This is a genomic window from Streptomyces sp. NPDC049577 (assembly GCF_040675635.1).
In the GTDB taxonomy this organism is placed as follows: domain Bacteria; phylum Actinomycetota; class Actinomycetes; order Streptomycetales; family Streptomycetaceae; genus Streptomyces.
The window spans coordinates 1-53,833 of record NZ_JBFAPH010000005.1; the positions used below are offsets into that span (position 1 = coordinate 1).

At 72.3% G+C, this 53,833-nt stretch carries 57 protein-coding genes and 1 pseudogene; 36 read left to right on the plus strand and 22 right to left on the minus strand.

The annotated features are described in order from the left end of the window. The 3 genes and pseudogenes from AB0K09_RS01255 to AB0K09_RS01265 all read left to right on the plus strand — a co-directional run. Positions 1-181 (plus strand): annotated as a pseudogene (locus tag AB0K09_RS01255) (serine protease); the annotation flags it as partial. 64 nt (positions 182-245) lie between these two features. Further along, positions 246-983 (plus strand): response regulator transcription factor, encoded by a 738-nt coding sequence (locus tag AB0K09_RS01260; protein WP_366063115.1) that lies wholly within the window; start codon positions 246-248, stop codon positions 981-983. Continuing rightward, positions 980-2,410 (plus strand): HAMP domain-containing sensor histidine kinase, encoded by a 1,431-nt coding sequence (locus tag AB0K09_RS01265; protein WP_366063116.1) that lies wholly within the window; start codon positions 980-982, stop codon positions 2,408-2,410. Before AB0K09_RS01260 ends, AB0K09_RS01265 begins: the two co-directional genes overlap by 4 nt. A gap of 92 nt (positions 2,411-2,502) precedes the next feature. Here the strand turns inward: AB0K09_RS01265 and AB0K09_RS01270 are convergent, their stop codons facing one another. Together AB0K09_RS01270 and AB0K09_RS01275 are read right to left on the minus strand one after the other, a co-directional pair. Then, complete coding sequence (locus AB0K09_RS01270) at positions 2,503-3,744, minus strand: DUF2993 domain-containing protein (protein WP_366063117.1); 1,242 nt, start codon at positions 3,742-3,744, stop codon at positions 2,503-2,505. A gap of 96 nt (positions 3,745-3,840) precedes the next feature. Beyond that, positions 3,841-5,433 carry a CocE/NonD family hydrolase gene (locus tag AB0K09_RS01275; RefSeq protein ID WP_366063175.1) on the minus strand — a complete coding sequence of 531 codons (1,593 nt, stop codon included), beginning with the start codon at positions 5,431-5,433 and terminating at the stop codon, positions 3,841-3,843. 191 nt (positions 5,434-5,624) lie between these two features. Here AB0K09_RS01275 and AB0K09_RS01280 point away from each other — a divergent pair, with 191 nt between their 5' ends. Together AB0K09_RS01280 and AB0K09_RS01285 are read left to right on the plus strand one after the other, a co-directional pair. Further along, positions 5,625-6,341 (plus strand): TetR/AcrR family transcriptional regulator, encoded by a 717-nt coding sequence (locus AB0K09_RS01280; protein WP_366063118.1) that lies wholly within the window; start codon positions 5,625-5,627, stop codon positions 6,339-6,341. 83 nt (positions 6,342-6,424) lie between these two features. Next, positions 6,425-6,556 carry a hypothetical protein gene (locus tag AB0K09_RS01285; protein WP_366063119.1) on the plus strand — a complete coding sequence of 44 codons (132 nt, stop codon included), beginning with the start codon at positions 6,425-6,427 and terminating at the stop codon, positions 6,554-6,556. Between the two features lie 14 nt (positions 6,557-6,570). Here the strand turns inward: AB0K09_RS01285 and AB0K09_RS01290 are convergent, their stop codons facing one another. After that, positions 6,571-7,350, minus strand: a complete 780-nt coding sequence (locus tag AB0K09_RS01290; RefSeq protein WP_366063121.1) for an SDR family oxidoreductase — start codon at positions 7,348-7,350, stop codon at positions 6,571-6,573. 204 nt (positions 7,351-7,554) lie between these two features. Here AB0K09_RS01290 and rox point away from each other — a divergent pair, with 204 nt between their 5' ends. Next, positions 7,555-8,982, plus strand: coding sequence for a rifampin monooxygenase (gene rox / locus AB0K09_RS01295; protein ID WP_366063122.1), 1,428 nt, complete (start codon positions 7,555-7,557; stop codon positions 8,980-8,982). A 13-nt stretch (positions 8,983-8,995) separates the two neighbouring features. Here rox and AB0K09_RS01300 read toward each other — a convergent pair whose 3' ends face one another. From AB0K09_RS01300 to AB0K09_RS01320, 5 genes are all read right to left on the minus strand, one after another. Beyond that, positions 8,996-9,901 carry an LLM class flavin-dependent oxidoreductase gene (locus AB0K09_RS01300; protein ID WP_366063123.1) on the minus strand — a complete coding sequence of 302 codons (906 nt, stop codon included), beginning with the start codon at positions 9,899-9,901 and terminating at the stop codon, positions 8,996-8,998. Between the two features lie 57 nt (positions 9,902-9,958). Further along, positions 9,959-11,128 (minus strand): hypothetical protein, encoded by a 1,170-nt coding sequence (locus AB0K09_RS01305; protein WP_366063124.1) that lies wholly within the window; start codon positions 11,126-11,128, stop codon positions 9,959-9,961. A 102-nt stretch (positions 11,129-11,230) separates the two neighbouring features. After that, positions 11,231-11,596 carry a hypothetical protein gene (locus tag AB0K09_RS01310; protein ID WP_366063125.1) on the minus strand — a complete coding sequence of 122 codons (366 nt, stop codon included), beginning with the start codon at positions 11,594-11,596 and terminating at the stop codon, positions 11,231-11,233. Positions 11,597-12,171: 575 nt separating this feature from the next. Further along, positions 12,172-12,384, minus strand: a complete 213-nt coding sequence (locus AB0K09_RS01315) for a cold shock domain-containing protein (RefSeq protein WP_366063126.1) — start codon at positions 12,382-12,384, stop codon at positions 12,172-12,174. Between the two features lie 45 nt (positions 12,385-12,429). Continuing rightward, complete coding sequence (locus tag AB0K09_RS01320; protein ID WP_366063127.1) at positions 12,430-12,927, minus strand: ATP-binding protein; 498 nt, start codon at positions 12,925-12,927, stop codon at positions 12,430-12,432. A 210-nt stretch (positions 12,928-13,137) separates the two neighbouring features. Here AB0K09_RS01320 and AB0K09_RS01325 point away from each other — a divergent pair, with 210 nt between their 5' ends. Then, positions 13,138-13,989, plus strand: a complete 852-nt coding sequence (locus AB0K09_RS01325; RefSeq protein WP_366063128.1) for a helix-turn-helix transcriptional regulator — start codon at positions 13,138-13,140, stop codon at positions 13,987-13,989. Positions 13,990-13,999: 10 nt separating this feature from the next. Beyond that, positions 14,000-14,176 carry a DUF397 domain-containing protein gene (locus tag AB0K09_RS01330; RefSeq protein ID WP_366063129.1) on the plus strand — a complete coding sequence of 59 codons (177 nt, stop codon included), beginning with the start codon at positions 14,000-14,002 and terminating at the stop codon, positions 14,174-14,176. 68 nt (positions 14,177-14,244) lie between these two features. Here AB0K09_RS01330 and AB0K09_RS01335 read toward each other — a convergent pair whose 3' ends face one another. Then, on the minus strand, positions 14,245-14,967 hold the full coding sequence (locus AB0K09_RS01335) for a helix-turn-helix domain-containing protein (protein WP_366063131.1): 723 nt from the start codon (positions 14,965-14,967) through the stop codon (positions 14,245-14,247). Between the two features lie 225 nt (positions 14,968-15,192). Between AB0K09_RS01335 and AB0K09_RS01340 the strand changes: the two genes are divergently transcribed. The 6 genes from AB0K09_RS01340 (at position 15,193) to AB0K09_RS01365 (ending at position 20,321) form a co-directional block, all read left to right on the plus strand. Continuing rightward, complete coding sequence (locus AB0K09_RS01340) at positions 15,193-15,858, plus strand: DUF4097 family beta strand repeat-containing protein (protein WP_366063133.1); 666 nt, start codon at positions 15,193-15,195, stop codon at positions 15,856-15,858. 34 nt (positions 15,859-15,892) lie between these two features. Then, a complete protein-coding gene (locus tag AB0K09_RS01345; RefSeq protein WP_366063134.1) occupies positions 15,893-16,858 on the plus strand; it encodes an ATP-binding cassette domain-containing protein in 966 nt (321 codons plus the stop codon). Then, positions 16,855-17,649 (plus strand): ABC transporter permease, encoded by a 795-nt coding sequence (locus tag AB0K09_RS01350; protein WP_366063135.1) that lies wholly within the window; start codon positions 16,855-16,857, stop codon positions 17,647-17,649. The genes AB0K09_RS01345 and AB0K09_RS01350 overlap by 4 nt, the downstream gene beginning before the upstream one ends. A gap of 253 nt (positions 17,650-17,902) precedes the next feature. Further along, the gene (locus tag AB0K09_RS01355) at positions 17,903-18,556 is read left to right on the plus strand and encodes a DUF3291 domain-containing protein (RefSeq protein ID WP_366063136.1); all 654 of its coding nucleotides are present in this window, start codon (positions 17,903-17,905) and stop codon (positions 18,554-18,556) included. After that, positions 18,553-19,365, plus strand: a complete 813-nt coding sequence (locus AB0K09_RS01360) for an SDR family NAD(P)-dependent oxidoreductase (RefSeq protein WP_366063137.1) — start codon at positions 18,553-18,555, stop codon at positions 19,363-19,365. The genes AB0K09_RS01355 and AB0K09_RS01360 overlap by 4 nt, the downstream gene beginning before the upstream one ends. A gap of 197 nt (positions 19,366-19,562) precedes the next feature. Further along, positions 19,563-20,321: an alpha/beta hydrolase gene (locus tag AB0K09_RS01365; RefSeq protein WP_366063139.1), complete on the plus strand. Its 759-nt coding sequence runs from the start codon at positions 19,563-19,565 to the stop codon at positions 20,319-20,321. A 30-nt stretch (positions 20,322-20,351) separates the two neighbouring features. On the opposite strand, the gene AB0K09_RS01370 is transcribed toward AB0K09_RS01365, so the two are convergent. Continuing rightward, positions 20,352-20,678 (minus strand): helix-turn-helix domain-containing protein, encoded by a 327-nt coding sequence (locus tag AB0K09_RS01370; protein ID WP_366063140.1) that lies wholly within the window; start codon positions 20,676-20,678, stop codon positions 20,352-20,354. A gap of 98 nt (positions 20,679-20,776) precedes the next feature. Here AB0K09_RS01370 and AB0K09_RS01375 point away from each other — a divergent pair, with 98 nt between their 5' ends. From AB0K09_RS01375 to AB0K09_RS01390, 4 genes are all read left to right on the plus strand, one after another. After that, positions 20,777-21,100, plus strand: coding sequence for a putative quinol monooxygenase (locus AB0K09_RS01375; protein ID WP_366063141.1), 324 nt, complete (start codon positions 20,777-20,779; stop codon positions 21,098-21,100). Between the two features lie 117 nt (positions 21,101-21,217). Next, entirely contained in the window at positions 21,218-21,724 is a 507-nt protein-coding gene (locus tag AB0K09_RS01380; protein WP_366063142.1) for a DinB family protein, read from the plus strand. A gap of 121 nt (positions 21,725-21,845) precedes the next feature. Further along, entirely contained in the window at positions 21,846-22,775 is a 930-nt protein-coding gene (gene bla, locus AB0K09_RS01385; protein WP_366063143.1) for a class A beta-lactamase, read from the plus strand. 90 nt (positions 22,776-22,865) lie between these two features. Continuing rightward, positions 22,866-23,264 carry a YidB family protein gene (locus AB0K09_RS01390; RefSeq protein ID WP_366063144.1) on the plus strand — a complete coding sequence of 133 codons (399 nt, stop codon included), beginning with the start codon at positions 22,866-22,868 and terminating at the stop codon, positions 23,262-23,264. Between the two features lie 50 nt (positions 23,265-23,314). Here the strand turns inward: AB0K09_RS01390 and AB0K09_RS01395 are convergent, their stop codons facing one another. After that, positions 23,315-25,132 carry a bifunctional metallophosphatase/5'-nucleotidase gene (locus AB0K09_RS01395; protein WP_366063146.1) on the minus strand — a complete coding sequence of 606 codons (1,818 nt, stop codon included), beginning with the start codon at positions 25,130-25,132 and terminating at the stop codon, positions 23,315-23,317. 134 nt (positions 25,133-25,266) lie between these two features. Between AB0K09_RS01395 and mshD the strand changes: the two genes are divergently transcribed. Further along, on the plus strand, positions 25,267-26,193 hold the full coding sequence (gene mshD, locus AB0K09_RS01400; RefSeq protein WP_366063147.1) for a mycothiol synthase: 927 nt from the start codon (positions 25,267-25,269) through the stop codon (positions 26,191-26,193). A 441-nt stretch (positions 26,194-26,634) separates the two neighbouring features. On the opposite strand, the gene AB0K09_RS01405 is transcribed toward mshD, so the two are convergent. The 3 genes from AB0K09_RS01405 to AB0K09_RS01415 are packed head-to-tail and all read right to left on the minus strand — an operon-like array spanning position 26,635 to position 28,945. Further along, complete coding sequence (locus tag AB0K09_RS01405) at positions 26,635-27,615, minus strand: hypothetical protein (RefSeq protein ID WP_366063149.1); 981 nt, start codon at positions 27,613-27,615, stop codon at positions 26,635-26,637. Continuing rightward, a complete protein-coding gene (locus AB0K09_RS01410) occupies positions 27,612-28,562 on the minus strand; it encodes an ABC transporter ATP-binding protein (protein ID WP_366063151.1) in 951 nt (316 codons plus the stop codon). The genes AB0K09_RS01405 and AB0K09_RS01410 overlap by 4 nt, the downstream gene beginning before the upstream one ends. Continuing rightward, the gene (locus AB0K09_RS01415) at positions 28,559-28,945 is read right to left on the minus strand and encodes a GntR family transcriptional regulator (RefSeq protein WP_366063152.1); all 387 of its coding nucleotides are present in this window, start codon (positions 28,943-28,945) and stop codon (positions 28,559-28,561) included. The genes AB0K09_RS01410 and AB0K09_RS01415 overlap by 4 nt, the downstream gene beginning before the upstream one ends. A 265-nt stretch (positions 28,946-29,210) precedes the next feature. On the opposite strand from AB0K09_RS01415, the gene AB0K09_RS01420 reads away from it, so the two are divergent. The 3 genes from AB0K09_RS01420 to AB0K09_RS01430 all read left to right on the plus strand — a co-directional run bounded on the left by AB0K09_RS01420 (position 29,211) and on the right by AB0K09_RS01430 (position 32,811). Then, on the plus strand, positions 29,211-31,499 hold the full coding sequence (locus AB0K09_RS01420; protein ID WP_366063153.1) for an RNA degradosome polyphosphate kinase: 2,289 nt from the start codon (positions 29,211-29,213) through the stop codon (positions 31,497-31,499). A 46-nt stretch (positions 31,500-31,545) separates the two neighbouring features. Continuing rightward, positions 31,546-32,571 (plus strand): CHAD domain-containing protein, encoded by a 1,026-nt coding sequence (locus tag AB0K09_RS01425; protein WP_366063154.1) that lies wholly within the window; start codon positions 31,546-31,548, stop codon positions 32,569-32,571. A gap of 120 nt (positions 32,572-32,691) precedes the next feature. After that, positions 32,692-32,811 carry a SapB/AmfS family lanthipeptide gene (locus tag AB0K09_RS01430; protein WP_366063155.1) on the plus strand — a complete coding sequence of 40 codons (120 nt, stop codon included), beginning with the start codon at positions 32,692-32,694 and terminating at the stop codon, positions 32,809-32,811. 35 nt (positions 32,812-32,846) lie between these two features. Here AB0K09_RS01430 and AB0K09_RS01435 read toward each other — a convergent pair whose 3' ends face one another. Continuing rightward, positions 32,847-33,278, minus strand: coding sequence for an NUDIX hydrolase (locus AB0K09_RS01435; protein ID WP_366063156.1), 432 nt, complete (start codon positions 33,276-33,278; stop codon positions 32,847-32,849). A 146-nt stretch (positions 33,279-33,424) separates the two neighbouring features. Here AB0K09_RS01435 and AB0K09_RS01440 point away from each other — a divergent pair, with 146 nt between their 5' ends. Further along, on the plus strand, positions 33,425-33,847 hold the full coding sequence (locus tag AB0K09_RS01440; RefSeq protein WP_366063176.1) for an Hsp20/alpha crystallin family protein: 423 nt from the start codon (positions 33,425-33,427) through the stop codon (positions 33,845-33,847). Positions 33,848-33,860: 13 nt separating this feature from the next. Here AB0K09_RS01440 and AB0K09_RS01445 read toward each other — a convergent pair whose 3' ends face one another. Continuing rightward, a complete protein-coding gene (locus tag AB0K09_RS01445; RefSeq protein ID WP_366063157.1) occupies positions 33,861-34,688 on the minus strand; it encodes a class I SAM-dependent methyltransferase in 828 nt (275 codons plus the stop codon). A 181-nt stretch (positions 34,689-34,869) separates the two neighbouring features. Here AB0K09_RS01445 and mshA point away from each other — a divergent pair, with 181 nt between their 5' ends. Both mshA and AB0K09_RS01455 read left to right on the plus strand, forming a co-directional pair. After that, positions 34,870-36,171: a D-inositol-3-phosphate glycosyltransferase gene (gene mshA / locus AB0K09_RS01450; RefSeq protein ID WP_366063177.1), complete on the plus strand. Its 1,302-nt coding sequence runs from the start codon at positions 34,870-34,872 to the stop codon at positions 36,169-36,171. Further along, complete coding sequence (locus AB0K09_RS01455; RefSeq protein ID WP_366063158.1) at positions 36,164-36,679, plus strand: YbjN domain-containing protein; 516 nt, start codon at positions 36,164-36,166, stop codon at positions 36,677-36,679. The genes mshA and AB0K09_RS01455 overlap by 8 nt, the downstream gene beginning before the upstream one ends. Positions 36,680-36,709: 30 nt before the next feature. On the opposite strand, the gene AB0K09_RS01460 is transcribed toward AB0K09_RS01455, so the two are convergent. Continuing rightward, complete coding sequence (locus AB0K09_RS01460; protein WP_366063159.1) at positions 36,710-37,981, minus strand: MFS transporter; 1,272 nt, start codon at positions 37,979-37,981, stop codon at positions 36,710-36,712. Positions 37,982-38,143: 162 nt separating this feature from the next. Here AB0K09_RS01460 and AB0K09_RS01465 point away from each other — a divergent pair, with 162 nt between their 5' ends. Then, positions 38,144-38,905, plus strand: coding sequence for a phosphoglyceromutase (locus tag AB0K09_RS01465; protein ID WP_366063160.1), 762 nt, complete (start codon positions 38,144-38,146; stop codon positions 38,903-38,905). Positions 38,906-38,977: 72 nt separating this feature from the next. Next, positions 38,978-39,229, plus strand: a complete 252-nt coding sequence (locus AB0K09_RS01470) for an SCO4226 family nickel-binding protein (protein ID WP_366063161.1) — start codon at positions 38,978-38,980, stop codon at positions 39,227-39,229. 310 nt (positions 39,230-39,539) lie between these two features. Here the strand turns inward: AB0K09_RS01470 and phoU are convergent, their stop codons facing one another. After that, positions 39,540-40,229 carry a phosphate signaling complex protein PhoU gene (gene phoU / locus AB0K09_RS01475; protein ID WP_366063162.1) on the minus strand — a complete coding sequence of 230 codons (690 nt, stop codon included), beginning with the start codon at positions 40,227-40,229 and terminating at the stop codon, positions 39,540-39,542. A gap of 206 nt (positions 40,230-40,435) precedes the next feature. On the opposite strand from phoU, the gene AB0K09_RS01480 reads away from it, so the two are divergent. Beyond that, on the plus strand, positions 40,436-41,764 hold the full coding sequence (locus tag AB0K09_RS01480) for an ATP-binding protein (RefSeq protein ID WP_366063163.1): 1,329 nt from the start codon (positions 40,436-40,438) through the stop codon (positions 41,762-41,764). Positions 41,765-41,843: 79 nt separating this feature from the next. Continuing rightward, positions 41,844-42,524, plus strand: coding sequence for a response regulator transcription factor (locus tag AB0K09_RS01485; RefSeq protein WP_366063164.1), 681 nt, complete (start codon positions 41,844-41,846; stop codon positions 42,522-42,524). 59 nt (positions 42,525-42,583) lie between these two features. On the opposite strand, the gene AB0K09_RS01490 is transcribed toward AB0K09_RS01485, so the two are convergent. Continuing rightward, the gene (locus AB0K09_RS01490) at positions 42,584-43,237 is read right to left on the minus strand and encodes a DUF461 domain-containing protein (protein ID WP_366063165.1); all 654 of its coding nucleotides are present in this window, start codon (positions 43,235-43,237) and stop codon (positions 42,584-42,586) included. A gap of 565 nt (positions 43,238-43,802) precedes the next feature. On the opposite strand from AB0K09_RS01490, the gene AB0K09_RS01495 reads away from it, so the two are divergent. From AB0K09_RS01495 to AB0K09_RS01510, 4 genes are all read left to right on the plus strand, one after another. Next, positions 43,803-44,285 (plus strand): CarD family transcriptional regulator, encoded by a 483-nt coding sequence (locus AB0K09_RS01495; protein WP_003953493.1) that lies wholly within the window; start codon positions 43,803-43,805, stop codon positions 44,283-44,285. 261 nt (positions 44,286-44,546) lie between these two features. Then, the gene (gene ispD / locus AB0K09_RS01500; RefSeq protein ID WP_366063166.1) at positions 44,547-45,323 is read left to right on the plus strand and encodes a 2-C-methyl-D-erythritol 4-phosphate cytidylyltransferase; all 777 of its coding nucleotides are present in this window, start codon (positions 44,547-44,549) and stop codon (positions 45,321-45,323) included. After that, positions 45,313-45,804, plus strand: coding sequence for a 2-C-methyl-D-erythritol 2,4-cyclodiphosphate synthase (ispF, locus tag AB0K09_RS01505; RefSeq protein ID WP_366063167.1), 492 nt, complete (start codon positions 45,313-45,315; stop codon positions 45,802-45,804). The genes ispD and ispF overlap by 11 nt, the downstream gene beginning before the upstream one ends. Positions 45,805-45,881: 77 nt before the next feature. Beyond that, the gene (locus AB0K09_RS01510; RefSeq protein ID WP_366063168.1) at positions 45,882-46,289 is read left to right on the plus strand and encodes a PPOX class F420-dependent oxidoreductase; all 408 of its coding nucleotides are present in this window, start codon (positions 45,882-45,884) and stop codon (positions 46,287-46,289) included. Positions 46,290-46,358: 69 nt separating this feature from the next. Here the strand turns inward: AB0K09_RS01510 and AB0K09_RS01515 are convergent, their stop codons facing one another. Next, positions 46,359-47,549, minus strand: a complete 1,191-nt coding sequence (locus AB0K09_RS01515) for an acyltransferase (protein WP_366063169.1) — start codon at positions 47,547-47,549, stop codon at positions 46,359-46,361. 109 nt (positions 47,550-47,658) lie between these two features. Then, positions 47,659-48,822: an acyltransferase gene (locus tag AB0K09_RS01520; protein ID WP_366063170.1), complete on the minus strand. Its 1,164-nt coding sequence runs from the start codon at positions 48,820-48,822 to the stop codon at positions 47,659-47,661. A 185-nt stretch (positions 48,823-49,007) separates the two neighbouring features. On the opposite strand from AB0K09_RS01520, the gene cysS reads away from it, so the two are divergent. From cysS to AB0K09_RS01535, 3 genes are all read left to right on the plus strand, one after another. Continuing rightward, the gene (gene cysS / locus AB0K09_RS01525; protein ID WP_366063171.1) at positions 49,008-50,405 is read left to right on the plus strand and encodes a cysteine--tRNA ligase; all 1,398 of its coding nucleotides are present in this window, start codon (positions 49,008-49,010) and stop codon (positions 50,403-50,405) included. An 84-nt stretch (positions 50,406-50,489) separates the two neighbouring features. Beyond that, positions 50,490-51,440, plus strand: coding sequence for a 23S rRNA (guanosine(2251)-2'-O)-methyltransferase RlmB (gene rlmB / locus AB0K09_RS01530; RefSeq protein WP_366063172.1), 951 nt, complete (start codon positions 50,490-50,492; stop codon positions 51,438-51,440). 107 nt (positions 51,441-51,547) lie between these two features. Continuing rightward, complete coding sequence (locus AB0K09_RS01535; RefSeq protein WP_366063173.1) at positions 51,548-53,164, plus strand: DoxX family protein; 1,617 nt, start codon at positions 51,548-51,550, stop codon at positions 53,162-53,164. Positions 53,165-53,232: 68 nt separating this feature from the next. On the opposite strand, the gene AB0K09_RS01540 is transcribed toward AB0K09_RS01535, so the two are convergent. After that, positions 53,233-53,833 (minus strand): sugar phosphate nucleotidyltransferase (locus AB0K09_RS01540; protein ID WP_366063174.1); only part of this gene is annotated, 601 nt, incomplete at its 5' end.

The window sequence follows — 53,833 nt, forward strand, 5'->3', positions numbered from 1 at the left end:
CGGCGGCGCCCTGATCAACATGAACGGCGAGATCATCGGGATCAATTCGGCGATGTACGCGGCCGGCTCGGGCGGCGGGTCGGGCGGGTCCGGGGAGTCGGCCGGCAGTGTCGGGCTCGGCTTCGCGATCCCGGTCGACACGGTCAAGGCCGATCTGGCCAAGCTGCGCGCCGGTGGCTGAGCCGCTCGTGCGACGCTGAGAGACACAGAGACAGAGCCAGGACGCACCACCGTGAGGTAAGCCGATGAGCCCCGCCGAGCACGGCGACCAGCCCGCCCGCATCCTGATCGTGGACGACGAGCCCGCCGTGCGGGAGGCGCTGCGCCGCAGCCTCGTCTTCGAGGGGTACGACACCGAGCTGGCCGTCGACGGCCTGGACGCGCTCGAGAAGGTCGCCGCGTACGAGCCCGAGCTGATCGTGCTCGACGTGCTCATGCCCCGCATGGACGGCCTCACCGCCGCCCGCCGGCTGCGCGCCTCCGGCGTCACCGTACCGATCCTCATGCTGACCGCCCGGGACACCGTCGGCGACCGCGTCACCGGCCTGGACGCCGGCGCGGACGACTACCTCGTCAAGCCGTTCGAGCTCGACGAGCTGTTCGCCCGCATCCGCGCCCTGCTGCGCCGCAGCGCGTACGCCGTCCCGGCCGCCGCGCCCGCCGAGCCCGACGTGCTGGCCTTCGCCGATCTGCGCATGGACCTCGCCACCCGCGAGGTCACCCGCGGCACCCGCCGCGTGGAGCTGACGCGGACGGAGTTCACGCTGCTGGAGCTGTTCCTGGCGCACCCCCGTCAGGTGCTCACCCGGGAGCAGATCCTCAAGACCGTGTGGGGCTTCGACTTCGAGCCGTCGTCCAACTCGCTGGACGTCTACGTGATGTACCTGCGGCGCAAGACCGAGGCGGGCGGGGAGCCGCGCCTGGTCCACACCGTCCGGGGTGTCGGCTACGTCCTGCGCGCCGACGGGGCGGGAGCGGAGTGAGCACTCCCGGAGAGGGCGCTGCGAGAGAGGGGCTCGCCCAGCGCTACCGCCGGCTGCCGCTGCGCTCCCGGCTCGCCCTGCTGACCGCCGTCGCCGTCGCGTTCGCGGTGGCCGTCGCGGCGGGGGCCTGCTGGCTGTTCGCCAAGCAGCAGCTGGAAGAGCAGCGCGACACCACGCTCACCAACGTCAAGCCCGACGACAAGTACATCAGCCGTCTCGTGAGCACCTGCGGCACCGGCTCGGCCGGGCAGCCGGAGGCACCGACGCCGTACACCGTGCAGATCATCACCACCGGCGGCGTGGTGTGCACGACCGAGGGCAAGTCCCCGATCCGGGTGGCCGCCGCCGACCTCGCCGTGGCCCAGGGCCGCGCCGACGACGTGCTGCACGACGCCCGCGCGGACGACGGCACGGACCTGCGCGTGGCCACCTCGCGCGGCGAGCGCCCCGGCATCGCCGCCGTCTCCATCGCCCAGCCGCAGAGCGAGATCGACAAGCCGCTCAACGGCCTCGCGCTCGTCCTCGTCGCCACGGCCGGCATCGGCGTCGTGGGCGCCGCCACGGCCGGCCTGTGGATCGCCCGTGCCGCCCTGCGCCCCGTCGACCGGCTGACCGGCGCGGTCGAGCACATCGCCCGCACGGAAGACCTCGCCGTGCGCATTCCGGTGGAGGGGGACGACGAGATCGCGCGGCTGTCGCGCTCGTTCAACTCCATGACCGCCGCGCTGGCCTCCTCCCGGGACCGCCAGCAGCAGCTGATCGCCGACGCGGGACACGAGCTGCGCACCCCGCTGACCTCCCTGCGCACCAACATCGACCTGCTGGCCAGGAGCGAGGAGACCGGGCGCGCGATCCCGCCGGACGACCGGCGGGCCCTGCTGGCCAGCGTCAAGGCGCAGATGACCGAGCTCGCCGCGCTCATCGGCGACCTCCAGGAGCTGGCCCGCCCGGACGCCTCGCCCGACAGCGGCCCGCTTCAGGTCGTCCCGCTGCACGAGATCGCCGAGCGTGCGCTCGGGCGGGCCCGGCTGCGCGGCTCGGGCCTCGCGATCTCGGCCGAGCTGGACCCCTGGTACGTCCGCGCCGAGCCGGCCGCGCTGGAGCGGGCGATCGTCAACCTGCTGGACAACGCGGTGAAGTTCAGCCCGCCGGGCGGCTCGATCGCCGTACGGCTCACGGGCGGCGAGCTGACCGTGCGCGACCACGGACCGGGCATCCCGCCCGAGGACCTGCCGCACGTCTTCGACCGCTTCTGGCGCTCGCCCTCCGCACGCAGCCTGCCGGGCAGCGGGCTCGGCCTGTCCATCGTGGCCCGCACGGTCCGGCAGGCCGGCGGAGAGGTGGTGCTGCGCCCCGCGGACGGCGGCGGAACGGTCGCCCACGTCCGGCTGCCCGGCGCGGCGGTGGAGCCGCCCGACATGCCGTGACGGGCCGGTGCCGGACCCTCCCGGCATGCCGGGGGAGCCGTGCACACCGAGCCGCTGTGGTACTGGCCGAAACGCTGAGCCACGACGTGCCGTCAGTTCGCCTCGCCGATCGGCAGGCCGGTCCCGCTCAGTTCCGCGTGGATGCCGTCCCGCTCGACCGTCACTCCGTTCAGCCGCAGGTCACGGGCCTGTTCGGGGAGGCGGAAGGAGAGGGAGAGCCCGGCGGTGAGGGACGGCGGGCGCAGATGGGCGAGGCCGGCGACGACCTTGGGGTCGATGCCGGCCTTCTCCAGCAGCCACGGGTGGTCGATCACGACGTCGACGAGATTGGCCCGGGTGAGGGCCTCCACGAACCGGGGCGCGCCGGTGAGTTCGTGCAGCCGGTCCTCGCTGCGCAGCGCCAGTGCCACCTCCGAGGGCGTCACCCCCAGCCGCTCGGCCAGGGCGGGCACGGACAGCAGCGCCTTCGCGCGGGCGGCGTCGCGGCTGATGCGCTCGGCCGTCTCGCGGTGCAGCGTGAGGCTCTTCTCGCGGCCTGGGCGGTAGACGGCGATGCCGGGCAGGTCGAGGCTCATGCCGTCGATGCCGGTGGAGACGCCCCGGCCGTCGTCGTCGCGCCGGATGTGCGCCTGGGCGTGGAGGCGGACCTCCTGACCGGCGACGTCGAGTCTGCCGTTCGCGGCGACGACGTTGCCGCCCTGGTCGGTGAACTTCAGCTGCGAAGCGGCGAGTTCGCGCTTCATGTCGTCGAAGGAGAGCAGGACGTCGCCGCGCAGCCGGCCGACGACGGCGCCGCGCACGCCGGCGGGGAGGTCCCCGGTGAGCCGGATGCCGCGCGCGCTCGCCTGGACGCGGGCCAGCGTCACCCGGTCGGCGGCGACATGCGGCACGGTGACGTCGACGCGGTCCAGACGCTTGGCCAGCACCTGGGTGAGGAACGGGAAGCCGTGGATGTCCACCTGGGGTTCGGCGGCCAGGTGCAGCTCCTGCTGGAGCTTGCGCTGTGCCTGCTTCTCCGCGTACATGACGGCGCACCGGTCGGCCAGGACGGCGATGGCCGCGCTGGCCGCGAGGGCGATCAGCAGCTTGGTGGCGGTGCGGTAGGGACGGGACGGCCTGGGTTTTCGCCGGCTCGTCCGCCTGCTCGCCCGCCTGCGGCGGTCGGGCCGTTTGCGGCGGCGGTGGTCGGGCGGTGACCAGGGCTCGTCGTCGTCCGTTTCCTGCTGCTCGCCGGCCGCCGGCCAGGGGTCGTGCGGCGGCTCGGGGCCGGCGAGTTCGGCGAGTTCTTCATAGGGGTTGTAGGGGCGGCCGGGTATGCGTGTGGGGGTGCGCATCGGTCCATCCCACCACGCCGCCCGCCCTCGAACGCAAGCGCTACCGTCAGTAGGACCATGGCGGAACGACGCTTTCCGGCCGGAGTGCCTGGTCGTTCACGCGCGGGGGAGCACCAGCGCCGAGTCCGTGTGGAGCGTGATGCGCACCGGTGCGAAGGTGGTGGCGTCCACGGCCGGCTCGCCCGTGCCGGTGCCGCGGGCGTAGCGCGGATGGGCGCCCCCGCTGATCTGCCAGCGTATGCGGTGACCGGCGGGGAAACGGTGGGCGGTGGAGCTCATCGGCACGGTCACCTGCGAGGGCGCTTCTCCGGTCGTCCGTACCCGGCCGAGCCCGTCGCAGACGTTGACGGAGCGGCCTTGTGCGTCCACGTCGCACAGGCGGGTGAAGACGTCGGCGTGTCCGGTGTCCGTGGAGACGCTCAGCCGTGCGGAGACCGGGCCGAGGATGTCCACGGGTTCGGTCAGCGGGGGGCCGGTGAAGGTCAGGACGTCGTCCCGGGCCTCCAGGGTGCGGTTGTCGCGCGGGCCGGCGGTGCGGGAGAGCAGCGGGCCGCCCAGGGACGGGGTGGGGTCGGCCGGGTCGTAGCGGAACGTCGTCACCGGTGCGGAGACCGTGGGAGCCAGCCGGGTGAGGTGCCCGCCGTCCAGGGGGTACCACGAGCTGGCGGCCGCGGCCGGTGGCCAGTCGCCGAGGTCCCGCCAGGCGTCTTCGCCGCCGACGTGCACGCGCACCGCGGTGGGGCGCAGGCCGGAGGGGTCGGCGCACAGGTGGGCGCGCAGCCACGCGAGGGTCTCGGCGAAGACCTCGGGCCAGCCCTGTTGCAGGGCGGAGGTGTGGGTCCAGGGGCCGACGAGCAGGGCGGTCTCGCATCCGGCCCGCCGCAGCCGCTGGTACTGCTCGAAGGTCTGGTCGGCCAGCCCGTCGTGCCAGCCGGTGATCAGGCTCGTGGGCACGCGGAGCCGCTCCGCCGGTTCCGCCAGTGACGCGCCGTCCCAGTAGGGGTCCTCGGCGTCCGGATGCGTCATCACCTCGTCCAGCCAGGGGACTTCGGCCCCGAGGGCGGGCACGTACGCCCTGCGCAGCGGCTGCGCGGTGGTGACGGCGCGCAGCCGGCGCTGCAGGCGCAGCGTCGCCTTCACGAACGGTGCCATGCCCTGGTGCTGGTAGGTCATGCCTGCGCCGACGGCGAGGAGGTTCTCCAGGCGCAGCGCGCCGTCCGCGTGGAAGAGGGCGTGGGGGTCGTGCAGGCCCACCTGCACCACCATGGCCTTCAGCTCCGGCGGCGGGTCGAGGGCGAGGGCCCACTGCACATAGCCGAGGTAGCTGGGGCCGACGGTCCCCAGCGTTCCGTCGAACCAGGGTTGTTCGCGCAGCCAGGACACCGTGGCCCGGCCGTCGGCGGCCTCGTTGCGCCACAGGTCGAACGTCCCGCCGGATCCTCCGGTGCCGCGGCAACTCTGCAGGACCACGTGGAAGCCCTGTTCGGCGAAGAGCAGTCCGTACATGGGGGACCAGGGCAGGCCGCGGCCGTAGGGCGAGCGGACCAGGAGGGTGGGGAAGTCGCCCTCCGCGAGCGGGAAGTAGTGGTCGGTGATCAGCGGGCTGCCATCGGCGGCCGGCACCACCAGCCCCGGCTCCCATCCGGCCCGGTGCCGTTTCGCCGGGAGGCCGCGCCAGGTGGACCTCATCATCCGCGCGGACAGCGGCGGCTTTCCGGCGGGCGGCACCCAGGACGGACCGGCCATCGTTCCGGGCATGGTTTCGGGCATGCGTGACGGCATGGTTCCCCTCCTTATTGCGTACGCTGTACGAGAATAGAGGATGCTTGGATGGCCTACGCAAGAGCCACCGCGAAAGCCAGGGGAAGGAGCGCGAGACCGTGCCCCGTGACGGAGAGCCCGGCGCCACCGGCGTCGACCCCGAACAGCTCTGGATACGTCCCACCGAGCCCCGGCGCGGCCGTAAGCCCTCGTTCAGCCGTGAGGCGATCACGGCGGCGGCCGTCACCCTCGCGGACGCGGAAGGACTCGAAGCCGTCACCATGCGTCGGGTCGCCGCCGAGATCGGCGCCGGCGTCATGTCGCTCTACAGCTACGCCCCCGACAAGGAGACGCTGCTGGAGCTGATGGTCGACCACGTCTGCGGGGAACTCGCGGTCACGGACCCGCCCACCGGCGACTGGCGCGCCGACCTGAAGGCCGTCGCCCATCTGCAACGCGCCCACATGCTGCGCCATCCCTGGCTGCCCGCCGCCCTGACGACCCGTCGCGTGCCGGGCCCCAACACACTGGTCTTCCTGGAGCACGCGCTCGCCGCCCTGCGCCCCACCGGGTTGGACGGTGCGGCGAAGCTGGAGGTCTTCGCCCAGCTCACCGCCTTCGTGGCCGGGCACGTCGCGCACGAGATCGCGCAGGCCGCGGCCGCACGGTCGCCGGACCGGGCGGCCGCCGAGGCCCGCTACCTCGCCGCTGTCGCCGCGGACGGCCACCACCCGGAACTCGCCGCGGCGCTCGCCGCTCCCGGGCGGCCCGTCACCCCGGACGCCACCTTCGCCCGGTTCCTCAACCGTCTGATCGACGGCCTCGACACGGACTGATGCCACCACTCGAAGAGACATCTCGACGAGACATAGGGTCCCGTCCATGCGCGCACACCTGCAACAGATCGTCGTGGACTGCCGTGAACCGCAGACCCTGGTCCGTTTCTGGGCACGGCTCCGAGCGGGTGGGTGAGACGGTCACCGACGACCAGGGGGCCTTCCAGGCCATGCGCGACCCGGAAGGCAACGAGTTCTGCTTCGTCGGCGCCTGACCGGCCCGGGAGCGTCAGTGCACCGAGAACCCGCCGTCGACGAACAGCGACTGCCCCGTGACGTACGCGGAGGCGCGGCTCGCGAGGAACACCGCGGCGCCCGCGAAGTCCTCGGCCAGACCGTTGCGGCCGCTCAGCGTGCGCGCGGCGAGGGCCGCCACCCTCTCGGGGTCGGACGACAGCCGCTCGTTGAGCGGCGTCATCACGAAGCCCGGCACGAGCGTGTTGCAGGTGACGCCGTACGGCGACCACGCCTCGGCCTGGGAACGGGCCAGCGACTCCAGCGCGCCCTTTGACACGCCGTACGCCCCGCTCTGCACGAACGCGCGGTGCGCCTGCTGGGAGGTGACGTGGATGATGCGGCCGAAGCCGCGTTCCGCCATGCCGGGGCCGAAGCGCTGTCCCAGGAGGAAGGGCGCCTCCAGGTTCACCGTCATCGTGGCGTCCCACACGTCCTCGCCCAGCTCGCCCATCGGCGGACGCAGGTTGATCCCGGCGGAGTTGACGAGGATGTCCGGCTCGCCGAACGCCCCGGCCGCCTGCTCGGCCGCCTCCCGTATGCCGTCGCGCGTGCTGAGGTCGGCGCGCACCCAGGCGGCCCGGCAGCCGTCGGCCGTCAGCGCCCCGGCCGTGGCGGCCAGCCGCTCCTCGCCCCGCGCGGCGATCACGACGCTCGCGCCGGCCCGGGCCAGGGCCTCGGCGATCGCCCGCCCGATGCCGGAGCTCCCGCCGGTCACCAGGGCCACCCGGCCGTCGAGGGAGAACAGTTCGGAGAGGTAGTTCGGTCCTGTCATGTCCGCACCCTAGGCCTTCCGGGCCGCGGCGAGACGGCTGCCGGCCTCGTGTACTGGCCTCGTGAATGCGAAAAGGCAAGGAGCATCACCCATTCCTTGCCACTCTCAACTTATAGCGCAAGGGGGGCCTTGCGGCAAGGCCCCCTCCGTGCCGCAGAATCGCCCGCCGAAGCAAGAACCGGCACACACCATGGGGGACTTCTGATGATCGACGTGATCGTGGCCGGCGGCGGGCCGACCGGCCTGATGCTGGCCGCCGAGCTGAGGCTGCACGGTGTGCACGTGGTCGTGCTGGAGAAGGAGGCAGCGCCCGCCCCGTACGTCCGCGCGCTCGGCCTGCATGTGCGCAGCATCGAGGTGATGGACCAGCGCGGCCTGCTGGAGCGGTTCCTCGCGCTCGGCAAGCAGCACCGGGTCGGCGGTTTCATCGCCGGCATCGACAAGCCCTGGCCCGAGCGGCTGGACACCGCGCACGGATACGTCCTCGGCATCCCGCAGACCACCACCGACCGCCTGCTGGCCGAGCACGCCGCCGAGCTCGGGGCCGAGATCCGGCGCGGCTGCGAAGTGACCGGGCTGAGCCAGGACGAGGACGGGGTGACCGTCGGGCTCGCGGACGGAGCGCAGCTTCGCGCGCGCTATCTCGTCGGCTGCGACGGCGGTCGCAGCACAGTGCGCAAGCTGCTCGGCGTCGGCTTCCCCGGCGAGCCCAGCAGGGTCGAGACGCTGCTGGGCGAGATGAAGGTGGACGTGTCGCCGGAGACGCTGACCGCCGTGATGAACGAGGTCCGCAAGACGCAGAAGCGGTTCGGTTTCATGCCCCTCGGGGACGGGGCGTACCGCGTCGTCGTGCCCGCCGAGGGGGTGGCCGAGGACCGCACGGTCCCGCCGACCCTCGACGAGTTCAAGCAGCAGCTGCGGGCCGTCGCGGGCACCGACTTCGGTGTGCACTCGCCGCGCTGGCTGTCCCGCTTCGGCGACGCAACCCGGCAGGCCGAGCGCTACCGCGTCGGCCGGGTGCTGCTGGCCGGCGACGCGGCGCACATCCACCCGCCGGCCGGCGGACAGGGCCTCAACCTCGGTATCCAGGACGCGTTCAACCTCGGCTGGAAGCTGGCCGCCGCGGTCGCCGGCTGGGCGCCGGAGGGGCTGCTGGACAGCTACCAGGCCGAACGGCACCCGGTGGCCACCGCCGTGCTGGACCACTCCCGCGCGCAGATGCACCTGATGTCCACCGAGCCGGGCGCCCAGGCGGTGCGCCGGCTGGTGGCGGAGCTGATGGACTTCGAGGAGGTGAACCGGTACCTGATCGAGAAGATCACCGCGATCGGCATCCGCTACGACTTCGGCGAGGGCCACGAGCTGCTCGGCCGGCGGATGCGGGACGTGAAGCTGAAGCGGGGCCGCCTCTACGAGCTGACGCGCGGCGGCCGCGGGCTGCTGCTCGACCAGACCGGCCGGCTCTCGGTGGCGGGCTGGGCGGACCGGATCGACCACGTCGTCGACGTCAGCGAGGAACTGGACGTGCCCGCGGTGCTGCTGCGGCCGGACGGTCACGTGGCGTGGGCCGGCGAGGACCAGCGGGAGCTGCTGGACGAGCTGCCCACGTGGTTCGGCGCCGCCGCCCGCTGAGCGCTCACTCGTCTCACGAGCTGGGCAGGCCCCGGTGCCGGGCCACCGCCTCGCGCACGGCGGGCGCCACCTCGGCGGCCCAGCGCCGGTGCTGGACCGGGTCGTCGGACTCCGCGCCGAAGACGAAGGTGTCCATGCCGTGCTCCAGGACGAGCCCGGTGATCTCCTCGACCCACTTCCGGGGCGGGCCGGTCAGGAAGTCGCCGGAGGGGCCGTCGGTGATGGTGCCGAAGACGTTGTAGACGCGGCGGATGTCGCCCGGGGCGCGGCCCGCCTCGGCGGCGCCCTCGTCGATGCGGCGCTGCATGGCGGGCAGCTTGCCGGGCGGCGCGTAACTGCTGGACGGGCACCAGCCGTCCGCCTTGCGGCCCAGCATGTGCAGCAGCCGCGGTCCGAGTACGCCCAGCCAGATCCCGATGGGGTGCGCGGGCCGGGGCCCGGGGTGGACGCCGGCCAGCCGGTAGTGCTCGCCCTCGTACCGCACCGAGCGTTCGCCGGACCACATGAGGCGGATGACGTCGACAGCCTCCTCCAGCGCCGTCGCGGCCTGGCCGGGGGTCCGCGAGGGCCCGCCCATGCCGGCGATGCCCTCCCAGAACGCGCCCGCTCCGAGCCCGAGCTCGAAGCGGCCTCCGGAGAGGACGTCGAGGCTGGCGGCCGCCTTGGCCAGCAGCGCGGGCGGTCGCAGCGGCAGGTTGGCCACGTCGGGGAAGACGCGGACCCGCTCGGTGCGGGCCAGCACGACGGCCATCAGCGACCAGGTGTCCAGGAAACGGCTCTGGTACGGGTGGTCCTGGATCGCCACGAAGTCCAGGTCCTCGCGCTCGGCGAGATGCGCGAGCGCGAGGATGCCGGGCACCTGGCCGGCGTCCGGTGTCGGGAAGATCCCGAATCGCACCGGACGCCCGTAGTCCGTCATGATTCGCACCCTAGCCGGGGGCGGGGCGTCCCGCATCGCCGAGTGCCCCGGCCGGGGTCACCACTGGATGCGGACCGCGCCGCGGCAGCCGTCCTGGCCGTCCTGGGCCTTCTGGCCCTTGGCGCCCGCCAAGCCGTTGTAGGCCCGCTGATTGTGCTTGGCCTGGCCGCTTTCGCCCGTGCCGCCGGAGCCGGCGTGCCCGCCGTCGCCTCCGTCGCCGCCCCGGCCGCCGCAGCCGTACATGCGGCCGTGCACGGCTGTTGCGCCGGCGCCACCGGCTCCGTGGTCGCCGCCCTGGAAGGAAGTGCCTCCGTAGCCGCCGTCCTTGCCGTCGCCGCCGAAGACGCCGGGCTTGCCGTCGGCGCCGTTCTTGCCGGGCGTGCCGTTCACGAGCTCGGCCGGGATGCCGGTGCACTTGAAGCCCTGTTCGGTCGGGCCACCGCCCGCTCCGCCCTTGCCCGGGCCCTGCGGCTTGCCGCCATCGCCGGCGTACCCCTTGCTGGTCGAGCCGTTGTAGCCGCCCTCGCCCGACGCGCCTCCGGGCGCGGCCTGCGCGCCGCCACCCGGGGAGCCTCCGGGGGCCACGACGTAGGCGGAGTCGCTCTTGAGGCTCCGTACGGGGGACACCATCGACACATGCAGACCGGGCAGGTTCGTGGCCGGATCGGCCTTCTTGCCCGACGCGCCGCGCGACCCGTTCGTACCACCGCCGAAGGTGGATCCCTTGGCCGTGCCCCCGCCGCCGCCGGCCCCGCCGTCGCTGCCCTTGCCGGGGAACGACGTCGGTTCGTTCTGGGCCAGGAGGTGGACCGCGTTGCCCACCGTGATGTACAGGGTCTTGGGCGACTTGACCTGGATCTGGCACAGGATGAAGCCGCCCGCGCCACCACCCCCGCCGCCTCCGCCCCCGGAGCCGCCGGATCCCGCGCCCCCGCCGCCGCCTCCGGAGGTGGCGCCGGCCTTGCCGCCACCGCCGCCTCCCCCGCCGCCACCACCGCCCGTACCACCGCCCCCGGCACCGCCGCCGCCCCACGCGGAGACGGTGAGGTCCGTGACCCCCTTGGGCACCTTGAACGTCCCGCTGCTGGTGAAGAGGCGCTCGCCTTGCGGCTTCGTATCCGCTTGCGCCGGACTGGTCAGGGCTCCGGCCAGCAGGCTCGTCACGGCAAGGCCCGCGCCCATCCACACCGCCGGGCGCCTCGTCACCGGTCGTTCGCAGTTCGGCATAGTGATGGTCCTTTTGATCGTCGTGGGTGTCGTGCCACGGTGGCTCGCACCGGGCGTCAGCGCCGGGGCCGGCGCGCGTGGCGCCGGCCCCGGTCAACCGGCTTACTTCAAGGCGGAGTCGGCCGTGCTCGCGGCGCCGGAGGCGACCGTCGAGACGGCGGAGTTGGCGGTGTCCTTGGCCTGGCCCACCGGGCCCGGCTCCGGCGCCGGCGGGGTGGAGGAGCTGCTGGAGGAACCGGAGGTGTCGTCGGAGGAACCCGACGCCTTGGGGTCGTACTGGTAGGTGTTCGTCACCTTGTGCTCCTGGGTGATCTTGCCCGGGGCGGGGGAGACGATCTGGACGGGCAGGTGGACGGGGCCGCGCGGCTCGGTGTCATCGGCCAGGGCGACGGACGCCTGCCCGAAGGTGATCGCGGAGGCGGCGACGGCAACGAGGGCCGCGGCGATGCGGTTGCGCACAGAGAACACGGGTCTTCTCCTCATGAGTCGTATGACAGGGGGCGCGCGGCGCCGGCGTCGCCGGGGTCGCGCGAGGAAACGCCGACCCGAAGGGCGACGGCTGGAGAAACGGAACGCCGGAACGGGGTGCGGCGCCGGAGATTGCTACCGGCACGCTCCGTGACCGGTCAAATCGTCGGACGATACGACGGTGAACGTCCGTGCCATCAAGTGGCCTGCGACGGAAGTGTGTTCGCGCCCGGCCGGCCGTGCCGGTGCCGTGATACGCGCGTCAGCAGGGCCGATCGGCGTGGCGCGGGCGATGCGGCCGCCACTCTTTCGGTGCGGCCGCAGCGGGGCGCCCGGTCAGGTGACACGCGTCCACACCGTGCGCCGCCCCCACCCCTGGGGGGCATGCGCCCGGGTCGGTCACCTCGGGCCGGATGCGCGCCGTAGCAGCGGTACGCACTGGAATCCGGTCCGTTTTCAGCCGTTCTGGCGTGGTGGGCGAACGTGGCCGAGTCGTGTCGGTACCGTGTGCACCATGGCGCAAACTCGGGGGTTTCAGGAAGTCCGCGACGACCACGTGTCGAAGGTGTCGACTCCTACAGAATGACCACGTCGACGGCGGTGGGGCCGTTCCGGCCGTCGACGAGCTCGAAGTCGACGCGCACCCCCTCGGTGACCTCCGGGGCGGCCCCGCCGTCACGCAGTGACGTGCGGTAGACGTACACGTTCCGGGTCCCGTCGGCCGGGGCTATGAAGCCGGCCCCCTTGGCCTGGTCGAACCAGGTGATCTCGCCGGTGAGTCTGGCCATGTGCGTCTGCCTCCCGTGTGCGGCGGTCCGGTGAAGATCAAGCTCTCACGCGGCTGCGCCGTACGGGCATGTTTTCCGGCCGATCTCGCACCACAGCAGCTTCCCGGTCACACCCGGGAACGACTCGCCGATCGACCAGCTCCCCCAGTTCTCCGCGCACAACCGCACGATCAGCAGCCCCCGCCCGCACGTCGCCAGCGGATCCGGCTCCGGCGGCGGCGGGGACGGCACCAGCTTGCTCCACTTCCCGCGCGGGAACGTGTCGAAGGGCGCGGGGATGTCCGGGTTGGTGTCCCAGATGCTGAGGCGGACGGTGTCCGCGTCCACCTGCCGCACGCGGATCTCGCACGGACCGTCGGAGTAGAGGTAGGAATTGGTCACCAGTTCGCTGACCAACACCTCGGTGACGTCCAGCAGTTCGGGCAAGTCGTGGCAGTTCATCACCCCGCGCAGGGTCACCCGCGCGATCCGCGCCGACCGCGGGTCGTGCGGCAGGTTCAGCGAGTAGGACCAGGGGTTCTCCGGCGATACGGTGTTTCCCATGCGGGGCTCCCAAACGGAGTGTGCGGGGTGACTGTTGCCGCGCGGTGTCATTGCCGCCCAGTGATACGGGGCGGTGCGCTTCCGCGTTCGCGGCGGAGCCACAACGTACCGCTCAACGACATGTAGATTGAGGCGAGTTCTGCAAATACTTGAGATGTGCGCTCGTGTGGGTGACACCCGCCGCGCCGTGTACGGCAAGGAGAGAACGGGATGGCCACGAGGCCCGCTCCGACAGCGCGTCGGCTGCGCTTGGGCGCTGAGCTGCGCAAGCTACGTGAGCGGGCGGGCCTGACCGCCACCGAGGCCAGCCGCATACTCGGCACCAGCCAGGCACAGATCAGCAACGTCGAGGCTGGCCGTTTCGGTGTGAGCGCCGAGCGGATCCGCTCGTGGGCGCGCCATTACGACTGCGCGGACGAGGCGTTGATCGAGGGGCTCGTCAGCATGGCCATTGAGCGCAAACGTGGGTGGTGGGAGGAGTACCGAGAGGTCATGGCGTCGAGCCTGCTCGACCTGGCGGAGCTGGAACACCATGCCGTCAGTCTGCGCACGGCGTATACAGCGCATATTCCCGGGTTGTTGCAGACGGTGGAACATGCGCGAGAGGTCTTTCGAAACGGGGTCTCCGAACTCTCGCCGCCAGAGGTGGAGCACCGCGTGTCCTACCGCATCAAGCGCCAGGAGGTTCTTTACAGGGACCGACCCACGCCGTACCGGACGATTGTTCACGAGGCCGCTTTGCGTATGAAGTTCGGTGGACGGGAGGTCGCACGGCGGCAACTTGAACACCTGCTCGACATGAGCGACCGAGAACATGTCACTGTCTTGGTCATCCCATTCGACGCAGGAGCGTACCCGGGATCTGGGCAATCGGTGTGTTATGCCGTCGGCCCGGTGGAGCAGCTCGACACCGTGCACCTTGATCAATCGCACGGCTCAGTAATGCTCGACGCTGAGGCGCAGTTGGGGAAGTACCGGCTCCTCCTGGACAGGATGGAAGCGGCAGCGCTCAAGGAGAGCGAGTCACGTGACTTCATCCGCAGCATTGCTCAGGACCTGTGAAGGAAGACTCATGTCCCCAATCCGTTGGCAGAAGTCAAGCTACTGCAGCGAAGGCGATGCATGTCTGAGTGCCGCGCGCGCAGTTAGCGGCGTTGTGAAGTTACGAGAGAGCGAAGACCCCGACCGCGTCCTCACCGCCACCCCCGCTGCCCTCCGGTCCCTCCTGCGCGCCGTCAAGGAGGGGTGAACGGCAAGGAATGGCCGCCGTCAGGCGGCCGGGGCGGGGACGCTCGACCTGGGTCTCCGCGGGGAACGCTAAGGCGCAGCCGGCCCCGTGTGAAGGACTTCGCGGGCCTGGTCCGCGGCGCGGGCGAGGCTCTCGGAGACGAAGTCGAGGAAGCGGGCGATGTTCTCGAGGCGGGCGGCGGCCGGGGTGCCGCGGCCGAGGACGGCGACGCCCTGCCGTGCGGTCTCGGCGAGCTGGGTGGTGCCCCGGACGCTAGCCATCATGGACTGGTACCAGACGTCGTCGTCGACGATGTAGCGCTCGCGGCGGCGCTCGTCGCGTTCCCGGCGGACGAGGCCCTGTTCCTCCAGGAACGCGATCGCCTTGGAGATGGACGCCGGGCTGACCTGGAGGCGCTGGACGAGTTCGGACGCGGTGAGGCTGCCCGCGTCGCTGGTGCAGAGGCAGGCCAGCACCCGGGCCATCATCTTGGGCGTGCCCGACTGCATGAGGACGGTGGTGAACACCTCCTCGTACTCGCGCACCGCCTCCGCGTCGCGTCCGTGGGTCTGCGCGAGCGCCTGCGGCCCCCCGGGCGCGGCCGGCTTGCTCCGCCGGTGGGCGCGGCGTTCGGTGGCGCGGTGGGCCAGGTCGGCGCGGTAGGCGGTGGGGCCGCCGTTGCGCATCACCTCGCGGGTGACCGTCGAGGTGGGGCGGTCGAGACGCCTGGCGATCTCCGCGTAGGCGAGGCCGTCGGCCAGCCCCAGCGCGATCTGCTGACGTTCCTGCTGGGTGAGCCTGCCTCCCGGCATCACGAACTCCCTTGTGTGCTTGCCTGACGCCTCCAGCATAGCGTTCATTCCTGGCTCATTGCAACGGCCGGGTGGGTTGCTGTTGCGTTACTTCGCAGGTCGTTGCAACGATATTGTGGCTCTGAGCTGCACAAACAGAACTTCGATGCAACAAGCGTGTTGCCGGTTCCTTGAACGCAACGTAGCTTTTCCGTCATCGGAAACAACGAGCTCAAGGAGCCCACGATGCAGAAGTTCGCCACCACCGCCCCGATCGCCGCCGTCCTCGACATCCCCGCCGGGCGCGTGCAGTTCGTCGCCGCCGACCGCACCGACACCACCGTCGAGGTCCTGCCCGCGAACGCCTCGAAGGGCCGCGACGTGAAGGCGGCGGAGCAGATCCAGGTCGCCTACGCCGACGGCGTCCTGCGGATCCAGGCCCCGGAGGCGAAGAACCAGTACTTCGGCCCCTCGGGCTCCGTCGAGGTCACCGTCCAGCTGCCTGCCGGCTCCCGCGTCGAGGCCAGGACCGGTGCCGCCGAGCTCCGCGGCGTCGGGCGGCTCGGCGAGGTCGTCTTCGAGGGGGCGTACCGCCGGATCAAGCTCGACGAGGCCGCGAGCCTCCGCCTCACCGCGGTCGACGGCGACGTCGAGGTCGGCCGGCTGAACGGCTCCGCGCACATCAGCACCGCGCGGGGCGCCATCCGCATCGCCGAGGCCGGGCGCGGCACGGTCGTGCTCCACACCCACTCCGGCGACATCTCGGTCACCGCCGCCGCCGGCGTCTCCGCCTCCCTGGACGCCCACACCGCCTACGGCCGCATCAGCAACTCCCTCAAGAACGACGGCACCGCCGGCCTCGCCATCCGCGCCACCACCTCCCACGGCGACATCGCCGCCCGCAGCCTGTAAAGACCCGTAAGACCCGTAAGAGGAGTCACTCCCCATGACCGACCTGGCCATCGCGGCGAACGGGCTGCGCAAGTCCTACGGCGACAAGACCGTCCTCGACGGAGTCGACCTCGCCGTGCCCGAAGGAACGATCTTCTCCCTGCTCGGCCCGAACGGCGCCGGCAAGACGACCGCCGTGAAGATCCTCTCCACCCTCGTCTCCCCGGACCCGGGCAGCGGCGACATCCACATCGGCGGCCACAACCTGGCCACCCACCCCCAGGCGGTGCGTGCCGCGATCGGCGTCACCGGGCAGTTCTCCGCCGTCGACGGTCTGATCACCGGCGAGGAGAACATGTGGCTCATGGCGGACCTGCACCACCTCTCCAAGCGCGAGGGGCGGCGGGTCACCGCCGGGCTGCTGGAACGCTTCGACCTCACCGAGGCCGCGAAGAAGCCCGCCTCCACCTACTCCGGCGGCATGAAGCGCCGCCTCGACATCGCGATGACCCTGGTCGGCGGCCCGAGGATCATCTTCCTCGACGAGCCGACCACCGGCCTCGACCCGCGCTCCCGCCACAACATGTGGCAGATCATCCGCGAGTTGGTCTCCGGCGGCGTCACCGTCTTCCTCACCACCCAGTACCTGGAGGAGGCGGACGAGCTCGCCGACCGCATCGCCGTGCTCAACGACGGAAGGATCGCCGCCCAGGGCACGGCCGGGGAGCTGAAGCGGATCGTGCCCGGCGGGCACATCCGCCTCCGCTTCACCGACCCGGCCGCGTACCGGTCCGCCGCCTCCGCCCTGCGCGAGGCCTCTCCGGACGACGAATCCCTCACCCTGCGGATCCCCAGCGACGGCAGCCAGCGCGAACTGCGCTCCATCCTCGACTGGCTGGACGCGGCCGGCATCGAGGCCGACGAACTGACCGTGCACACCCCCGACCTCGACGACGTCTTCTTCGCCCTGACCGGCGGCGCGGGGAACGTCACCGACCGGACCGAGGAGACCGTCCGATGAGCACCCTGTCCCTGGCCGTGCGCGACTGCTCCACCATGCTGCGCCGCAACCTCCTGCACGCCCGGCGCTACCCGTCCATGACCCTGAACCTGCTGCTCACGCCGATCATGCTGTTGCTGCTCTTCGTCTACGTCTTCGGCGACACCATGAGCGCGGGCATCAGCGGCAGCGGCCATGCGGACCGCTCCGCGTACATCGCCTACCTCGTCCCGGGCCTGCTGCTGATGACCGTCGGCAGCACCGTGGTCGGCACCGCGGTCTCCGTCTCCAACGACATGACCGAGGGCATCATCGCCCGCTTCCGCACCATGGCGATCCACCGCGGCTCGGTGATCATCGGACATGTCATCGGCAGCGTGCTGCAGTCCGTCGCGAGCGTGGTCCTCGTCGGCGCGGTCGCCGTGGCCATCGGCTTCCGCTCCACCGGTGCCACCGCCCTGGACTGGCTGGCGGCGTTCGGACTGCTCGTGCTCTTCGCCACGGCGCTCACCTGGATCGCGGTCGGCATGGGCCTGGTCAGCCCGAACGCGGAGGCCGCCGGCAACAACGCGATGCCGCTGATCCTGCTGCCGCTCCTGTCCAGCGCCTTCGTCCCGCTCCACGCCATGCCCGGCTGGTTCCAGCCGGTCGCCGAGTACCAGCCCTTCACCCCCGCCATCGAAACCCTGCGCGGCCTGCTCCTCGGCACGGAGATCGGCAACAACGGATGGCTCGCGGTGGCCTGGTGCGCGGGCCTGACCGTGCTCGGCTACGTCTGGTCGACGTCGAAGTTCCACCGCGACCCGAAGTGACCGGCATGGCAGCGCGGGCCGCTTCCCGCCGACACGTCAGCCCCCTCCGGGCCTCTGCGAAAGGGCACTTGGGCAGGGAAAAGGCAACTTAGACAGGGCCTGCGGCGGGGGCTATCTTCTCCTGACATCCGGCGCCGCCCGCAGGCGTACGGGCCTCTCTGCCCCGACGCGCAAGCCGCCGGATCGAGTCCACTCCCGGACAGCGAGACCGTCAGGGACTTCCGCACCAGGCCCCCTCAGCCAGGGAGAACGCATGCCCCAACTCGCTCTGTACACGTTCGGCGTCCTGAAGTCACCCCTCACCGATCCCACCCGCCTTACGCAGGAGTTCTACGAAATCGGTGAGGCCGTCTACCGGGAGATCGGCCGGCGCCCCGGATATATCGCTCATGCCGAACCGGCAGACCACAGCCGGGGCAACCTGTTCGACTCGGACTGGGGTGAGTGGGGAGGGTTCGCTGTTCCGGCCTGGTACAGGAAGGGCCGCACGGTGGAGACCACCGCCCTGGCAGCGACCCTCTCACTCTGGACCGACCTGCGATCCGCCTTCGACGCCATCTACGCCGGTCTGCACCGCACGGCGCTCAACAGGCGTTACGACTGGTTCGAGAGGACGGGACACCCGAGTTACGTGCTCTGGTGGGTCACCGACGGCGCAATACCCGTCTGGCAGGACGGGGTTACCAGGCTGGAACACCTCCACGACAACGGTTACGCGCCGCACGCCTTCACCTTCCACCACTCGTTCGACCCAGCCGGAACACCGACCGGGCTCAAAGGCATCGAACCGAGGAGCGATGAGCCCACCGGCCATGGCGAACCTGCGGCAGGCAGCCTGGTGGCGGCACCACCAGGATCCGCGCGCTCTCCCCTCGCACCCCCGCCGGCCGCCAGGCTGGTCCCATGAGCCGATCCACCGTCTTGATCACCGGCGCGACCCAGGGCCTGGGCCGCGGCATCGCACTCGACCTCGCCGCGCAGGGGTACACCGTCCTGCTGCACGGCCGCGACCAGGGGCGCCTCGACGCCGTCGCCGCCGAGGCGGCGGCCGTCGCGGCCGGGGGCGAGGTCCGTACCTACCTCGCCGACCTGGCCGACCTCGACCAGGTGCACGCCATGGCCGAGCGCGTCCGCGCCGCCGAGCCCCGGCTCGACGCGCTGGTCAACAACGCCGTCGCGGGCGGCGGAGCCGACCCGCTCAAGCGGGAGCTGAGCCGGCAGGGACACGAGCTGCGGTTCGCCGTGAACCATCTGGCCCCCTACGCCCTCGCACGCGATCTGCTGCCGCTGCTCACCGCCTCCGCGCCCGCCCGCGTCGTCAACGTGGCCTCGATCGGGCAGGAGGCCGTCGACTTCGACGACGTCATGCTGGAGCAGGGGTACGAGGGGCTGCGCGCGTACTGCCGCAGCAAACTCGCCCTGATCATGGCGACGTTCGAGCTGGCCGCAGAGCTGGAAGGCAGCGGCGTCACGGTGAACGCCCTCCACCCCGCCCATCTCATGGACACCAACGGGGTGCGCGAGTACGGCCTGACCCCCGTCACCACCGTCGACGAAGGGGTGCGGCCCACCGTACGGCTGGTCACCGACCCGGACCTCGCCGCCACCACCGGCCGCTACTTCGACCGGTTCACCGACACGCGGGCGCACGAGCAGGCGTACGACGCCGAAGCGCGTGCGCGTCTGATGACGCTGACCCGCCGTCTCATCGGCTGAGCGGGCGACAAAAAAAAGGGGCTCGCGGGATGATCACCGGGCTGATAGCTTTCAGCCGACCGTGATGCCGCCAGAGGAGGTGAGACCCGTGAACGCTGTATCGACGTGGGTGCTCCCCCTTCCCCTCACGGCCGGCGACTGACGCAGGTGTCGCCGGGAGCGCCTCGACAACAAGGCACTCCCGAAAGGCAACACCTATGCACTCTCTGCAGTTCACCTCCCAGTCGTCGTCCAACGGCATCGTCGAGCGCGAATTCACCGTGGGCGGCGTCCCCGGAGTTCTCTGGTCGCCGGCTTCCGGCGCCGATCGCGCGCCCCTGGTCCTGATGGGCCATGGCGGTGGCAACCACAAGAAGCACCCGGCGATGGCCGGCCGCGCCCGTCTCCTCGTGACCGGCTGCGGCTTCCACGTCGCCGTCATCGACGCGCCCGGTCACGGCGACCGGCCGCGCACGGCGCACGACGAGGAAGAGATCGCCGCGCTGTTCGCGGCACGGGCGGCGGGCGAGCCGGAAGGCCCGATCGTCGTCCGCTACAACGCCCACCTGGCGGAGCTCGCCGTGCCCGAGTACCGGACGATGCTGGACGCCCTCCAGGAGCTTCCGGAGATCGGCACCGACGGGCCGGTCGGCTACTGGGGCATCAACATGGGCACCGCGATCGGCATGCCGTTCGTGGCGGGCGAGCCCCGGATCACGGCCGCCGTCTTCGGTCAGCACTGGCCGGATGTCCTGGCCGAGCAGGCGAAGCGGATCACCATCCCGATCGAGTACGACATGCAGTGGGACGACGAGCACATCTCCCGCGAGGAGGGCCTCGCGCTGTTCGACGCCTTCGCCTCGAAGGAGAAGTCGTTGCACGTGAACTCGGGCCGGCACAAGGAACTGCCCAGGTTCGAGGCCGAGAGCGCGGTCCGGTTCTTCGCCCGGCACCTGGGCGGCCCGGTCACCGCGTAGGGCTGAGGCGCGGTCGCGGCCCCGGGGTCCTCACACGTCCCCGGCGGCCTCCTCCGCCACCAGCAGCCCCAGCAGGCCGGGGAACCGCCGCTCGATGTCCGCCCGGCGCAGGGTGGCCATCCGGCTGTTGCCCCGGTCGACCTGGCGGATCAGGCCCGCCTCGCGCAGCGCGCGGAAGTGATGGGTGACCGTCGCCTTGCTGACGGGCAGCCCGAACGAGCTGCAGGTGCGCGCCTCGCCGTCGGGGCCGGCCGCCAGTTCGCGCACGACGCGCCGCCGCAGGGGGTCGGCCAGCGCCGACAGGACCCTGCCGAGTTCCATCTCGGCCGGCTCGGGGTGCCCCTCTTCGTCGGGCATCGGCACACACCTCCCAGGTACGGCTTGCATCGTACCTCGCCGCCCGCTACCGTCCGGCGAGGTACGAACGAAGTCGTACCTTGTCAGGGGAGGCCCTCATGGATCAGCCGTTCACGCTCGTCGGCATCGCCCGTCCCAAGCCCGAGCGCGCCGACGAACTGCGGCAGCTGCTGCTCTCGTTCGTCGAGCCGACGCGGCAGGAGCCCGGCTGCCTGGAGTACCACTTCCACGAGGACCGGGACGAGCCGGGCGTCTTCGTCTTCTACGAGGCGTGGCGCAGCGAGGAGGACCTGAACGCCCACCTGGCGCTGCCCCACCTGCGGGACTTCTGGGAGCGGCGCATGGAGTACCTGGAGTGCGATCTGGAGATCCGGTACCTCGCGATGCACAGCCCGTACGAGGGGCGGGCCGGTCGCGGCTGAGAGGCCGCGACGCGGGCGGATGCCTCGTTCGGGCGTCGGCCGGACGGGCCGGAAGGGGCTCTTGCCGAACGGTGATCGCTGTGATCCACTCGCCCCTCCCCGCCGAAAGGAACCGCCGTGACCACCGAACGTATCGGCCCGCCCGTCATAGCCGGTGAGCGCGAGATGCTGCGCTCGTTTCTCGACTTCCACCGCGCCACGCTCGCCATGAAGTGCGACGGGCTCACCGACGAGGAACTGCGCCGGCAGTCGATGCCGCCCTCCACGCTGTCGCTGCTGGGGCTGGTGCGGCACATGGCCGAAGTGGAGCGGACCTGGTTCCGGCGCGTGATCAACGGCGAGGACCTTCCGCTGGTGTGGTCGGACGAGGGCGACTTCCAGGCGGCGTACGACGCGAGCGGCGCCACCCGCTCCGAGGCGTTCGCGGCGTGGCGGGCGGAGGTCGAGCACGCGCGGCGGATCGAGGAGGAGGCCGGATCCCTCGACGTCACGGGCTACTTCGACCGGTGGGACGAGGAAGTCTCGCTGCGCATGGTGATGCTGCACCTGATGCACGAGTACGCGCGCCACAACGGCCACGCGGACTTCCTGCGCGAGGGGATCGACGGGACTGTGGGGGCCTGAGGCAACCCATTGGGGCCGTGGGGCGAAACCAGCCAGATGGGCTGGATGTGGCGGAAGTGGAACCAGTCGCCCCACAGCGTGCGTGTTGACCGGCAACGTGGCCACAGAGAGGACATCCATCGTGGAGACCACAGCAGCACGCACCCCGTCACGCCGCACCATGCTCACCCTCGGCGCCGGAGCGGCGCTGGCCGCCGCCTTCTCCGCGGGCGGCGGGACGGCCTTCGCGTCGACGCCCGGCGCGGACGCGATTGCCCGCCGGTTCGGCGAGCTGGAGCGCCGGTACTCCGCACGCCTCGGCGTGTTCGCGCGCAACCTGCGGACCGGCAGAACGGTCCGCCACAACGCCGACGACCTCTTCCCGATGTGCTCGACGTTCAAGACCCTCGCCGTGGCGGCCGTCCTGCGGGACCTGGACCGCGACGGCGAGTTCCTGGCCAAGCGCGTGCACTACACCAAGGAGTACGCGGAGAAGTCGGGCTACGACAAGATCACCGGCCGGCCCGAGAACGTCGCCAACGGCATGACGATCGAGGAGCTCTGCGCCGCGGCCATCTCCTTCAGCGACAACGCCGCCGCGAACCTGCTGCTCACCGAGCTGGGCGGCCCGTCGGCCGTCACCCGCCTCTGCCGCTCGCTCGGCGACCGCGTCACCCGGCTCGACCGGTGGGAGCCCGATCTCAACACCGCCGAGCCCGGGCGCCTCACCGACACCACCACCCCCCGCGCCATCGGGCAGACCTACGCCCGGCTCGTGGTCGGGAACGCCCTCGACCGCGGGGACCGCGAACGGCTCAAGGGCTGGCTCCTGGCCAACACCACCAGCGACGAGCGTTTCCGCAAGAACCTGCCCGCCGGCTGGACCGTCGGCGACAAGACCGGCACCGGAAGCTATGGCACCGGCAACGACGTGGGCATCGCCTGGACCCCGGACGGCTCACCCGTCGTGCTGTCCGTCCTCACGACCACCACGACGGGGAACGCCAAGGCGGCGGCCAGCGACGCCCTGATCGCCGAGACGGCCGCGCTGCTGAGGGCGAAGCTCGGCTGACGCGCCCGGCCGGGGCGACACGCTCCGATTGCGAAGTGCCGGGGGTGCGGATGTACTGGGTGCGAGCGAGTGAGCGGAAGGGTGACGGCTATGGCGGGCGACGACCTCGGCGGTCTCCTGGGCCGGCTGCTGGGCGGCGACGGCGGGGACGGGCCGCTGGTGGCCGCGCTGCTCGGCGTGACCGGTGACAGCGGCCAGGCCGGCGGCAACCCGTTGCAGGGGCTCGTCACCGCGCTGCACGACGCCGGGCTCGGCGCGAAGACCGACTCCTGGATCGGCACCGGTTCCAACCAGTCCGTCAGCGGCCCGGAGATCGCCCAGGCCCTGCCCTACCAGGCGCTCGACCACGTCGCCCAGCAGGGCGGGGTCACCCCCGAGCAGGCCGCCGACCGGCTGGCGGAGGCCCTGCCCCGGGTGGTGGACAAGCTCACGCCGGACGGCCATGTGCCGGAGGGCTCGCTGGAGGACCTGGTCCGGCAACGGCTCTGACCATGCGTGAGGGGCCCGGCGCACGCGCCGGGCCCCTCGACTGCTCTTCGTTACTTCACGACCGTGATGCGCTCCGGCGCCGGCGGCGCCAGCGGCGCGCCCTTCGAGGAGTGCGCCCCCAGGTACGCGATGAAGACGTCCAGGTCGGACGGGCCGACCAGCTTGTTCGTGCCCTCCTTGAACGCCGGGAAGCCGTCACCGCCGCCCGCGAGGAACTCGTTCGCCGCGACGCGGTAGGTCTTCGCCGGGTCGATCGGCTGGCCGTTCAGCTTCACCGACGACGTCACGATCCGGTCCGCGCCGGTCTTCGTGAGGTCCAGCGTGTAGGTCAGGCCCTTGCTGACCTGGAGGATCTTCGGCTCGGCCTGGTTCGGGCCGCTCACCTGCTGCTGGAGCGCGGCGATCAGCTGCGCGCCGGTGAGGTCGAAGCTCTTCATCATGTTCGTGAACGGCTGGACGGTGAACGCCTCGCCGTAGGTCACGACGCCGTCGCCCTCGGCCCCCGACGCCTTGTACGCCAGGTCGGAACGGATGCCGCCCGGGTTCATGAACGTGATCTGCGCGCCGCCCTTGCCGGCCGGGGCCAGGCCCTCCAGCTGGGCGTCCGCGATGACGTCGCCCAGCGGCTTCTCGTACGCCTCGGAACCGCGGCCGTTGACGTCGGCCGAGATGTAGCCGACGGGCTTGTCGGCGACCGGCGCCGCCAGCTTGTTCCAGCGCTGGATGAGCGAGGTCATGTCCGCGGCCTTGGGCTGGTCGCGGTTGACGACGTGGTTGCCCGTGCGCGGGCTCTTGACGCTGGTGCGGACGATGTCCTTCGTCCGGCGGTCGTACGTCAGCGTGGTGTCCGTGTACAGCCGGCCGAACGAGGCCGCCGACGTCACCGTGCGCGGGGCGCCGGACGGGTCCGGGATCGTGCAGGTGTACGCGGCGTGCGTGTGGCCGGTGACCAGCGCGTCGACCTTCGGCGTGATCTTCTTGGCGATGTCGACGATCGGACCGGAGATGCCGGCGCCCGGGCCGGGCGTGTCGCAGTTGTAGTTGTACGAGCCGGAGGACGGCAGACCGCCCTCGTGGATGAGCGCGACGATCGACTTCACGCCCTGGCGGTCGAGTTCCTTGGCGTACTTGTTGATCGTCTCGACCTCGTCGCCGAACTTCAGGCCCTTGACGCCCTCGGCCGTGACGACGTCCGGCGTGCCCTTGAGCGTGACGCCGATGAAGCCGATCTTGACGCCGTTGTGCTGCCAGACCGTGTACGGCTTGAGAATCGGCTTGCCGGTCTTCTCGTCCGTCACGTTCGCGGCGAGGTACGGGAAGTCGGCGCCCTTGAAGGTCTTGCCCTTCTCGTAGCAGCCGTCCTTCGGGTGGCAGCCACCCTTCTGCATACGGGTCAGCTCGGCGCGGCCCTCGTCGAACTCGTGGTTGCCCACGGAGGTGACGTCGAGGCCGAGCTTGTTCATCGCCTCGATGGTCGGCTCGTCGTGGAAGAGCCCCGACAGCAGCGGGCTGGCCCCGACGATGTCGCCGGCGGCCGCCGTCACCGTGTACGGGTGGCCCTTGCGGGCGGTACGCAGCGAGTTGGCGAGGTACTCGACGCCACCGGCCGGTATGACCTTCTTCGTGCCGTCGGGCTGGGTCTCCGCCACCGTCCCGGAGGAGCCCTGCGGCGGCTCCAGGTTGCCGTGGAAGTCGTTGAAGGACAGCAGCTGCACGTCGACCGTGCGGTTGCCGTGGTGGCGCGGGGTGGCCGCGCCGGCGGGCGTGACGGCGACCGACGTGACCACCGCGCCGGCGGAGGCGGCGAGCACGGTCGTGGTCAGGGCGAGGCGTCTGGCGAGGCGCCGGTGCGGCGGCTTCGCGGGCATGGGTTCCCCTCGTGGGTCTGTTGGGGGTTTGGCTGGTCGGCCCGCAGCATACGGTTGACGCGCGTAGCCCGGCAGGAGGGGTCCGGTAACGGATGGGTGACGTGGGCGGGGCGGTCCGGTCGTAGGCTCGTGCCATGAGCGACGAGGTGATTGACGTGAGCGGGCAGCGCCGGATCGAGGTGCTGGAGGAGCTGACGCCCGAGCAGGCCGACTGGGTGCTGCGGCTGCTGGACGAGTCGGCCGCGGTGGACGGCCAGCCAGCCGTCTCCGAGCAGGGCCGCCTCCAGCTCCGGGGGCGCCGGGAGGGCGTGCGGCACGTCCTGCTGAGCGACACGGCCGGGGAACTCGTCGGCTACGGACAGCTGGAGGACCGTGATCCGGTGGAGGCGCCGGCGGGCGAGTTCGTCGTGCACCCGTCCCTGCGGGGGCGCGGGCACGGCCGGGCGCTCGGGAACGCGCTGCTGTCGGAGTCCGGCAAGCGGCTGCGCGTCTGGGCCCACGGCGGCCACGCCGCGGCGCGGCACCTGGCGCAGGTGCTGGGGCTGAGCCTGTTCCGCGAGCTGCGCCAGATGCGGCGGCCGCTGCGCGGGCTCGACCTGCCGGACCCGGTGTTCCCCGCGGGGGTTTCCGTGCGGACGTTCCGCCCCGGCGAGGACGACGCGGCCTGGCTCGCGCTCAACGCCGCGGCCTTCGCCCACCACCCCGAGCAGGGCGCGCTCACCCAGCGCGACCTCGACGACCGCAAGGCGGCGTCCTGGTTCGACCCCGAGGGCTTCTTCCTGGCCGAGCGGGCGGGCGAGCTCGTCGGCTTCCACTGGACCAAGGTCCACCCGGAGGAGGGCGGCCTGGGCGAGGTCTACGTCCTGGGCGTCCGCCCGGGCGCCCAGGGCGGCGGCCTGGGCAAGGCCCTCACGACGGTGGGCCTCCGCCACCTCGCCGGGCGCGGCCTTCCGACGGCGATGCTGTACGTCGATGCCGACAACACGGCGGCGGTGAGCGTGTACGAACGCCTGGGGTTCGAGACCCACGAAACGGACCTGATGTACCGCACGGAGGCATAACCCTCCGGGGGCGCCGGGCCGGCCTGCGGCCGGGGGTTCGGGCCCGTCGCATGGCCGCCGGGCCCTCGCCGTGGTGGCGTGCCGCCGTTGCGGCGGGAAGGGAAACCCGGCCAGTGGTCGGGAGCGGGAGGGGGTGCCGGGCACCCCTTTTTCCGCCGCGGCGGTGATCGGCCGAGGCGGTGTAGTCCGGCGGTGCCGGGCCGGCCGGTGGCCGGGGGCTTGGGCCGTCGTGGGGCCGCCGGGCCCTCGCCGTCTGGGCCGGCCGCCGTTGCGGCGGGAAGAGAAGCCTGGCCAGGGCCGGGCACCCCTTTTTCCGCCGCAGCGGTGCTCGGGCGACACGGCGTAGTCCGGCGGTGCCGGGCCGGCTTGTGGGCCTTGGGGCCGCCGTTGCGGCGGACGGCCTCGGGGGCCGCCCCCGGTTGTCCGAGCCGCCCGCATGGGCTACCGGCGGCGCGTCCAGTACAGGGCCGTCGTCGCTACCGTCACGGCCAGCGCCAGCGTTACCGCCGTGTGGGTCCACTGGAGGGGCCAGAAGTGGGACTGCGGGTGGTAGTCGAGGTACCAGCCGCGCGCGCCGGCGCGCGCGGCGCAGTCGTTCAGGGCGGCGCCCACCTCGCACGACGGCTCGGGCGCGCGGCCGCCCGACGCCGTGACCAGGCCGCGTTCGACGATCCACGTGTTGGCCCGGACGAGCCCCGGCACGTCGGCGGACAGGTCCGTCACCGGGCTGACCAGCATCCGGCGCAGCCAGTCGCCCGTGACGGACAGCGCCGCGTAGACGCCGGCCAGGGCCACGGCCATGGCCCGAACCGTGCGCCGGGCGAGCAGCCCGACCAGCGCGCCGACCGCGACGGCGAGCAGCGCGTCGGCGACCGGCGCCGGGCCGAGCATGTCGAAGGACAGGTACCAGACCTGGCCCGGCAGCAGCGCCGCGGGAGCCGCGTGCCAGCACCACGTGTAGACCGCCGCCAGCAGCGACAGCCCGCCCAGCAGGGCCACCGCCGGGACGGCCAGCTTGGTGGCCAGCCAGCTCGCCGGCGTGATGCCCTGCGTCCAGGCGAACTTGTACGTGCCGCTCTCCAGTTCGCGCGCCACCATCGGGCCGGCCACGAACGCCCCGACGGCCAGCGGCAGGAGTTCGAGCAGCAGCCCGTTGTAGTGCAGCGCGTCGCCGTACGTGGAGCGGAAGCCGACGACGTACGAGTAGGCCGCCGGGTCGCAGTCGACGCCGTCGGGCGTGCAGGCGGTGCGGAGGTGGTGGGCGTCGAGGTAGCCGGTCATGGCAGAGCGCAGCCAGACGAGTTCGACGACGAGCGCGACCAGCACGGCGAGCGCCGCCCACGCCGCGAAGCGGTGCTGACGCAGCACCAGCCGGACGAGTCCCGTGCCTATTCGGGGCGTGGCCGTGGCCGCGGCCGTCATGCCACCGCTTTCGGGGTGCGGGAGCGCGGTTCGGCGCTCGGGGTGAGCAGGGCGGGTGCGCCGCCGTCGCGGAGGTAGGCGAGGAGGAGCTCCTCCAGGGAGGGCTCGGCGCACTCCCAGGGGCCGCCGGCGAGCGGTCCGTCGGTGCGCAGGAGCGCGGTGAGCTGCCGTCCGGTGACGCGCTGCTCGACGACGGTGTGCGGCGGCCCGAACTCACGCGGCGTGCCGCCCCCTTCGTGCCGTCCGGTGACGAGCGTGTGGACGGACAGCAGGTCCTCCACCTCGCCCGCGAGCCGCACCCGCCCGTCGGTGAGCAGCACCAGGTAGTCGCAGATGCCCTCCAGCTCGGAGAGCACGTGCGAAGCCATGACCACGGTGGTGGCGTGCTCGGCGGCCTCGGTCATCAGGGCGGCCGTCATCTCGTGCCGCACGAGCGGGTCGAGGTCGCTCAGCGGCTCGTCGAGCAGCAGCACTTCGGGCCGCTTGCCGAAGGCGAGCGCGAGCGCGACGCGCGTGCGCTGACCGCCGGAGAGCGACCCGATCCGCGCGTCCGGCGAAAGGTTTCCGTCCCGTACGAGCCGCTCGGCGGCGGCCGCGTCCCAGCCGGCCGGATTGAGCTCGCGGCCCATGCGCAGCGTCTCGGCGACGGTGAAGTTCGGGTAGAGCGGCTTGTCCTGGGCCAGATAGGCGACGCGCGGCCGTACGCCCGGGGCGGCCGGCGCGCCGCCGAGCAGTTCGAGCGAGCCCTCGGCGGGCCGCAGCAGCCCGGCGGCGAGGGCGAGCAGCGTGGACTTGCCCGCGCCGTTCGGCCCGACGAGCGCGCAGACGCGCCCCGCGGGCACCCGGAAGGAACAGTCCCGCAGCGCCCAGCCGCGCCGCCGGTACCTCACGCCCAGCCCGACCGCCTCGACGGCGGTGCGGTCCGGGGCGAACGACAGATTGCTCATCCGAAGTGCTCCTCCAACACGGATGCGACCAGCGCGGCCACGTCCTCGCGGTCGAGTCCGGCCGCGCGGGCCCGCTCGGCCCACCCGGCGAGCTCGGCCCGCAGCGGCGAGTCCGCCGCGGCCCCGGGCCGGGCGAGCGAGCGCCGGACGAAGGTGCCCAGGCCGGGGCGGGCCTCGACCAGCCCCTCGCGGTCGAGCTCGCGGTACGCCTTCAGGACGGTGTTGGGGTTGATGGCGGTGGCGGCCACGACCTCCTTGGCCGTGGGCAGCTTGTCCCCGGGCGCGAGCAGTCCGAGCCGCAGGGCCTGCTTGACCTGCTGGACGATCTGCAGATACGTGGCGACTCCGCTGCGCCGGTCGATGCGGAACTCGACCACGCGCATCACCCTTTCACCACTTGACTAGTGAAAGGGTGCGGGAGGCGGTACAGCCCTGTCAAACGGCCCGCCGCGCAGGCGACAGGTCAGGCCACAGGTCAGGCCATAGGTCAGGTGGATGCCATGTTCGCGTTACCCCGCATTCAATCGCGGTTGCGAGCCTTGCCGAATGCAGCCCGCTGTGCCTTCCGCCCCGAAACGGCGGCTCCGTGCCGCGCCCGCTCCCGGTTCCGTCGCGCCCGACCTGGGCGCGGCGCGGAAGAATGGGGGTATGAACGACCACACCCACCCGGTGGGGTTCATCGCCGCCCACCGGCCGAACGCGGACGCCCACGCCGCCCTTCCGGAGCTCGGCCCGGATCTCGACGCGGACCTCGGGGGATACGAGGTCCCGTACGGGGACGGGTACGACCCGCACCAGGCCCGCGCGGCGGCCCACGGCGAGGGGTACCCGCACGTCGGCGAGGAGGAGGCCGGGGAGGGGGCCGAGCCGCTGCCCGAGGGGCGGTTCCTGGACCGCGAGCGCAGCTGGCTGGCCTTCAACGAGCGGGTGCTGGAGCTGGCCGAGGACCCGGCCACGCCGCTGCTGGAGCGGGCGAACTTCCTGGCGATCTTCGCGAGCAACCTGGACGAGTTCTTCATGGTGCGGGTCGCGGGCCTCAAGCGCCGCATCGCCACCGGCGTGGCCACCCGCTCCGCCTCCGGCCTCCAGCCCCGCGAGGTGCTGGAGCTGATCTGGACCCGCTCCCGGGAGCTCATGGCCCGGCACGCCGCCTGCTTCCAGCAGGACGTGGCGCCGGAGCTTGCCGAGCAGGGCATCCACCTCAACCGCTGGTCGGAGCTGACGGAGAAGGAGCAGGAGCGGCTGTTCACGCTCTTCCGGCAGAAGATCTTCCCGGTGCTGACGCCGCTGGCCGTGGACCCGGCGCACCCCTTCCCGTACATCTCGGGCCTCTCGCTCAACCTCGCCGTCGTCGTGCGCAACCCCGTCAGCGGGCACGACCACTTCGCGCGCGTGAAGGTGCCGCCGCTGCTGCCCCGCTTCCTGGAGGCCTCGCCGCAGCGCTACGTGCCGCTGGAGGACGTCATCGCGGCGCACCTGGAGGAGCTCTTCCCCGGCATGGAGGTGCTCGACCACCACATGTTCCGGGTCACCCGCAACGAGGACCTGGAGGTCGAGGAGGACGACGCGGAGAACCTGCTCCAGGCCCTGGAGAAGGAGCTCATGCGCCGCCGCTTCGGCCCGCCCGTGCGGCTGGAGGTCGAGGAGACCATCGACCCCTACGTCCTCGACCTGCTGGTGCGCGAGCTGAAGATCTCCGACGCCGAGGTCTACCCGCTGCCCGGCCCGCTCGACCTCACCGCCCTCTTCGGCATCGCCGCGCTGGACCGGCCCGAGCTGAAGTACGCCAAGTTCGTGGCGGGCACGCACCGCGACCTCGCCGAGGTCGAGTCCGCCTCGGCGCCCGACATCTTCGCGGCCCTGCGCGAACGGGACGTGCTGCTGCACCATCCGTACGACTCCTTCTCCACCTCCGTCCAGGCGTTCCTGGAGCAGGCCGCCGCCGACCCGGACGTGCTGGCCATCAAGCAGACGCTGTACCGGACGTCCGGCGACTCCCCGATCGTCGACGCGCTCATCGACGCGGCCGAGTCCGGCAAGCAGGTCCTCGTGCTCGTCGAGATCAAGGCCCGCTTCGACGAGCAGGCCAACATCAAGTGGGCGCGGAAGCTGGAGGAGGCCGGCTGCCACGTCGTCTACGGCCTGGTGGGCCTGAAGACGCACTGCAAGCTCTCGCTGGTCGTCCGGCAGGAGGGCGACACGCTGCGCCGCTACTCGCACGTCGGCACGGGCAACTACCACCCCAAGACGGCCCGGCTGTACGAGGACTTCGGCCTGCTGACCGCCGACCCGCAGGTCGGCGCCGACCTCTCCGACCTCTTCAACCGGCTCTCCGGCTACTCGCGCCGCGAGACGTACCGGCGGCTGCTGGTGGCGCCCAGATCGCTGCGCGACGGGCTCATAGCGCGGATCGCCAAGGAGACCGCCCACCACCGTGCCGGGCGGTCCGCCTCCATCCGTATCAAGGTCAACTCGATGGTCGACGAGGCCGTCATCGACGCGCTCTACCGCGCGTCGCAGGCGGGCGTGCCGGTGGACGTGTGGGTGCGCGGCATCTGCGCGCTGCGGCCGGGCGTCGCGGGCCTGTCGGAGAACATCCGGGTGCGCAGCATCCTCGGCCGGTTCCTGGAGCACTCGCGGGTGTTCGCCTTCGCCAACGGCGGGGAGCCGGAGGTGTGGCTGGGCAGCGCGGACATGATGCACCGCAACCTCGACCGGCGCATCGAGGCGCTCGTGCGGGTCACCGACCCGGGCCACCGGGCCTCGCTCAGCAAGCTGCTGGAGATCGGCGTCTCGGACGGCACGGCCTCCTGGCACCTGGGCGCCGACGGCAACTGGACGCGGCACGCGACCGATCCGGACGGAAAGCCGTTGAGGAACGTACAGGAGATGCTCATAGACGCCCGGAGGCGCCGGCGTGGCTCAGCTACCCCATGATCAGCCGGTTACGGTCGCCGCGCCCCCGCCGGGGGGACGGCAGGACGTGACCGCTCTCATCGGCACGGGCCCCGCCGCCGCGACGGCCGGCGACGTGCTCTCGTCCTATCTGCACGCCCAGGCCACGGAGTTCCTGCGCAGTCTGCGGCTGCACGGCGAGAGCGGCTCGGACGCGGAGGACGCGACCGAGGCCGTCCGGCTGCTGCGGCGCTCCGCCCGCCGCATCGCCGGCACGCTGCACGTCTACCGGCCCCTGACGGACGTCGTCTGGACCGACCAGCTGCGGGCCGAGCTGATCTGGCTGTCCGGCACGCTCGGCCGCGAACACGCCTACGCGGCGCGGCTGGCGCGGCTGCGCGGGGCGCTGCACCGGCTCTCCGGCTCCGACGGCGCGGAGCCGCCCGGCGGTGGGCTGACCGTGGGTGCCGCCCGGGCCGGCGCGCTGCTGGAGCGGCAGCTCACCCTGGCCCGGACGCGCGCCCACTCGGCCGCGCTCCAGGCGCTGGGCTCCGCCCGCTTCCACGCCGTCGCCGACTCGGTCGCCGTCCTCGCCTCCGAGGTGCCGCTGGACCCGGCCGCCCGGGAACTCCTCGCCCACGAGGCCCTCGCCCGGCTCGCCGAGCAGACGAACCGGCGGCTCGCCGACGCGGTCGAGGCGCTGCCGCTCGCCCAGGCCGGGCGCCCGTACAACGCGGAGGCCCTCGTCCACGGCCTCGCGGCCTCCTCCGCCGCCGACGCGCCGCCGGCCGAGGAGCGGCAGGACGCGCCCTGGCACCACGTGCGCCGCCTGGTCCGGCTGCGGCGGTACGCCCAGGAGGTGCTCGACGAGCAGGGCCAGACCGAGACGGACCCGTCCCTGTCGGTCCGGCTGCTGAGCGCCGGCCAGGCGCTCGACCGGCACCGCGACGCCGCCGAGGCCGCCGCGGCGGCCGCCTCCGCCGCCCGCACGCCCCGCATCGCCCCCGCCACGGCCTACGCGCTGGGCATCCTGCACGCCGACCAGCGGCACGAGGTCGAGTCCTCGCGCTACGCGTTCGGGCGCGTCTGGCAGCGGCTGACGGCGGCACCGTGAGCTGTCCCCTCCGGCCGGTGTGCACTCTGGGCAGTGGTCCCGTGCGGTGCCACCATCGCGGTGAGCGGCCGGCCGCGGATCCGGCGGTGCGCTCACGGCCACGACGAAGGGGTGACGGGCATGGTCGTTCTGGACCTTCAGTTGCTGGAGCCCGAGGCGAGGGAACGCGCCCGGTCGGGCATGGCGCGCAGCGACGACAGCGGTCTGAGCGTCCTGGCGTGCGAGGGCGGTGACGACTGATGGCCCGGTAACGGGCCAGGACGGCCGGGGGGCCGTCAACTCCCCCGGCCGGTTTCGCCCAGGACGGCGCAGAAGGCGGCGATCAGCTCCCTGTCCCGGGCGTGCGTGAGCGTGTGGCGGGCGCCGTCGGGCGTGAGCCAGAGCAGCCGGCTCACCTCGCGGTTGGGCAGGAACTCACCGCCCACCGCCCGCGCGGCCCAGTAGCGGACCTCTTTCCGGCGCCCCTGGGCGTCGACGTACCGAGTGGTCGGGAGCGGGGCGCCCAGCTCGCAGTCCATGCCGGTCTCCTCCAGCACCTCCCGCACGGCGGCCCGGCGGGCGTCCTCGCCGCGCTTGAGCTTGCCCTTCGGATGGGACCAGTCCGCCCACTTCGGCCGGTAGACCAGGGCGATCTCGACGCCTCCGCCGACCGGCGAGCGGCGCCACAGGACGCAGCCCGCGGCCTGGACAGTCGGCACCTCTTCCATGGTCCCCATCCTGCCGGTGGCCGCCCTGCCCGTGCCCGAGCACCTTTCTTGAGTCTCTTCTTGTCAACTTGGCTCGGCTTGGCTATATAAGGAGATGTAGGTCATAGGGCATCGCACCTGACGTCTGATGGGAGGAGTGACCCGTGATGCTCATGCGTACCGACCCGTTCCGTGACCTCGACCGCCTCGCCCGGCAGATGCTGGGCACCGCGGCGCAGCCGGCGACCATGCCGATGGACGCCTACCGGTCGGGGGACGAGTTCGTGGTGAAGCTCGATCTGCCGGGCGTCGATCCCGAGAAGATCGACCTCGACGTCGAACGCAACGTCGTCACCGTCCGCGCGGAGCGTTCCTCCACGGCGCCCGCCGACGCGGAGCTCATCGCCGCCGAGCGGCCGGCCGGCTCGTTCAGCCGCCAGCTCTTCCTGGGCGACACGCTGGAGTCCGACCGCATCGAGGCGTCCTACGACGCCGGCGTCCTCACCCTCCGCATCCCGGTCGCCGAGCAGGCCAAGCCGCGCAAGATCCCGATCTCGGGGGGCGCGACGCACAAGGAGATCAAGGCCTGAGGTCCCGGGCCGGTCAGCCCCCCGCAGGGGCCAGGGCCTGCCAGGGGAGGGTGAGTTCCCCCTGCCTCCAGCGGCCTGGTCCGTCGAGGACGGGCCAGGCCGTGGCCAGGGTCTGGGCGGTGCGGATCCAGCGCTGGCGGCGGCTCAGAGGGGCGTAGGGCGCGGCGAGCGCCCACGCGCGATCGAAGTCGCGGAGGAACGCGTGCACCGGCTCCCCCGGAACGTTCCGGTGGATCAGCGCCTTCGGCAGCCGCTCCGCCAGATCCGAGGGCGTCGTCAGCGAGCCCAGCCGCGCCGCGAAGGTGACCGTGCGCGGCCCCTCCGGGCCGAGCGCGACCCACACATGGCGGCGGCCGATCTCGTCGCAGGTGCCCTCGACGAGCAGACCGCCCGGCGCCAGCCGCCCGCACAGCCGCTCCCAGACGGCGGCGACCTCGCCCTCCGCGTACTGACGCAGCACGTTCGCCGCCCGTATCAGCGTGGGGCGGCGGCCCGCCGCCAGCGGTATCTCGAAGCCGCCGTGGGCGAAGGACAGCCCGTCCCGCTCGTACGGCACGGCGGCGGCGACCCGGGCCGGGTCTATCTCCACGCCGACGACCTCCGCGTCGGCCCGCACCGTCCGCAGCCGGCCGAGCAGCTCGACGGCGGTCCAGGGCGCGGCGCCGTAGCCGAGGTCCACGGCCACCGGGTCCCCGCTGCGCCGCAGCTCCGCGCCGTGCACGGCGGCTATCCAGCGGTCCATGCGCCGCAGCCGGTTGGGGTTGGTCGTACCGCGCGTGGCCGTGCCGATGGGACGGCGCGGCGGGGCGACGGAGGCCGGACGGGCGGGCGCGGGGGGCATGGGAAAAAGCGTACAAGCAGGCCCGCCGGGTCACTGTTTGGTAAACCGGGAAATGGGAGTCCGCCTCCGCAGCGTTGTCAACGGCTGACCGGGGGTGCGTGCGCCCCAGCCAGGCGGCGGACGGAGGAGACGCACGGTGAGCCAGTACGCAAGCCGGCTCGGCACCCGCCGGGGCCGGCCGCTGGGTCCGTTCGGCCGCCTCGGTGCCGCGCGGCGCCCCCGCCGCGTGGCCATGCTCAGCGTCCACACCTCCCCGCTGCACCAGCCGGGCACGGGCGACGCGGGCGGCATGAACGTCTACATCGTCGAGCTCGCCAAGCGGCTCGCCGAGACCGGCATCGAGGTGGAGATCTTCACCCGGGCCACCACCGCCTCCCTCGAACCCTGCGTCGAGCTGGCCCCGGGCGTGCTCGTGCGGCACATCGACGCCGGACCGTACGAGGGGCTGGCCAAGGAGGAGCTGCCGGCGCAGCTGTGCGCCTTCACGCACGGGGTCATGCAGGCGTGGGCCGGGCACCGGCCGGGCCACTACGACCTGGTGCACTCCCACTACTGGCTCTCCGGGCACGTCGGCTGGCTCGCGGCCGACCGCTGGGGCGTGCCGCTCGTGCACGCCATGCACACCATGGCCAAGGTCAAGAACGCCGCGCTCGCCGAGGGCGACACGCCCGAGCCGGCCGCCCGCGTGATCGGCGAGACGCAGATCGTCCGCGCCGCCGACCGGCTCATCGCCAACACGGACGGCGAGGCGGCGGAGCTCGTCCACCACTACGACGCGGACCCGGGGAAGGTCGCGGTCGTGCACCCCGGCGTGAACCTGGACCGCTTCCAACCCGCCGACGGCCGGGCGGCCGCCCGGGAGCGGCTCGGCCTGCCGCCGGACGCGCTCGTCCCGCTCTTCGCGGGGCGTATACAGCCGCTCAAGGCGCCCGACGTGCTGCTCGGGGCCGTCGCCGTGCTCCTCGACCGGCGGCCCGAACTGCGCTCGCGCGTCGTCGTCCCGGTCGTCGGCGGGCCCAGCGGCAGCGGCCTGGCCAAGCCGGAGGGGCTCCAGAAGCTCGCCGCGCGGCTGGGCATCGCGGACGTGGTCCGCTTCCGCCCGCCGGTCGGGCAGGAGCAGCTGGCCGACTGGTACCGGGCGGCGTCGGTGCTGGTCATGCCGTCGCACAGCGAGTCGTTCGGGCTGGTGGCGGCGGAGGCGCAGGCCTGCGGCACGCCGGTGATCGCGGCGGCGGTGGGCGGCCTGCCGGTCGCCGTGCGGGACGGGCGGAGCGGCTTCCTGATCGACGGACACGACCCCGCGGACTACGCCCGCGCACTGGAGCGGTTCGCGGACGACCCGGGGCTCGCGGGCACGATGGGCACGGCGGCGGCCCGCCACGCGCGCTCGTTCGGCTGGGACGCGGCCGCGAACGCCACGGCCGAGGTGTACACCGCGGCGATCGCCGAGCGCAGGCGTCGCCTACGCTCGGCACATGTCTGACGCGAAATCCGTCATCGAAGGGGCGCTCGACGACGCCGGGCTGGAGTGGGAGAGCCCGGCCGGCGGCTCGTACGTCGTCAAGCTCCCCGGCACCCGGAAGCTGTCGACGACCGTCTCGCTGGTCGTCGGCAACCACTCCCTCTCGGTCAACGCCTTCGTCGTGCGCCGCCCGGACGAGAACCACGAGGCGGTGCACCGCTGGCTGCTGGAGCGCAACACGCGCCTGTACGGCCTGGCGTACGCCGTCGACCGGCTGGGCGACGTCTACCTCGTCGGCCGCCTCCCGCTTGCCGCGGTCACCCCGGAGGAGATCGACCGCCTCCTGGGCCAGGTCCTGGAGAACGCGGACGGCAGCTTCAACACGCTCCTGGAAATGGGCTTCGCGACGGCCATCCGCAAGGAACACGCGTGGCGCACGGCGCGCGGTGAGTCCACCCGCAACCTGGACGCGTTCGCGCACCTGACGAGGAACCCCGGCGAGGGGGCGCAGGGCGAGGGGGAGCAGTAGGGGCGCACCCCCCGGAGGGGCGACCGGGCCTCAGGCCCGGGCCGGCTCCGGGGCGGTCGTCGCTTCCGCCGGTTCCTTGGCGGAGCCCTCCGCACGGAGGCTCCGCATCAGGAGCCAGTAGCCCGCCCCCGTGATCGTGCCCAGGACGGCGCACCCGGCCCACAGGACGTCCGCGCCGTACTCGTCGATGACCGCGCCGCCCGAGAGCGGTGCGACCAGGGCCGCGACGGACCAGGACATCGTGTAGACGCCCTGGTAGCGGCCGCGCCCGTGGGTGGGGGAGAGGCGGACGACGAGGCTCATCTGGGTGGGCGAGTTGATGATCTCGGCGACGGTCCAGACGCAGATGGTCAGGGCGTAGACGCCCAGCGAGCCCGCGAAGGCGGTGAGGCCGAAGCCGTAGCCGGCCAGCAGGGCCGAGGCCGTCAGCAGGATCTTCGGGTCGCGGTGTTCGAGCCAGCGGGTCAGCGGGATCTGGAGGGCGACGATGAGGACGCCGTTGACGGCGATGACCGCGCCGTAGTCGGCGCTGGAGAAGCCGGCGCGGCCCATGGAGACCGGCAGACCGACCGAGGCCTGCTGGAAGAGCACGGCCATGAGGAAGGACAGGCCGACCACGCCCATGAAGCGGCGGTCGCGCAGCACCGTGCCCAGCCGCACCGGCGGCCGGTCGCCGCCGTCGCCCGCCCCGCCGGAGGCGCCCGGCTCCGGGCGGGACTCGGGGATCCTGAAGAAGACGAGGACCGCGCAGACGAGCGTCATGGCGGCCTCGCCCAGGAAGCCGATCAGATAGCTGTGCTGCGCGATGAACCCGGCGGCGAGCGAGGAGAAGGCGAAGCCGAGGTTGATCGCCCAGTAGTTGAGCGAGAAGGCCCGCACCCGGTCCTCGGGGGCGACGATGTCGGCCATCATCGCCTGGACGGCGGGCCGGGAGGCGTTGCTCGCCATGCCGACGAGGAAGGCGACGCCCGCGATGGCCACGGGGTGCTCCACGAAGCCGAGCAGGGCGACGGTCAGCGCGGTGGAGACCTGGGCGAGCAGCAGGGTGGGCCGCCGGCCCACCCGGTCGGTCAGCACGCCGGCGCCGAGGGAAGAGACCACCCCGCCGAGCCCGTGCAGCGCGGCAACCAGGCCCGCGTACGAGGCGGAGTAGCCGCGCTCCATCGTCAGGTAGAGCGCCAGGAAGGTGGCGACGAAGGCGCCGAGGCGGTTGATCAGCGTGGAGGTCCACAGCCACCAGAACGCCCGGGGCAACCCCGCCACGCTCTGCCTCGCGGCTCTCGTGACCCTGGCGACGGACATGTGGCGACCCCCCGGTGTGTAAGTGGCTCTCTGGCTTGCGCAACTTACCCAGGTCGTCGTGTTCACGCCATTCATTTGACGATCCCCGTCAAGCGTCCGGCCGCCGGGGAACGGGCGCGGCCCCTCCCTCGCGCCGGTGCCGCGTCGATTACGCTCATGGGCATGGCCGACGCACCGTACAAGCTGATCCTCCTCCGTCACGGCGAGAGCGAGTGGAACGCGAAGAACCTGTTCACCGGCTGGGTGGACGTCAACCTCAACGAGAAGGGCGAGAAGGAGGCGCTCCGGGGCGGTGAGCTGCTCAAGGACGCCGGCCTGCTCCCGGACGTGGTCCACACGTCCCTGCAGAAGCGCGCGATCCGCACCGCGCAGATCGCGCTGGAGGCCGCCGACCGGCACTGGATCCCGGTCCACCGCTCCTGGCGGCTGAACGAGCGCCACTACGGCGCGCTGCAGGGCAAGGACAAGGCCCAGACCCTCGCCGAGTTCGGCGAGGAGCAGTTCATGCTGTGGCGCCGGTCCTACGACACCCCGCCGCCGGCGCTCGAGGACGGCACCGAGTTCTCCCAGAGCGACGACCCGCGCTACTCCTCCATCCCGAGCGAGCTGCGCCCGCGCACCGAGTGCCTGAAGGACGTCGTCGTCCGCATGCTGCCGTACTGGTACGACGGCATCGTCCCGGACCTGCTCGCCGGCCGCACGGTCCTGGTCGCCGCCCACGGCAACAGCCTGCGCGCCCTGGTCAAGCACCTCGACGGCATCTCGGACGCCGACATCGCGGGCCTCAACATCCCCACGGGCATCCCGCTCTTCTACGAGCTCGACGCGGACTTCAACCCGGTCACCCCGGGCGGCCGCTACCTCGACCCGGAGGCCGCCAAGGCCGCCATCGAGGCCGTGAAGAACCAGGGCAAGAAGAAGTAGGGTCGCGCCCGCCCGCCGGAGCTCGCACCATGGAGGGGTAGGCGGCCTTCACGACCCGGGAGGTGTGGGGCGATGGCCAAGTTCATGGACGTCCACCGCGGTATGGAGGGCATCACCCAGGACCAGCTGGTGGCCGCGCACAGGGCGGATCTGGCGATCGAGCGTGACGAGGGCGTGCACTTCGAGCGCGCCTGGGCGGATCCCAAGGATGGCGTCGTGTACTGCTTGTCGGAGGCGCCGTCGGCGGACGCCGTCAAGCGGGTTCACGAGCGGGCCGGGCACCCGGTCACCGAGGTTCACCCGGTGCCGATGGAGGTCTCCTGACCGCGCGCCCCGCACGAGAGCGAGGAGAGGGCCCCCGACCGCCGAGCGGTCGGGGGCCCTTCCCGTGAGTGACGTGAGTGAGAATGCCGCGCGGCGTCCCGGCCTCAGCCGCAGCCGCCGCCGCACTGGCAGGAGCCGCCGTTCTGGCAGCCGCAACTGCATCCGGGTCCGCACTGACAGCCGCTCATCCGGTACCTCCTCGAAGGGATGGTCTGCGTGCCACCAGTCAAGGACGGCGCCGTTCGGGCGTCAATGCCCCGAACGCACATCCGTGCGGGCGCGCCGGGGGCGCGCGGAAGCACGCGGCGGGTTACGCGCCCTCTCCCGCGCCCGTCTGGGGATTCGCCTGGGCGATCTCGTCCGCGTGCTCGCCGGTGACCAGATAGACGACGCGCTTGGCGACCGAGACCGCGTGGTCGGCGAAGCGCTCGTAGTAGCGGCCCAGCAGGGTCACGTCGACGGCCGTCTCGATGCCGTGCTGCCAGCGGTCGTCCATCAGGTGCTGGAAGAGCGCGCGGTGCAGCAGGTCCATGGCGTCGTCGTCCTGCTCCAGCTGGAGCGCCAGGTCGACGTCCTTGGTGATGATCACCTCGGCGGCCTTGGCCATCAGGCGCTGGGCGAGCTGGCCCATCTCCAGGATGGTCGCGTGCAGGTCGCGCGGCACCGCCGTGTCCGGGAAGCGCAGCCGGGCCAGCTTGGCCACGTGCTGGGCGAGGTCGCCCGAGCGCTCCAGGTCGGCGCTCATGCGCAGCGACGTGACGACGATCCGCAGGTCCGTGGCGACCGGCTGCTGCCGCGCGAGCAGGGCGATCGCCCGCGCCTCCAGATCCCGCTGGAGGTCGTCGACCTTGCTGTCCGCCGCGATGACGGACTCCGCCAGCTTCAGGTCCGCGTCCAGGATCGCCGTGGTGGCGCGCCCGATCGCGGAGCCGACGAGCCTGGCCATCTCGACCAGGCCGTCGCCGATCGAATCCAGCTCCTCGTGGTACGCGTCCCGCATTGCCCGACCTTCTCTCGCCGTGAGTCCTACTCGGGTGGCCGACACCTTTCCGGCCGCCCACGGTCCCACACTCCGGCCGGAACGCGACGGGTTCCGACCGCCGGAATGAACCACCGAGGACCTCAAGGTGAACTCTCGGCAACGTGTGTTCGAGGCACCCCCCGTTCGGCTGTGGATGTGTCCTTCCTGCCGCATAACCTTGAGTCATGAACGTGGACGCGGCCGTCGCCGCCGCAGCGGGGATCGCCGGGCTGTGCACCGGAGTGATCGCCATGCTGGCGTTCCGCTGGAGCGAGCGGGACCAGGCGCGCCCCACCCGCAGTTCCCTGCACACCGACGCCGTGCTCCCGCCCGGTGTGGACACCGTGCTGTCCGTCCTGCGCTCCTCGGCCGTCGTCCTCGACGAGGGCGACGCCGTGGTCAAGGCCAGCTCCGCCGCGTACGCCCTCGGGCTCGTCCGGGGCGGCAAGCTCGCCGTCGAGCCGATGCTGCAGATGGCCCGCGACACCCGCCGCGACGGCGAGATACGCCAGGTCGAGCTCGACCTGCCGCGTCGCGGCACCGGGCGCGGCGGCGAGGCGCTCGCGGTCTCGGCCCGGGTCGCGCCGCTCGGCTCGCGGCTGGTGCTGCTGCTGGTGGAGGACCTCACCGAGGCCCGCCGCATCGAGGCCGTCCGCCGCGACTTCGTCGCCAACGTCAGTCACGAGCTCAAGACCCCGGTGGGTGCCCTCTCCCTGCTCTCCGAGGCCGTCATGGACGCGGCCGACGACCCCGAGGCCGTCACCCGCTTCGCGGGCCGGATGCAGATCGAGGCCACCCGGCTGACCAACCTCGTCCAGGAGCTCATCGACCTCTCCCGGGTGCAGAACGACGACCCGCTGGAGGACGCCGAGCCGGTCCGGGTGGACGAGCTGGCGGCCGAGGCCGTCGACCGCTGCCGCCACCAGGCCGGCACCAAGCAGATCACCATGGCCGTCGGAGGCACCGCCGACCTGCACGTCTGGGGCAACCGCGGCCAGCTCGCCGCCGCCCTCGGCAACCTCGTCGAGAACGCCGTCAACTACAGCCCCGCCCGGACGCGCGTCGGCATCTCGGCCCGCAAGGTGGCCGCCCCCGGCGGCGACCTGATCGAGATCGCCGTCACCGACCAGGGCATCGGCATCTCCGAGAAGGACCGCGAGCGCGTCTTCGAGCGCTTCTACCGCGTCGACCCCGCCCGCTCGCGCGCCACCGGCGGCACAGGCCTGGGCCTGGCCATCGTCAAGCACGTGGTGGCCTCGCACGGCGGAGAGGTCACCGTCTGGAGCGCCGAGGGTCAGGGCTCGACCTTCACCCTGCGCCTGCCCGAGGCCGGAGCCGTCCGCGACCGCCTGCGGGAGGCGCCCCGCGAGCGGAACCGCCCGCTGCTCGGTCCCGAGGAGGGCCCGGAGAACGACGAGCCCGACGACGAACCGTTCGACGAGGACCCGGACGACCGCCCCGAACCCCGGGCCACCCGCACGCCCCTGGCCGTCCGGCCCACGGAGGCGCTGTGACCGCCGCCCCCGCCCCTCCCCCCGTTCTTCCCTTCCCCACCGCGCTGTGCCGCATCAAGCCCCGACCGGAGGTCATCCCGTGACCCGAGTGCTCGTCGTAGAGGACGAGGAATCCTTCAGCGACGCGTTGTCCTACATGCTCCGCAAGGAAGGCTTCGAGGTCGCCGTCGCGGCCACGGGCCCCGAGGGGCTGGACGAGTTCGAGCGCAACGGCGCCGACCTGGTCCTGCTCGACCTGATGCTGCCGGGCCTGCCCGGCACCGAGGTCTGCCGGCAGCTGCGCGGCCGCTCCAACGTTCCCGTGATCATGGTGACCGCCAAGGACAGTGAGATCGACAAGGTCGTCGGCCTGGAGATAGGAGCCGACGACTACGTCACGAAGCCCTTCTCCTCGCGCGAGCTGGTCGCCCGCATCCGCGCCGTCCTGCGCCGCCGCGGCGAGCCCGAGGAGGTCACGCCGGCGGCCCTGGAGGCCGGGCCGGTGCGGATGGACGTCGACCGGCACGTCGTCACGGTCGGCGGCGCCAAGGTCGACCTGCCGCTCAAGGAGTTCGACCTGCTGGAGATGCTGCTGCGCAACGCGGGCCGGGTGCTCACCCGCATGCAGCTCATCGACCGGGTCTGGGGCGCGGACTACGTCGGCGACACCAAGACCCTCGACGTCCACGTCAAGCGGCTGCGCGCCAAGATCGAGCCGGACCCCGGCGCGCCGCGCTACCTGGTGACGGTCCGCGGGCTCGGCTACAAGTTCGAGCCGTAGGCCGGCGAGCATGCCAGGAGGGGCCGGAAGCGTTTCGCTTCCGGCCCCTCCTGTGTGTGTCAGTGACCCGCGTGCTGCTGCGTGCCCTGCGCGGACGCGCCGGCGTTCGCGGCCGGCTTGGCCGGCTGGCCCGCCGGCGACGCCGGGGCGGAGGCGGGGGCCGAGGCCCCGGGGGAGGCCGGAGCGGCCGGGGAGGCGCCCTGGGACGGACCCCACTCCTGGAAGTAGCTCTTCGCCGGGAAGACGAACGCGGAGACCCGCACCGCGCCGGTGGAGCTGAAGTCGAAGGACAGGGGCTGGGCCGCGCCGTCCTTCAGGCCCTCGCGGCCGTTCGGCAGCACGGCGGAGGCGTTGCCCTTGCCGCCGAGCAGCACGGAGCCGTGGGCCGGCACGGTGATCGGGCCCGAGCCCTGCGCCGGGGTCAGCTTCACGGTGGCGTTGGTGCCGGGCAGCGAGATCGAGCGCAGCTGCTGGTCGGTGTCGCCGTTGTTGAAGACCTGGCCGGTGATCACGGCGGGGCCGGTGGCGTTCTGGTCCGGCTGGGTGATCACGTTGACGTTCTGGAGCTTGACGTCGCCGACCGAGGTGGCGGCGTTGTCCGGCTTGACCTCCAGGGTCTGAGCGTCGTTGCCCGCCGCGCAGGCGGAGAGCGAGGCGATCGAGAGCACGAGGGCGGAAGCGGCGAGTGCGCCGCGTCGAAGGCTGCTGCTCACGGCGGCGGCATCTCCTTGGACGAGGTACGAGAGGTATACGTGGCGTAAGACTGCGTCAGCGCGCTTAGGTTACCGAGCCGTCGTGGGGCCGCCGCACCCGACCCGCCCCCATGGTCCACTCGGGCTCCGCGCGGCCCGGCGGCCGAATATCGACCATGGAGCGCCGGGGAAGCCGCCGGAAGACCGCCGCGCGGATTATCGGCAATGAATGCGGGCGGCGGCGAGGAAGCCGTTCCGGAATTGATCAAGTTCAGGTTGATCAATTCCGGATTCCGATCGTGGCAGCTCCTCCGGCCCCGAACGGAGTACCGGAAGTCCGCCGACCGGACCCCGGCAAAACGGGACGTTCGGGAGCTCGCGGGACCCGCCGGACGCGTGTAACGTCCGCGTTTCTCCCCGCCCGGACAACCGCTCCGACCTGCGAATACCCGCTTCCGGAAGGCTGCCGCAGCACGTCCCTGTCGCTGTTGTCAAGCCCCGAGATATGCCCTGACCTGCGGAAACGCCATTCAGAACGGCCACCCGCCGTGTTAGACTGGATAGCCACGGAAGGGGTACCTGTCACATGACGTTCAAGGTTGGCGACACCGTGGTCTATCCCCATCACGGGGCCGCGCTGATCGAGGCCATCGAAACTCGCCAGATCAAAGGCGTGGACAAGACCTACTTGGTGCTGAAGGTCGCCCAGGGTGACCTGACGGTTCGGGTGCCGGCGGACAACGCGGAGTTCGTCGGCGTTCGCGATGTGGTCGGCCAGGACGGGCTTGACCGGGTCTTCGAGGTGCTGCGTGCACCCTACGCGGAAGAACCGACGAACTGGTCCCGTCGCTACAAGGCAAATCTCGAGAAGCTCGCGTCCGGTGACGTGATCAAGGTTGCCGAGGTCGTCCGCGACCTGTGGCGGCGCGAGCGTGAGCGCGGTCTCTCCGCAGGTGAGAAGCGCATGCTCGCCAAGGCGCGGCAGATCCTGGTGAGCGAGCTCGCCCTCGCGGAGAACACCAACGAGGACAAGGCCGAGGCTCTGCTCGACGAGGTCCTCGCGTCCTGACGCAGCAGTAAGCAGCAGTAACGGGAAGACGTAAGCAACCGGACGAGCCGGTCGCAAACGAAGTGCCGCGGTGCCCGCGCGATGACGTCCGTCATCCGCCGGGCGCTGCGGCATCTCTGCACCGGCCACGCCGTGCTCGGTGTGCCGGGCCCGGGCAGCCGATTCGACCAGTCGTCACGGAAGGGGCTGGTCGGGAAGCGCGCCCGGCACGCTGAGGCCATACCCAACTCGGCCGAGGACACAAACCTGAACGCCAACCCAATGTCTGATCGAGCGACCGGCTCCGCCCCCGCCGCCCCGCGCACGGCCGCGGTCATCCCCGCCGCCGGGCGCGGCGTCCGGCTCGGTCCGGGCGCGCCCAAGGCGCTGCGTGCCCTGAGCGGCACTCCCATGCTCGTCCACGCGGTACGGGCCATGGCGGCCTCCCGCGCCGTCTCGCTCGTCGTCGTGGTCGCCCCGCCGGACGGCGCCGGCGAGGTCCGCAACCTGCTCGACGAATTCACCCTCGGCGACCACGACCGCACCGAGGTGAGGGTCGTGCCCGGCGGCGCGACCCGCCAGGAGTCGGTGCGCCTGGGCCTGGCCGCCCTGCCCGAGGACGTCGGGACCGTGCTCGTCCACGACGCCGCCCGGCCGCTGGTGCCCGTCGACACCGTCGACGCCGTGGCCGCCGCCGTGCGCGAGGGTACGCCCGCCGTCGTGCCGGCGCTGCCGCTCGCGGACACCGTCAAGCAGGTCGAGCCCCGCACCGGGGAGCAGGCCGGCGAGCCCGAGCCCGTGGTCGGCACGCCCGACCGGGCGCTGCTGCGGGCCGTGCAGACCCCGCAGGGCTTCGACCGCCGCACTCTCGCCGAGGCGCACCGGAAGATCGCCCTGGAGGGTGAGGGCGCGACGGACGACGCCGGAATGGTCGAGCGCCTGGGGGTGAAGGTCGTGGTCATCCGCGGCCACGAGGAGGCTTTCAAGGTGACCCGGCCGCTGGACCTCGTCCTGGCCGAGGCCGTACTCGCCCGGAGGAGGGCCACCGATGGTTTTTGAGCGTCCCGTGCTGCCGCTGGTCGGTATAGGCACCGATGTGCACGCCTTCGAGGAGGGCCGCGAGCTGTGGTGCGCCGGCCTGCTGTGGGAGGACTCCGCGTACGGCCTCGCCGGCCACTCCGACGGTGACGTCGCCGCCCACGCCGCCTGCGACGCGCTCTTCTCCGCGGCCGGCCTCGGCGACCTCGGCGCCCACTTCGGCACCGACCGCCCCGAGTGGTCGGGCGCGTCCGGTGTCACCCTGCTGGCCGAGGCCGCCCGGATCGTCCGGGCGGCCGGTTTCGAGATCGGCAACGTCGCCATCCAGGTGATCGGCGTCCGCCCGAAGATCGGCAAGCGCCGCGAGGAGGCCCAGAAGGCCCTGTCCGCCGCGGTCGGCGCCCCCGTCTCGGTCTCCGGCACGACGACCGACGGGCTCGGCCTGACGGGCCGCGCGGAGGGCCTGGCGGCCGTCGCCACGGCACTGGTCTTCGTGCGCTGAAAGCGGCTTTTCGCCCTCGGGTGGGCATACGGTGACGATGCCGGCGCCGTGATCACCCGAGGGAAGGAGCCCTGCCCGTGTCCGCCGAACTCTCCGACGATCTGCAGAAGTACATCGACGACAACCCGGTCTTCGCCGTGGTGGCGACCGTCCAGCCCGACGGCAGCCCGCAGCTGTCCGTCACCTGGATCAAGCGCGACGGGAACGACCTGCTGGTCTCCACGACCGTGGGCCGCCGCAAGGAGCGCAATCTGCGCCGCGACCCGCGCGTCACGGTCCTGATCAACCCGCCGAACGCGCCCTACACGTACGCGGAGGTCCGCGGCGAGGCGGCGCTCGGCACCCAGGGCGGCCAGGAGCTGATCAACGAACTGTCGCGGAAGTACACGGGGAAGGACTACGCGGACTTCAACCCGGCGGCGAAGGACGACGCGGAGCGGGTCGTCGTACGGATCACTCCGCGGAAAGTGGTCGGGACGTTGTAGAACGCCGGAGGGGCTGGAAGATCCAGCCCGTCCCGGGGGACCGGGGGTCCGGGGGCCGGAGCCCCCGGGTCAGCCCACCCGGTCGGGCTCCGCCTTCTCGTACGCGCGCGGCTCCTGCCGCACCGGCAGGCCCGCCGGCACGGCTGCCGGCCCTGCCGAGTGCCGCCGCATCTCCTCCATGCCGCGCCGCAAGGCGTTCCGCATCCGTCTGCCCAGTGGCCGTTCCACGCAGTGGTGCAGCAGCCACGCCGCGCCCAGCATGGCCAGGGCCACCCCGGCGACCAGCAGCGGAGCGGCCACACGGCCGCGCAGGGCGTGGATGATCGTCATGCCGATGTACTGGTGGATGAGGTAGAGCGGGTACGTCAGCGCGCCCGCCGTCGTCAGCCAGCCCCACTGCACGCGGTCGAACGTGCCCAGCGCGATCAGGGCCATGACCCCGAAGATCCCGACCACGATGAGGGTGGCCGGCCAGATCGCGGCCGCGCCGTCGACGTTGTCGTGCATCCGCTTGGGGATGCCGTGGAGGCCGAGCAGCAGCGAGACGGCCACGATGCCCCACAGCAGGGCCGTGGGCCGGAAGCGGTGCATCAGGTAGAAGGCGATGCCGGCGATGAAGTAGGGCGAGAACAGCGGCATCACCCACAGGGTGAGCAGCTTGTCGTCCACCGTCGGCGCGGTCGCCGAGAGCACCGTCCAGACGCCGCAGAACGCGACGCACTTGCGATAGGTCACCCCGGTGGCGACGACGATCGCGAAGAGGACGTAGAACTTGAGCTCGATGAACAGCGTCCAGTAGACGCCGTCGACGTCCCAGACGCCGATGCCCTGCTGGAGCATCGTGAGATTGGTCAGGACGGAGTCCCAGCCCTTCACGGTGCGGACGTCGGGCCACAGGGTGATGACCGCGGCCGTGACGAGGACGGCCACCCAGTAGGCCGGGTAGATCCGCGAGGCCCGGGAGACGACGAAGTCGCCGAGCGTCCGGCCCCAGGTGCTCATGCAGATGACGAATCCGCTGATCAGGAAGAATGTCTCGACCCCGAGCCAGCCGTAGCGGGCCAGGAGGCCGGCGGTCGGGAAGACCCGGGCCGGGTCGGCGCCCCAGCCGCCGCGGAGGGCGACGTAGTGGTAGAAGACCACCATGAGGGCCGCGACCAGACGGAGCCCGTCCAGGACCCGTAGCCGCGGGGCCGGCCTCCGGGCGCTCTGGACGGCTACCAGGCCGCCGTCGAGTTCACCTCGGCTGGCGAAGCGCATGCAGTCCTCTCCCCTTGCTGCGGGTCTCGTCGAATGACAGTGATCTCCTGCCCCTTCCCTTCTCTTCCGTCCCGTCTGTGTCGCATCAGTCCTCCTGGTGGCGGAAAAGTCACTCGGGTCGTTCCGGCGGCCCGGACAGGGCGCCGCCGGACCTGATGTCGGCCGCCGCGCGCTGGAGCGCGCGGCGGAGCCGCCGGGCGAGCGGCCGCTCGACGCAGCGGTGCACCAGCCATGCCAGGACCAGCATCCCGGCGACGAGGGCCGGCAGCAGCACATAGCGCGGCATGTCGCCGCCCAGGTGCTTGATGACCACCCAGCCGATGCGCTCGTGCATCAGGTAGAGCGGGTACGTCAGCACCCCGGCCGTGGACAGCCACCGCCAGTTCACGCGGTGGGCCCGGCCGAGGGCGATCGCCATCACGGCGAGGAAGAAGAGCGCGAGCAGCACGATCGTCGGCCACTGCGGCACGTGGTGGCCCATGTGGCCCTCCGCGCCCTTCTGGGACTCCAGCACATCGTGCTCGGCCACCAGCAGACAGCCGCCGGTGATCAGCCAGAGCACGGCGTTCGGGCGGAAGCGGTGCATCAGGTAGAAGGCGATGCCGGCGATGAAGAACCAGCAGTCGTGCGGCATCAGGATCTGGTCGAGCGTGCGGTTGTCCGTCGCTCGCGCGATCACCGCCCCGAAGGACCACAGCACGCAGAAGGCCACCGCGCGGCGGTAGGTCAGTCCCTTCCAGACGACGAGCGCGAAGAGCAGGTAGAAGCGCATCTCGATCCAGAGCGTCCAGTAGACGCCGTCGACCGGCTGCACCCCCAGGGGGTCCTGCAACATCGTGAGGTTGACGGCGACGTCCCGCAGCCGGGGAGCGTCGTTGACCGCCGGCCACAGCCGCACCACGAGGGCGACGGTCAGCACCGAGAACCAGTACGCCGGGTACAGCCGGGTCACGCGCGAGGCCGCGAAGTCCCCGACGCTCTTGCCCCAGCAGCTCATGCAGATGACGAAGCCGCTGATCAGGAAGAACAGCTGGACGCCCAGCCAGCCGTAGGAGGCCGGCAGATACGCCCTGGGGAACACCTCCCGCGTGGACCGGTCCCAGGCGCCGCTGCCGAAGGCGACGTAGTGGTACGCGACGACCATCAGCGCCGCGCACAGCCGCAGCCCGTCCAGCGCGGCCAGCCTGCCGCGGTCCCTCGTGCCGCCCGGCCGGCCCTTTTTCGGGCTCAGGGGTTCCGGATCCTGCTGCTGCACCGGCACAGTGGAGTGCAACGCCCCTCCTCGGTTCCGCGGCGGCTCCGGCGGCCGGACCGGCCGGCCTGGCGTGTGCCGGGAAGCTACCAGAGGTATTTGTATTTTTGCTGCAAAATGCAAATAGCGGGCAAAACGCGCCGCAGTGGCGGGCAAAGCCTGCCGGGGGCGGCGGGGCACCCCCAGAAGGCCACTACCCTTGTGCCGTGACCATTCGCCTGTACGACACCAGCAGCCGGCAGATCCGTGACTTCTCCCCGCTCCGGCCGGGCTGTGTCTCGATCTACCTGTGCGGTGCCACCGTGCAGGCCGCACCGCACATCGGGCACATCCGCTCCGGCCTCAACTTCGACATCATGCGCCGCTGGTTCGCCTACCGCGGCTACGACGTGACGTTCGTCCGCAACGTCACGGACATCGACGACAAGATCATCGCCAAGGCCGCCGACCAGGGCCGCCCCTGGTGGGCCATCGGCTACGAGAACGAGCGCGCCTTCAACGACGGCTACACCGCCCTGGGCTGCCTGCCGCCCACCGTCGAGCCGCGCGCCACCGGGCACGTCCCCGAGATGATCGAGATGATGCGGGGCCTGATCGAGCGAGGCCACGCCTACGCCGCCGACGGCAACGTCTACTTCGACGTCCGCTCCTTCCCCGGCTACCTGGAGCTGTCCAACCAGGAGCTGGACAACCTCCTCCAGCCCTCCGGCGAGGGCGAGACCGGCAAGCGCGACCCGCGCGACTTCGCCATGTGGAAGGCCGCCAAGCCCGGCGAGCCCAGCTGGGAGACCCCCTGGGGCCGCGGCCGCCCGGGCTGGCACCTGGAGTGCTCGGCCATGGCCCACAAGTACCTGGGCGAGGCCTTCGACATCCACGGCGGCGGCATCGACCTGATCTTCCCGCACCACGAGAACGAGATCGCCCAGGCCAAGGCCTTCGGCGACGAGTTCGCGCGGTACTGGCTGCACAACGCCTGGGTGACGATCAGCGGTGAGAAGATGGCGAAGTCGCTGGGCAACTCGGTCCTCGTCTCCGAGATGCTCAAGCGCTGGCGCCCCATCGTGCTGCGCTACTACCTCGGCACCCCGCACTACCGCTCGATGATCGAGTACAGCGAGGCCGCCCTGCGCGAGGCCGAGGCCGCCTTCGCCCGCATCGAGGGGTTCGTCCAGCGGGTCACCGAAAAGGCGGGGAAGACGGTGCCGCCCGCCGCCGAGGTGCCGCCCGCCTTCGCCGAGGCCATGGACGACGACCTGGGCGTGCCGCAGGCGCTCGCGATCGTGCACACCACCGTCCGCCAGGGCAACGCCGCGCTGACCGCCGACGACAAGGAGACGGCCGTCGCGCGGCTGGCCGAGGTGCGGGCCATGCTCGGCGTGCTGGGCCTGGACCCCCTCGCCGAGCAGTGGAGCGAGGCCGACGGCGGCCGCGGCGAGGAGCTGCACGGCGTGGTGGACTCCCTGGTCTCCCTGGTACTGGACCAGCGCCAGGCGGCCCGTACCCGCAAGGACTACGCCACCGCCGACGCCATCCGCGACCAGCTCCAGCAGTCCGGCCTGGTCATCGAGGACACCCCGTCCGGCCCCCGCTGGTCCCTGTCCTGACCCGTCCTGAGGGACACTTTTCGTACGTACGTTTTTACCGAGCCGCACCCAGCGGCTCTTAAGCAGTGAAGAAACGGGTGACCCATGGCCGGCAACAGCCAGCGCAGGAACCGCCGCACGTCCAACAAGAAGGGCGCGACGGTCGGCAGCGGCGGCAAGCGGCGCCGGGCCCTGGAGGGCAAGGGCCCCACCCCGCCCGCGTCCGCCCGCAAGGGACACGTCAAGAACCGCCTCGCCAACGCCAAGGCCAAGCAGGCGGCCCGCCGCCCGGCCCCGCGCCGGGGCGGCGCCAAGGGCCCCAACGAGCTCGTCGTCGGCCGTAACTCGGTCGTCGAGGCGCTGCGCGAGGGCGTGCCCGCGAACACGCTCTACGTGCAGCAGTTCGTCGACAACGACGAGCGCGTGCGCGAGGCCGTCCAGCTCGCCACGGAGAAGGGCCTCAACCTCATGGAGGCCCCGCGTCCGGAGCTGGACCGGATGACGAACGGGCTCAACCACCAGGGCGTGGTCCTGTCCGTGCCGCCGTACGACTACGCGCACCCGGAGGACCTGGCCGACGTCGCCTACGACGCCGGTGAGGACCCGCTGATCGTCGCCCTCGACGGCATCACCGACCCGCGCAACCTCGGCGCCGTCGTCCGCTCCGTCTCCGCCTTCGGCGGGCACGGCGTGGTCGTCCCCGAGCGGCGCGCGGCCGGCATGACCGCCAGCGCCTGGAAGACCTCGGCCGGCACCGCCGCCCGGACGCCCGTGGCGCGCGCGACGAACATGACCCGGACGCTGGAGGCCTACCAGAAGGCCGGCATGACGGTCATCGGCCTGGCCGCCGACGGCGAGGTCGAGCTGCACGAGCTCGAGGCGCTGGAGGGCCCGGTCGTGATCGTCGTCGGCAGCGAGGGCAAGGGCCTGTCCCGGCTGGTCGGCGAGACCTGTGACCTGCGGGTGCGCATTCCGATGCCGGGCGGCGCCGAGTCGCTGAACGCCGGTGTCGCCGCCGGTGTGGTGCTCTACGAGGCGTCCCGCCGCCGGGCCTGACGGGTGCCGGGCGGGGCCTGCGCCCCGCCCCCGCCGGATGATCTTGACGGGTCTCGAACATATCGAGTCGGTCAAGGCAGTGTCCTCATCACCCGTCACTCGGTTAGATGAGTGTGGACACCAGAACACCCCGCACACCTACGGGGGGAAGCTCTCCGGGGTACGACGAGCCCACGCTGAGTACGGTGAAGGTTCCGTCCGACCCGGCGCAGGTTTCCGTCAACCACCTGAGTTTCCGCGTGCAGCTCGCGCGGCCCCCGCGCGCCGTCCGGCAGTTCGCCGTGGCGGCCGACACCGCGCAGCTGCCCACCGTGAAGAGCACGGCCAGGCGCCGTGCCCCCGTGGTGTGGAGCGGGCGGACCGGGCCCGGTGATTCGGCCTCGACCCAGCTCCTGGAGGCCGTCAGGGAATCCGGCACCGCCGGGCACCCGGCCGCCGGGGGCGGCGACGCCGGCGCCACCCAGGTGCTGCCGCGCATCGCCGTGGACGACGCCCCCACCACCGTCATCGGGCCCCGTGAGACCACCGAGACCACCGAGGGCGGGGTCGCTCGCTCCGGGCCGGGCACCCGGCTGCTGGACGGCGTCCGTACGGCTCACGGCGCCTTCGACGAGGTCGGCTACGGCCATCCGGAGTTCGACGGACCGGACGCGTTCGAGGACGAGGAGAATGCGGCCGGGCGCTCGCGCCAGGCCGATTCCGTCCGGCACGCGTACTACCCCGGCCGCCGGATGAACCTCGGCGTCGTCCTGCTGCCGCTGCGGATCATCATCGGCCTGATCTCGGTCTGCTCCGGCATGAGCAAGCTGTGCGACCCCGTCTACTTCGACGGCGGCAAGCGCGGCTCGATGGTCACCTGGCTGACCTCGCTGCACCCCTGGCCGGCCGCCGCCCCGCTGCGCGACCTGGCCCTCGCCCACCCGGTCGGGTCCGGGCTGACCGTCGCCTTCCTCCAGGTCGTCGTCGGCGTCCTGACCATCTTCGGCCTCTGGCAGCGGCTGGCCGCCGGCATCGGCGTGCTGCTCTCGGCGATCCTGCTGGTCACCGTGAGCTGGCAGGCCACGCCCGTCTACGACGCGCCCGACATCATCTACCTCGCTGCCTGGAGCCCCCTGGTCATCGCCGGGGCGCCCTTCTACTCCGTCGACGGGCGGCTGGCGGGCGAGGCCTGGCGGCGGCTCGGCCCGCGCGCCGGGCTGTGGGAGCTGCGGCGGCGCGTGCTGCGGCGCGGCACGGTCATCGCGACCGTCGTCATCGGGCTCTCGCTGCTCACCGGCTCGATGCTGGGCGGCGCGGTCCGCTCCTCGCGGGTCGCGCAGGCCCCCGATCCCACGGCTCCGCCGAGCAACAGCCTCCCCGGTTCGCCGCTGCCGCAGCACTCGTCCTCCAGGACGCCGGGTGCGCACGGCTCGCAGCTGCCGGGCACGCCGAAGGCGACCCCGACCCCGCACCACACGCCGACGCCGGCCGCCACGCCGAACGCGGCCGGGGCGGCGGGGCACACGCCGAGCTCCACCGGCAGCGCGGGCCAGCCGGGCACCAGCCCGGGCGGCGTCCGCCCCGCCCCCCAGACCCCGCACCAGCCGGCCGCGCCGGCGGCCCCGCCCCGCAGCTCCTCCTCGGGCTCGGCCGGCACGGGCGGCGCGACGGGCTCGTCCGGCGGCTCCTCGGGCGGCGCGGGCGGCTCCCACGGGGGAGGTGCGCTCGGCGGCCTGCTGGGGTGAGCTTCCCCCGATGCGAACGCCGGACGGGCTGGATTCTCCAGCCCGTCCGGCGTTCGCCGTGCCGAGGGCTACCGCGCCAGCTCCTTCGCGGCCTCGGTCAGGTCCTTCGCGGTGTCGATCGCCCGCCAGTACGCCCCCTGCGGAAGGGGGAAGCCCGCCAGCCGCCGCTCCCGCGCCAGGCGCGGGAACGTCGTGCGCTCGTGGTCGCCCCGCTCCGGCAGGAGCCCGGTGAAGGCCGCGGAGAAGACGTAGACGCCGGCGTTGATGAGGTACGGCGACGGCGGGGCCTCGATGAAGTCGAGGACGTGCCCGAACTCGTCGGTCTCCACCGCGCCCCAGGGGATGCGCGGGCGCGCCAGCGCCAGGGTGGCCAGCGCGTCCCGCTCGTGGTGGAAGGCGGCCATCTCGCGCAGCGAGAAGCGGGTCCAGATGTCGCCGTTGGTGGCGTACCAGGGGCGGTCCGGGTGGGGGAGGGACGCGGCCGCGTGCTTCAGGCCGCCACCGCGGCCGAGGGGTTCCTTCTCGACGACCGTGGTGACGCGCAGCGGCAGCTCGGCCGAGGCGAGCCAGTCCTGGCCGGATCGGAGATGTTGTTCACGCCCGTCTCGGCCAGGAACTTGTTGTACCCCTGGACATAACCGTGAATGGCTTCTTTGACCTCGGGCTCCG

Bases quoted from the DNA above. Each gene is read 5' to 3' on its own strand.
- AB0K09_RS01515 (WP_366063169.1), bottom strand. From the start codon at position 47,549: ATGCGCTTCGCCAGCCGAGGTGAACTCGACGGCGGCCTGGTAGCCGTC.
- AB0K09_RS01435 (WP_366063156.1), bottom strand. From the start codon at position 33,278: ATGGAAGAGGTGCCGACTGTCCAGGCCGCGGGCTGCGTCCTGTGGCGC.
- AB0K09_RS01275 (WP_366063175.1), bottom strand. From the start codon at position 5,433: ATGAGGTCCACCTGGCGCGGCCTCCCGGCGAAACGGCACCGGGCCGGA.
- ispD (WP_366063166.1), top strand. From the start codon at position 44,547: ATGTCTGATCGAGCGACCGGCTCCGCCCCCGCCGCCCCGCGCACGGCC.
- AB0K09_RS01535 (WP_366063173.1), top strand. From the start codon at position 51,548: ATGAGTGTGGACACCAGAACACCCCGCACACCTACGGGGGGAAGCTCT.
- AB0K09_RS01350 (WP_366063135.1), top strand. From the start codon at position 16,855: ATGAGCACCCTGTCCCTGGCCGTGCGCGACTGCTCCACCATGCTGCGC.
- AB0K09_RS01370 (WP_366063140.1), bottom strand. From the start codon at position 20,678: ATGCCCGACGAAGAGGGGCACCCCGAGCCGGCCGAGATGGAACTCGGC.
- AB0K09_RS01430 (WP_366063155.1), top strand. From the start codon at position 32,692: ATGGTCGTTCTGGACCTTCAGTTGCTGGAGCCCGAGGCGAGGGAACGC.
- AB0K09_RS01375 (WP_366063141.1), top strand. From the start codon at position 20,777: ATGGATCAGCCGTTCACGCTCGTCGGCATCGCCCGTCCCAAGCCCGAG.
- AB0K09_RS01320 (WP_366063127.1), bottom strand. From the start codon at position 12,927: ATGGGAAACACCGTATCGCCGGAGAACCCCTGGTCCTACTCGCTGAAC.
- AB0K09_RS01340 (WP_366063133.1), top strand. From the start codon at position 15,193: ATGCAGAAGTTCGCCACCACCGCCCCGATCGCCGCCGTCCTCGACATC.
- AB0K09_RS01300 (WP_366063123.1), bottom strand. From the start codon at position 9,901: ATGACGGACTACGGGCGTCCGGTGCGATTCGGGATCTTCCCGACACCG.
- phoU (WP_366063162.1), bottom strand. From the start codon at position 40,229: ATGCGGGACGCGTACCACGAGGAGCTGGATTCGATCGGCGACGGCCTG.
- AB0K09_RS01415 (WP_366063152.1), bottom strand. From the start codon at position 28,945: ATGCGCGTGGTCGAGTTCCGCATCGACCGGCGCAGCGGAGTCGCCACG.
- AB0K09_RS01330 (WP_366063129.1), top strand. From the start codon at position 14,000: ATGTCCCCAATCCGTTGGCAGAAGTCAAGCTACTGCAGCGAAGGCGAT.
- AB0K09_RS01480 (WP_366063163.1), top strand. From the start codon at position 40,436: ATGAACGTGGACGCGGCCGTCGCCGCCGCAGCGGGGATCGCCGGGCTG.
- AB0K09_RS01440 (WP_366063176.1), top strand. From the start codon at position 33,425: ATGCTCATGCGTACCGACCCGTTCCGTGACCTCGACCGCCTCGCCCGG.
- AB0K09_RS01360 (WP_366063137.1), top strand. From the start codon at position 18,553: ATGAGCCGATCCACCGTCTTGATCACCGGCGCGACCCAGGGCCTGGGC.
- AB0K09_RS01390 (WP_366063144.1), top strand. From the start codon at position 22,866: ATGGCGGGCGACGACCTCGGCGGTCTCCTGGGCCGGCTGCTGGGCGGC.
- AB0K09_RS01405 (WP_366063149.1), bottom strand. From the start codon at position 27,615: ATGACGGCCGCGGCCACGGCCACGCCCCGAATAGGCACGGGACTCGTC.
- AB0K09_RS01455 (WP_366063158.1), top strand. From the start codon at position 36,164: ATGTCTGACGCGAAATCCGTCATCGAAGGGGCGCTCGACGACGCCGGG.
- AB0K09_RS01315 (WP_366063126.1), bottom strand. From the start codon at position 12,384: ATGGCCAGACTCACCGGCGAGATCACCTGGTTCGACCAGGCCAAGGGG.
- mshD (WP_366063147.1), top strand. From the start codon at position 25,267: ATGAGCGACGAGGTGATTGACGTGAGCGGGCAGCGCCGGATCGAGGTG.
- rlmB (WP_366063172.1), top strand. From the start codon at position 50,490: ATGGCCGGCAACAGCCAGCGCAGGAACCGCCGCACGTCCAACAAGAAG.
- AB0K09_RS01495 (WP_003953493.1), top strand. From the start codon at position 43,803: ATGACGTTCAAGGTTGGCGACACCGTGGTCTATCCCCATCACGGGGCC.
- ispF (WP_366063167.1), top strand. From the start codon at position 45,313: ATGGTTTTTGAGCGTCCCGTGCTGCCGCTGGTCGGTATAGGCACCGAT.
- AB0K09_RS01325 (WP_366063128.1), top strand. From the start codon at position 13,138: ATGGCCACGAGGCCCGCTCCGACAGCGCGTCGGCTGCGCTTGGGCGCT.
- AB0K09_RS01470 (WP_366063161.1), top strand. From the start codon at position 38,978: ATGGCCAAGTTCATGGACGTCCACCGCGGTATGGAGGGCATCACCCAG.
- AB0K09_RS01420 (WP_366063153.1), top strand. From the start codon at position 29,211: ATGAACGACCACACCCACCCGGTGGGGTTCATCGCCGCCCACCGGCCG.
- rox (WP_366063122.1), top strand. From the start codon at position 7,555: ATGATCGACGTGATCGTGGCCGGCGGCGGGCCGACCGGCCTGATGCTG.
- AB0K09_RS01290 (WP_366063121.1), bottom strand. From the start codon at position 7,350: ATGACAGGACCGAACTACCTCTCCGAACTGTTCTCCCTCGACGGCCGG.
- AB0K09_RS01465 (WP_366063160.1), top strand. From the start codon at position 38,144: ATGGCCGACGCACCGTACAAGCTGATCCTCCTCCGTCACGGCGAGAGC.
- AB0K09_RS01335 (WP_366063131.1), bottom strand. From the start codon at position 14,967: ATGCCGGGAGGCAGGCTCACCCAGCAGGAACGTCAGCAGATCGCGCTG.
- AB0K09_RS01410 (WP_366063151.1), bottom strand. From the start codon at position 28,562: ATGAGCAATCTGTCGTTCGCCCCGGACCGCACCGCCGTCGAGGCGGTC.
- AB0K09_RS01260 (WP_366063115.1), top strand. From the start codon at position 246: ATGAGCCCCGCCGAGCACGGCGACCAGCCCGCCCGCATCCTGATCGTG.
- AB0K09_RS01270 (WP_366063117.1), bottom strand. From the start codon at position 3,744: ATGCGCACCCCCACACGCATACCCGGCCGCCCCTACAACCCCTATGAA.
- AB0K09_RS01445 (WP_366063157.1), bottom strand. From the start codon at position 34,688: ATGCCCCCCGCGCCCGCCCGTCCGGCCTCCGTCGCCCCGCCGCGCCGT.
- AB0K09_RS01355 (WP_366063136.1), top strand. From the start codon at position 17,903: ATGCCCCAACTCGCTCTGTACACGTTCGGCGTCCTGAAGTCACCCCTC.
- AB0K09_RS01365 (WP_366063139.1), top strand. From the start codon at position 19,563: ATGCACTCTCTGCAGTTCACCTCCCAGTCGTCGTCCAACGGCATCGTC.
- AB0K09_RS01395 (WP_366063146.1), bottom strand. From the start codon at position 25,132: ATGCCCGCGAAGCCGCCGCACCGGCGCCTCGCCAGACGCCTCGCCCTG.
- AB0K09_RS01460 (WP_366063159.1), bottom strand. From the start codon at position 37,981: ATGTCCGTCGCCAGGGTCACGAGAGCCGCGAGGCAGAGCGTGGCGGGG.
- AB0K09_RS01305 (WP_366063124.1), bottom strand. From the start codon at position 11,128: ATGCCGAACTGCGAACGACCGGTGACGAGGCGCCCGGCGGTGTGGATG.
- AB0K09_RS01345 (WP_366063134.1), top strand. From the start codon at position 15,893: ATGACCGACCTGGCCATCGCGGCGAACGGGCTGCGCAAGTCCTACGGC.